50 protein-coding genes (1 of these 50 running past the window's edge) are annotated in these 57,671 nt (G+C 69.2%); 36 read left to right on the top strand and 14 right to left on the bottom strand.

The window, feature by feature from the left end; all coding sequences use genetic code 11:
- Positions 1-423, top strand: partial view of an alpha-galactosidase gene (locus tag ACZ3HV_RS22115; protein ID WP_465686858.1) — the 3' portion only. 1,671 nt of this gene lie to the left of the window's left edge; only the last 423 of its 2,094 coding nucleotides appear in the window; its start codon lies beyond the left edge, outside the window; its stop codon occupies positions 421-423.
- Here the strand turns inward: ACZ3HV_RS22115 and ACZ3HV_RS22110 are convergent.
- Positions 337-1,251: an EamA family transporter gene (locus ACZ3HV_RS22110; protein ID WP_465686857.1), complete on the bottom strand. Its 915-nt coding sequence runs from the start codon at positions 1,249-1,251 to the stop codon at positions 337-339. The two genes, ACZ3HV_RS22115 and ACZ3HV_RS22110, sit on opposite strands and share 87 nt — an antisense overlap.
- Before the next feature lie 82 nt (positions 1,252-1,333).
- On the opposite strand from ACZ3HV_RS22110, the gene ACZ3HV_RS22105 reads away from it, so the two are divergent.
- Positions 1,334-2,227 (top strand): LysR family transcriptional regulator, encoded by an 894-nt coding sequence (locus tag ACZ3HV_RS22105; protein WP_465686856.1) that lies wholly within the window; start codon positions 1,334-1,336, stop codon positions 2,225-2,227.
- Positions 2,228-2,229: 2 nt separating this feature from the next.
- On the opposite strand, the gene ACZ3HV_RS22100 is transcribed toward ACZ3HV_RS22105, so the two are convergent.
- A complete protein-coding gene (locus ACZ3HV_RS22100) occupies positions 2,230-3,960 on the bottom strand; it encodes an L-aspartate oxidase (RefSeq protein WP_465686855.1) in 1,731 nt (576 codons plus the stop codon).
- Positions 3,961-4,115: 155 nt separating this feature from the next.
- On the opposite strand from ACZ3HV_RS22100, the gene ACZ3HV_RS22095 reads away from it, so the two are divergent.
- The 4 genes from ACZ3HV_RS22095 to ACZ3HV_RS22080 all read left to right on the top strand — a co-directional run bounded on the left by ACZ3HV_RS22095 (position 4,116) and on the right by ACZ3HV_RS22080 (position 9,942).
- Positions 4,116-4,829, top strand: coding sequence for an alpha/beta fold hydrolase (locus ACZ3HV_RS22095; RefSeq protein WP_465686854.1), 714 nt, complete (start codon positions 4,116-4,118; stop codon positions 4,827-4,829).
- A gap of 133 nt (positions 4,830-4,962) precedes the next feature.
- Positions 4,963-5,580 carry a sigma-70 family RNA polymerase sigma factor gene (locus tag ACZ3HV_RS22090; RefSeq protein ID WP_465686853.1) on the top strand — a complete coding sequence of 206 codons (618 nt, stop codon included), beginning with the start codon at positions 4,963-4,965 and terminating at the stop codon, positions 5,578-5,580.
- A gap of 110 nt (positions 5,581-5,690) precedes the next feature.
- Positions 5,691-8,438, top strand: a complete 2,748-nt coding sequence (locus ACZ3HV_RS22085; RefSeq protein WP_465686852.1) for an ATP-binding protein — start codon at positions 5,691-5,693, stop codon at positions 8,436-8,438.
- A gap of 64 nt (positions 8,439-8,502) precedes the next feature.
- Positions 8,503-9,942, top strand: coding sequence for an NAD(P)/FAD-dependent oxidoreductase (locus tag ACZ3HV_RS22080; protein ID WP_465686851.1), 1,440 nt, complete (start codon positions 8,503-8,505; stop codon positions 9,940-9,942).
- On the opposite strand, the gene ACZ3HV_RS22075 is transcribed toward ACZ3HV_RS22080, so the two are convergent.
- Positions 9,920-11,254 carry a peroxidase family protein gene (locus tag ACZ3HV_RS22075; protein WP_465686850.1) on the bottom strand — a complete coding sequence of 445 codons (1,335 nt, stop codon included), beginning with the start codon at positions 11,252-11,254 and terminating at the stop codon, positions 9,920-9,922. The two genes, ACZ3HV_RS22080 and ACZ3HV_RS22075, sit on opposite strands and share 23 nt — an antisense overlap.
- Before the next feature lie 133 nt (positions 11,255-11,387).
- On the opposite strand from ACZ3HV_RS22075, the gene ACZ3HV_RS22070 reads away from it, so the two are divergent.
- A complete protein-coding gene (locus ACZ3HV_RS22070; protein WP_465686849.1) occupies positions 11,388-11,852 on the top strand; it encodes a nitroreductase/quinone reductase family protein in 465 nt (154 codons plus the stop codon).
- Here ACZ3HV_RS22070 and ACZ3HV_RS22065 read toward each other — a convergent pair whose 3' ends face one another.
- The 8 genes from ACZ3HV_RS22065 to ACZ3HV_RS22030 all read right to left on the bottom strand — a co-directional run bounded on the left by ACZ3HV_RS22065 (position 11,853) and on the right by ACZ3HV_RS22030 (position 22,159).
- Positions 11,853-13,832 (bottom strand): heparinase II/III domain-containing protein, encoded by a 1,980-nt coding sequence (locus ACZ3HV_RS22065; RefSeq protein ID WP_465686848.1) that lies wholly within the window; start codon positions 13,830-13,832, stop codon positions 11,853-11,855.
- 42 nt (positions 13,833-13,874) lie between these two features.
- Positions 13,875-15,248: an MFS transporter gene (locus ACZ3HV_RS22060; protein ID WP_465686847.1), complete on the bottom strand. Its 1,374-nt coding sequence runs from the start codon at positions 15,246-15,248 to the stop codon at positions 13,875-13,877.
- A 107-nt stretch (positions 15,249-15,355) separates the two neighbouring features.
- Positions 15,356-16,393 carry an ABC transporter ATP-binding protein gene (locus ACZ3HV_RS22055; protein WP_465686846.1) on the bottom strand — a complete coding sequence of 346 codons (1,038 nt, stop codon included), beginning with the start codon at positions 16,391-16,393 and terminating at the stop codon, positions 15,356-15,358.
- Between the two features lie 118 nt (positions 16,394-16,511).
- Positions 16,512-17,510, bottom strand: coding sequence for an ABC transporter ATP-binding protein (locus ACZ3HV_RS22050; RefSeq protein WP_465686845.1), 999 nt, complete (start codon positions 17,508-17,510; stop codon positions 16,512-16,514).
- The gene (locus tag ACZ3HV_RS22045; RefSeq protein ID WP_465686844.1) at positions 17,488-18,426 is read right to left on the bottom strand and encodes an ABC transporter permease; all 939 of its coding nucleotides are present in this window, start codon (positions 18,424-18,426) and stop codon (positions 17,488-17,490) included. The genes ACZ3HV_RS22050 and ACZ3HV_RS22045 overlap by 23 nt, the downstream gene beginning before the upstream one ends.
- A 3-nt stretch (positions 18,427-18,429) precedes the next feature.
- Complete coding sequence (locus ACZ3HV_RS22040; RefSeq protein WP_465686843.1) at positions 18,430-19,428, bottom strand: ABC transporter permease; 999 nt, start codon at positions 19,426-19,428, stop codon at positions 18,430-18,432.
- A 39-nt stretch (positions 19,429-19,467) separates the two neighbouring features.
- On the bottom strand, positions 19,468-21,180 hold the full coding sequence (locus ACZ3HV_RS22035) for an ABC transporter substrate-binding protein (protein WP_465686842.1): 1,713 nt from the start codon (positions 21,178-21,180) through the stop codon (positions 19,468-19,470).
- Between the two features lie 31 nt (positions 21,181-21,211).
- Positions 21,212-22,159: an ROK family protein gene (locus ACZ3HV_RS22030; protein WP_465686841.1), complete on the bottom strand. Its 948-nt coding sequence runs from the start codon at positions 22,157-22,159 to the stop codon at positions 21,212-21,214.
- Between the two features lie 120 nt (positions 22,160-22,279).
- Here ACZ3HV_RS22030 and ACZ3HV_RS22025 point away from each other — a divergent pair, with 120 nt between their 5' ends.
- Both ACZ3HV_RS22025 and ACZ3HV_RS22020 read left to right on the top strand, forming a co-directional pair.
- Positions 22,280-23,479: an ROK family protein gene (locus ACZ3HV_RS22025; RefSeq protein ID WP_465686840.1), complete on the top strand. Its 1,200-nt coding sequence runs from the start codon at positions 22,280-22,282 to the stop codon at positions 23,477-23,479.
- A 9-nt stretch (positions 23,480-23,488) separates the two neighbouring features.
- Positions 23,489-23,911 carry a hypothetical protein gene (locus ACZ3HV_RS22020; RefSeq protein ID WP_465686839.1) on the top strand — a complete coding sequence of 141 codons (423 nt, stop codon included), beginning with the start codon at positions 23,489-23,491 and terminating at the stop codon, positions 23,909-23,911.
- On the opposite strand, the gene ACZ3HV_RS22015 is transcribed toward ACZ3HV_RS22020, so the two are convergent.
- Entirely contained in the window at positions 23,897-24,394 is a 498-nt protein-coding gene (locus ACZ3HV_RS22015) for a winged helix-turn-helix transcriptional regulator (protein WP_465686838.1), read from the bottom strand. The two genes, ACZ3HV_RS22020 and ACZ3HV_RS22015, sit on opposite strands and share 15 nt — an antisense overlap.
- A gap of 81 nt (positions 24,395-24,475) precedes the next feature.
- On the opposite strand from ACZ3HV_RS22015, the gene ACZ3HV_RS22010 reads away from it, so the two are divergent.
- The 26 genes from ACZ3HV_RS22010 to ACZ3HV_RS21885 all read left to right on the top strand — a co-directional run bounded on the left by ACZ3HV_RS22010 (position 24,476) and on the right by ACZ3HV_RS21885 (position 55,504).
- Positions 24,476-24,931, top strand: a complete 456-nt coding sequence (locus tag ACZ3HV_RS22010; RefSeq protein WP_465686837.1) for a nuclear transport factor 2 family protein — start codon at positions 24,476-24,478, stop codon at positions 24,929-24,931.
- Positions 24,932-25,033: 102 nt separating this feature from the next.
- Positions 25,034-25,768: an AfsR/SARP family transcriptional regulator gene (locus ACZ3HV_RS22005; RefSeq protein WP_465686836.1), complete on the top strand. Its 735-nt coding sequence runs from the start codon at positions 25,034-25,036 to the stop codon at positions 25,766-25,768.
- Between the two features lie 97 nt (positions 25,769-25,865).
- Entirely contained in the window at positions 25,866-26,588 is a 723-nt protein-coding gene (locus ACZ3HV_RS22000; protein ID WP_465686835.1) for a hypothetical protein, read from the top strand.
- 36 nt (positions 26,589-26,624) lie between these two features.
- Positions 26,625-27,815, top strand: a complete 1,191-nt coding sequence (locus tag ACZ3HV_RS21995) for a hypothetical protein (RefSeq protein ID WP_465686834.1) — start codon at positions 26,625-26,627, stop codon at positions 27,813-27,815.
- Between the two features lie 13 nt (positions 27,816-27,828).
- On the top strand, positions 27,829-28,275 hold the full coding sequence (locus tag ACZ3HV_RS21990; protein WP_360370245.1) for a hypothetical protein: 447 nt from the start codon (positions 27,829-27,831) through the stop codon (positions 28,273-28,275).
- 12 nt (positions 28,276-28,287) lie between these two features.
- Positions 28,288-28,518 carry a hypothetical protein gene (locus ACZ3HV_RS21985; RefSeq protein ID WP_360370248.1) on the top strand — a complete coding sequence of 77 codons (231 nt, stop codon included), beginning with the start codon at positions 28,288-28,290 and terminating at the stop codon, positions 28,516-28,518.
- A complete protein-coding gene (locus ACZ3HV_RS21980; RefSeq protein WP_465686833.1) occupies positions 28,515-31,358 on the top strand; it encodes a hypothetical protein in 2,844 nt (947 codons plus the stop codon). Before ACZ3HV_RS21985 ends, ACZ3HV_RS21980 begins: the two co-directional genes overlap by 4 nt.
- On the top strand, positions 31,355-33,007 hold the full coding sequence (locus ACZ3HV_RS21975) for a hypothetical protein (protein ID WP_465686832.1): 1,653 nt from the start codon (positions 31,355-31,357) through the stop codon (positions 33,005-33,007). Before ACZ3HV_RS21980 ends, ACZ3HV_RS21975 begins: the two co-directional genes overlap by 4 nt.
- A 1-nt stretch (position 33,008) precedes the next feature.
- Complete coding sequence (locus ACZ3HV_RS21970; RefSeq protein WP_360370256.1) at positions 33,009-33,503, top strand: hypothetical protein; 495 nt, start codon at positions 33,009-33,011, stop codon at positions 33,501-33,503.
- 9 nt (positions 33,504-33,512) lie between these two features.
- Entirely contained in the window at positions 33,513-34,067 is a 555-nt protein-coding gene (locus ACZ3HV_RS21965; protein WP_465686831.1) for a hypothetical protein, read from the top strand.
- The gene (locus ACZ3HV_RS21960) at positions 34,064-36,067 is read left to right on the top strand and encodes a hypothetical protein (protein ID WP_465686830.1); all 2,004 of its coding nucleotides are present in this window, start codon (positions 34,064-34,066) and stop codon (positions 36,065-36,067) included. Before ACZ3HV_RS21965 ends, ACZ3HV_RS21960 begins: the two co-directional genes overlap by 4 nt.
- Positions 36,067-36,396 carry a hypothetical protein gene (locus tag ACZ3HV_RS21955; protein ID WP_465686829.1) on the top strand — a complete coding sequence of 110 codons (330 nt, stop codon included), beginning with the start codon at positions 36,067-36,069 and terminating at the stop codon, positions 36,394-36,396. The genes ACZ3HV_RS21960 and ACZ3HV_RS21955 overlap by 1 nt, the downstream gene beginning before the upstream one ends.
- A 7-nt stretch (positions 36,397-36,403) precedes the next feature.
- Positions 36,404-36,922 carry a GPW/gp25 family protein gene (locus ACZ3HV_RS21950; RefSeq protein WP_465686828.1) on the top strand — a complete coding sequence of 173 codons (519 nt, stop codon included), beginning with the start codon at positions 36,404-36,406 and terminating at the stop codon, positions 36,920-36,922.
- Complete coding sequence (locus ACZ3HV_RS21945) at positions 36,919-38,388, top strand: hypothetical protein (RefSeq protein WP_465686827.1); 1,470 nt, start codon at positions 36,919-36,921, stop codon at positions 38,386-38,388. The genes ACZ3HV_RS21950 and ACZ3HV_RS21945 overlap by 4 nt, the downstream gene beginning before the upstream one ends.
- Positions 38,389-38,395: 7 nt before the next feature.
- Positions 38,396-40,603 carry a hypothetical protein gene (locus ACZ3HV_RS21940; RefSeq protein ID WP_465686826.1) on the top strand — a complete coding sequence of 736 codons (2,208 nt, stop codon included), beginning with the start codon at positions 38,396-38,398 and terminating at the stop codon, positions 40,601-40,603.
- Between the two features lie 32 nt (positions 40,604-40,635).
- Positions 40,636-41,604 carry a hypothetical protein gene (locus ACZ3HV_RS21935; protein ID WP_465686825.1) on the top strand — a complete coding sequence of 323 codons (969 nt, stop codon included), beginning with the start codon at positions 40,636-40,638 and terminating at the stop codon, positions 41,602-41,604.
- Position 41,605: 1 nt separating this feature from the next.
- Positions 41,606-42,280, top strand: a complete 675-nt coding sequence (locus ACZ3HV_RS21930; protein WP_465686824.1) for a hypothetical protein — start codon at positions 41,606-41,608, stop codon at positions 42,278-42,280.
- On the top strand, positions 42,277-43,215 hold the full coding sequence (locus ACZ3HV_RS21925) for an MvdC/MvdD family ATP grasp protein (protein ID WP_465686823.1): 939 nt from the start codon (positions 42,277-42,279) through the stop codon (positions 43,213-43,215). Before ACZ3HV_RS21930 ends, ACZ3HV_RS21925 begins: the two co-directional genes overlap by 4 nt.
- Complete coding sequence (locus ACZ3HV_RS21920; protein WP_465686822.1) at positions 43,215-43,907, top strand: hypothetical protein; 693 nt, start codon at positions 43,215-43,217, stop codon at positions 43,905-43,907. Before ACZ3HV_RS21925 ends, ACZ3HV_RS21920 begins: the two co-directional genes overlap by 1 nt.
- A gap of 63 nt (positions 43,908-43,970) precedes the next feature.
- Complete coding sequence (locus ACZ3HV_RS21915; RefSeq protein WP_465686821.1) at positions 43,971-45,794, top strand: ABC transporter ATP-binding protein; 1,824 nt, start codon at positions 43,971-43,973, stop codon at positions 45,792-45,794.
- Positions 45,787-47,568: an ABC transporter ATP-binding protein gene (locus ACZ3HV_RS21910; RefSeq protein ID WP_465686820.1), complete on the top strand. Its 1,782-nt coding sequence runs from the start codon at positions 45,787-45,789 to the stop codon at positions 47,566-47,568. The genes ACZ3HV_RS21915 and ACZ3HV_RS21910 overlap by 8 nt, the downstream gene beginning before the upstream one ends.
- A 225-nt stretch (positions 47,569-47,793) precedes the next feature.
- Positions 47,794-48,735 carry an ABC transporter ATP-binding protein gene (locus tag ACZ3HV_RS21905; RefSeq protein ID WP_465686819.1) on the top strand — a complete coding sequence of 314 codons (942 nt, stop codon included), beginning with the start codon at positions 47,794-47,796 and terminating at the stop codon, positions 48,733-48,735.
- Complete coding sequence (locus ACZ3HV_RS21900; RefSeq protein ID WP_465686818.1) at positions 48,732-50,099, top strand: ABC transporter permease; 1,368 nt, start codon at positions 48,732-48,734, stop codon at positions 50,097-50,099. The genes ACZ3HV_RS21905 and ACZ3HV_RS21900 overlap by 4 nt, the downstream gene beginning before the upstream one ends.
- Positions 50,100-50,102: 3 nt before the next feature.
- A complete protein-coding gene (locus tag ACZ3HV_RS21895; RefSeq protein WP_465686817.1) occupies positions 50,103-52,847 on the top strand; it encodes a bifunctional YncE family protein/alkaline phosphatase family protein in 2,745 nt (914 codons plus the stop codon).
- Between the two features lie 95 nt (positions 52,848-52,942).
- On the top strand, positions 52,943-53,329 hold the full coding sequence (locus ACZ3HV_RS21890) for a hypothetical protein (protein ID WP_465686816.1): 387 nt from the start codon (positions 52,943-52,945) through the stop codon (positions 53,327-53,329).
- Between the two features lie 144 nt (positions 53,330-53,473).
- Positions 53,474-55,504: a HelD family protein gene (locus ACZ3HV_RS21885; protein ID WP_465686815.1), complete on the top strand. Its 2,031-nt coding sequence runs from the start codon at positions 53,474-53,476 to the stop codon at positions 55,502-55,504.
- Here ACZ3HV_RS21885 and ACZ3HV_RS21880 read toward each other — a convergent pair.
- Positions 55,488-56,387 (bottom strand): AraC family transcriptional regulator, encoded by a 900-nt coding sequence (locus tag ACZ3HV_RS21880; RefSeq protein ID WP_465686814.1) that lies wholly within the window; start codon positions 56,385-56,387, stop codon positions 55,488-55,490. The two genes, ACZ3HV_RS21885 and ACZ3HV_RS21880, sit on opposite strands and share 17 nt — an antisense overlap.
- Before the next feature lie 73 nt (positions 56,388-56,460).
- Here ACZ3HV_RS21880 and ACZ3HV_RS21875 point away from each other — a divergent pair, with 73 nt between their 5' ends.
- Positions 56,461-57,258, top strand: a complete 798-nt coding sequence (locus tag ACZ3HV_RS21875) for a Rossmann-fold NAD(P)-binding domain-containing protein (RefSeq protein ID WP_465686813.1) — start codon at positions 56,461-56,463, stop codon at positions 57,256-57,258.
- A 2-nt stretch (positions 57,259-57,260) separates the two neighbouring features.
- Here the strand turns inward: ACZ3HV_RS21875 and ACZ3HV_RS21870 are convergent.
- On the bottom strand, positions 57,261-57,671 hold a 411-nt coding region (locus ACZ3HV_RS21870; RefSeq protein ID WP_465686812.1), incomplete at its 5' end, for an ABC transporter ATP-binding protein.

The raw sequence follows: 57,671 nt of genomic DNA, 5'->3' as shown, positions 1-57,671 counted from the left end.
CGGAACGTGCCGTTGACGTATCGCTTCCACGTCGCGATGGCCGGCGTCCTCGGCATCGGCGGTGACCTGGCCGAGTGGTCGCCGGCTGAGCTGACGCTGGCGCGTGAGTTGATCGCGGAGTACAAGGACATCCGGCACATCGTGCAGCACGGATCGCAGTACCGCCTGGGTGAACCGGGGCGATCCGCGTCGGCCGTGCAGTACGTGACCGCGGATCGCCGGGAGTCCGTCGTACTGGTGTATCAGGAGGCGCAGCAGTACGACAGCGCACCACGGCCGCTGCGGTTGCAGGGGCTGGATCCCGAGGCGGCGTACCGCTTCGAGGACAGCGTGGTGTCAGGCGCATTCCTGATGGCTCATGGTCTGTCGCTGACGTTGGTCGGTGATTACGCCAGCCGGCTCATCCAGCTTCGGAGCGGCTGACCTGTGGGCGCGCTCGGCGCCGATGCCGGCGGCAACGACAGAGGCGATGCCGACGGCTTGCAGGAGGCTGGGGGACTGGCTGAGGATCAGCCAGCCGATGAGGAGGGCGAGGGCCGGCTCGAGGCTCATCAGGGTGCCGAAGACGCCGGCGTCGAGGCGGCGGAGGGCGAGGTACTCCAGGGTGAACGGCACGACCGGGAGCAGCAGTGCCAGCCCGAACCCGATGGCGACGAGCTGCCAGGTCATGACCGGGATCGTGCTCGGTCCGGCGACCACGGTCGCGACCAGTGCGGCGACCGGGATCGACACCCCCATGCCCTGCAGGCCGGTGACGTTGTCGCCGACATGCTGGGTGAGGACGATGTACGCCGCCCAGCACACGGCGGCGCCGAGCGCGAACAGTACGCCGATCCCGTCCACTGAACCGTGCCACGGTTGGGTCAGCAACATGACCCCGACGAAGGCGAGCGCGGGCCAGATCAGCCGGCCACGACTGCGCAGTACGGCGACGGTCAGCGGACCAAGGAACTCCAGTGCGCTGGCCGTGCCGAGCGGAAGGCGCGCCACGGCTGCCATGAACAGCAGCGTCACTCCACCTGTGGCGACGCCGAGGCCGACCGCCGCGAGGAAGGACCTGCGGTCGAAGGAGCTCGGGCGCGGGCGGAACAGCACCAGCACGATCAGCGCCGCACAGGCCAGTCGCAGCCAGGCGGCGCCTTCGGGGCCGACCCGGTCGAAGAGGCCGACGGAGGCGGCGAGGCCGAGCTGGACCATCGTCATCGACAAGACGGCGAAGGTCACCCCGGTGCGGCTGTCACGCGTGCTCATGACTCCAGTGAAGCTCGCGATTCCGTTCGCGTCCACGTGATATTTGTGGACAAATCGTTCGGGAGTTCTGAACAATAGTCCGATGGACGTACGCCGTCTCGAGCTCCTGCTGGCCCTGTCACGACAGGGGTCGATGCACGCGGTCTCGGAGACTCTCGGGGTCACCACCTCGACCGTTTCGCAGCAGATCGCCGCGCTGGCCAAGGAGGTCGGTACGCCGCTGCTCGAGCCGGACGGACGCCGGGTACGGCTCACCCCGGCCGGTCGTCGGCTCGCGCAGCACGCCGTACAGATCCTCGCGGCCCATGAGGCGGCGCGGGCCGATCTCGACCCATCCGCGGAGCCGGCCGGGACGGTCCGGGTCGCTGCGTTCCACACCGTGATCCGGGATACCTTGCTGCCCGTCGTACACCAGTTGGCGGCCGACTATCCCGCGGTGTGGCTGGAGATCCAGGAACAGGAACCACCCGAGGCGCTGGCCCTGCTCGAGCGGGACCAGGTCGACCTCGTGTTGAGCTACGACTACAACTTGGCGCCCGCCGCGGTCGAGCCGGCGCTGGACCTGACCCCGCTGTGGCACTCCACTTGGAGTCTCGCGGTGCCGTCGCAGTCCCGGCGTACGACCGGCCCGGCGGCCGACGTACTCGCGGCCTTCGCCGACAGCGACTGGATCGTGAACTCCCGCCACAACGCCGACGAGCGCGTCGTCCGCACGATCGCCGCCCTGGCCGGCTTCGAGCCCCGCATCACCCAACGCGCCGACAGCCTCGTCCTCGTCCAGGAGATGATCGTCGCGGGTCTCGGCGTCGCACTGATGCCGGCCGACTACCCCAAAACCCCCGGCATCTCCCTCCGCCGCCTCCACAACCCCGAACCCCAGATCCGAGCCCACGCCCTGACCCGCCGAGGCCGCGCCGGCTGGGCGCCACTGTCCTTGGTCCTCACCCTCCTGTCACGGCATACACGCTCCACCTGACTTCACTCGACGAGTTTGCCGTCGGAGGAGACTTGGCGCATCAGGGTGCGGAACTCGTCGGGGATGGGTGGGATCTGTTCGTGCTCGATCGATCCGGGGCCGGACCAGACGAGGTTCACCTGGAGGGACTCGTCGAGGTCAGGGTAGTCGGAGCGGTTGTGGCAGCCGCGGGATTCCCGGCGTTCGAGGGCTGCGTCGAGGGTGGCTCGGGCGGCTAGGGCGGACGACTTGAGGTCGAAAGCGTGGGCGAGGTCCTGGAAGCCGGCGATGTCGGGGTGGACGCCCAGCTGGGTCATGCGGTCCTCGAGCTCCGCCAGCTCCGACAGTCCGGCCAGTAGCCCGGCTTCGTCGCGTACGACGCCCGCCCGGGACGTCATCGTGTCGCGGAGAGCCCGCTGCAGCGCGCGTACGTTCTCCTGGCCGTCGGACGCCAGCAGTGCGTCGACCTCCGCTCGTGCTTCGGCGACCGCCTCGGCCGACCGTTGCTGTGATTGCCGGTCGATCGAGTACTTCGCGGCCTCCTCCGCCACGATCCGGCCGAAGACCAGGAGCTCGATCAGCGAGTTGCCGCCCAGCCGGTTCGCTCCGTGCAGACCGCTGGCCGCCTCGCCGAGCGCGTACAGCCCGTCGATGCCGGTCCCGTGATCCTCCGGCCGGACCCACACGCCACCCATCGAGTAGTGAGCGGTCGGCGCGATCTCGATCGGCTGCTTGGTGATGTCGAGCATCTGGAGCTCGAGCAGCGTCTGGTACACGCGCGGCAGCCGGCGCATGATCGTCTCGCGCGGGAGGTGGGACACGTCCAGCCAGACCCCGCCGTTCGGCGTACCGCGGCCTTCCTTGATCTCGGTGTACGCGGCGAGCGCGACCCGGTCCCGGGTGGACAGTTCCATCCGCTCAGGGTCGTACCGCGTCATGAAGCGCTCTCCGAGGGCATTTCGCAGCTGACCGCCTTCGCCGCGGGCGGCCTCGGACACGAGCGTCCCGGCGGCGTTCTCGGGCTCGATGAGTCCGGACGGGTGGAACTGGACGAGTTCGGGATCGCGGATCCTGCCGCCGGCCAGGACGGCCAGGCGGAACGAGTCGCCGGTGTTCTCGTCCCGGCGGGACGACGTACGGCGCCAGATCCGGGTGTGACCGCCGGCCGCGAGGATCACCGCGTCCGCGTGGATGACGTACCGCCGCCCGGTGGTCAGGTCGAACCCGTAGGCCCCGAACACGGCGTTGTCCCGGACCAGGATCCGCGTCACGTAGACGGTGTCGAGGATCGGTACGCCGAGCTGGACCGCCCGGTTGATCAAGGTGCGCTGGATCTCCAGGCCGGTGTAGTCGCCGGCGAAGGCGGTCCGCCGGTAGGTGTGGGCGCCGAAGAACCGCTGGGAGATCCGGCCGTCGGCCTCGCGGGCGAACGGCATGCCGTAGCTCTCCAGATCGGCGATGCCGCGGGCCGCGCCCTCGGCCACGATCTGGACCGTGACCGGGTTGGCCAGCAGGTAGCTCTCCTGCAAGGTGTCCGCGGCGTGCTGCTGCCAGGTGTCCTCGGGGTCCATCGTGGCGAGCGCCGCGTTGATCCCGCCGGCCGCGAGCGAGGTGTGCGCGTCGGAGCGCGGCCGTTTGCCCAGAGCAAGGACTTCGACACCCTGCTCGGCCAGCTCGATCGCTGCCCGCAGGCCACCACCACCGGTGCCGATCACCAGGACGGAGGTGGCGATCTGCTGTTCGGTGACACTCATCTGGCTCTCCCTCGGCTGCGTGCGTACTCACTGACTAGGACAGACCATGACCGCGTTCTGTGACTGTCTCGCCGGTCACAACCCGGCTGTCCGCTCCGTCACAAGCCGGCGAGCTGTCCGGTCCTTCCTGGTAGTCCCGAGAGAAGGAGCACCTCATGAATGACCAAAGTCCCGTCGTTGTGCTGGTCCACGGCGCCTTCGCCGAGTCGGCCAGCTGGAACGGTGTCGTCGAGCGGCTGCAAGCACGGTCGATCGAGACCGTCGCCGTCGGGAACCCGCTGCGCAGCCTCGCCGGTGACGCCGCGTACGTGCGCGACGTGATCGCCGGCCTCGGCCGGCCGGTGGTGCTGGTGGCCCATTCGTACGGCGGCATGGTGATCACCGAGGCGGCCGCGCAGAACGACGCCGTCCGGGCGCTGGTGTACGTGTGCGCGTTCGCACCCGACGAGGGCGAGACCGCGTTCGCGTTGTCGGCGAAGTTCCCCGGCAGCACGCTCGGTGAGGCGCTCGACGCCTACCCGGTCAGCACCGGCGGCAACGACCTGAGGATCAAGCCCGGCCTGTTCCACCACCAGTTCTGCGCCGATGTGCCGGCCGCCACGGCAGCGCTGATGGCCGCGACCCAGCGGCCGGCCAGTGACGTCGCGCTCACCGACGCCCTGCCGACCGCGATGCCGGCCTGGAAGACGATCCCGTCCTGGTTCGTCTTCAGTGACGAGGACCTGAACATCCCGGTCGCGCTGCACCGCTTCCTCGCCGAGCGGGCCGGCGCGAAGGACACACGTGAGGTCGCCGGCGCGTCCCACGCCCTGTCCGTGTCCGACCCGGAGGTCGTCACGGCCTCGATCCTCGACGCCCTGGCCGCCTGACCCCGCCCGCCAGGGGAGTCCGCCCACGGACTCCCCTGGCGGACCACGGACTCGACCACGGACTTTCCAGGGCGCGCCGACCGCTGTCCGGACGCGACGGTGGGAGTTGCCCCCCACGCAAGGAGTCCGGATCGTGACGACGTCGACGGCTGGATTGGACGAGTTCCTGCAAGCGCGACCGCGGTTGTTCCGGATCGCCTGTCGGATTGTCGGCAATCCGCAGGAGGCCGAGGAGCTGGTGCAGGAGGTGTGGCTGCGGTGGCAGCGCGCCGACCGGTCGGCGGTCGTCGATCCGGGAGCGTTCCTGGCGACCACGATCTGCCGGCTCGCGATCAATCTGGTGCAGTCGGCTCGGCGCCGGCACGAGACCTCCGTCGGCCGGTGGTTGTCCGAGGAGAGTGCGGTCGGCGGGGTCGATCCGCAGACCCATGCCGAACAGCAGGAGGCGTTCGATGACGCCGTACGACTGCTGCTCGAGCGACTGTCACCGGCTGAACGGGCCACTTATGTCCTGCGGGAGGGCTTCGAGTACCCGTACCGGCAGATCGCCGAGACGTTGCGGATCGGCGCACCCAACGCGCGGCAGTTGGTGAAGCGGGCGCGAGACCGGCTCGCCTCCGACCGGTGTCACCCGGTCACTCCGGCCGCGCACAGCCGGCTCCGGCACGCCCTGGCCTCGGCCTCACGCGCCGGTGAACTGGATGGCCTCGAACAACTCCTCACCGCCGACCTCGCCCAACCGGTCGGCTGAACCACCGGCTACTGTTGCCACCCGCCGGCCGGATGACGCTATTGCGACACCGGCGGGTCCTATCCCGGATCGACGTCAGGCTCTAGCCTCTGGTGAGGGAGGGTGCAGCCATGTCGATCGATCGGCCCGCGCCCGAGCTTCGCGGGCGGCGTACGGAGTGTGCACGGCTGGACCATGTGGTCGCCGGCATCCGCTCCGGCGACGGCCAGGTGCTGGTTGTCCGTGGCGAAGCGGGCATCGGGAAGACCGCCCTGCTCGAGTACTTGGTCGGCCACGCCGAAGCGTGCCGGGTCGCGCGAGCTGCCGGCGTCGAGTCCGAGATGGAACTCCCCTTCGCCGGTCTGCACCAGTTGTGCGCCCCGCTGTGGCGTCTCAGTGATCGACTCCCGCGGCCACAGCGTGACGCACTGGCGGTCGCGTTCGGACTGGAGTTCGGCGGCCCGCCGGACCGGTTCCTGGTCGGTGCGGCCGTGTTGAGTCTGTTGTCGGCAGCCTCAGAGAGCCGACCACTGCTGTGCGTGATCGACGACGCGCAGTGGCTGGATCAAGCGTCGGCCCAGACGTTGACGTTCGTGGGGCGGCGGCTCTTCGCCGATCGGATCGGCCTCGTGTTCGCCGTGCGCGAGCCGGTGACCGGGCCCGAGTGGAGAGGCTTCCCCGAGCTGGCGGTCGGCGGCCTGTCAGACCGTCATGCGGGGGCTCTGCTCGACGCCGTCGTACCCGGTCGGCTGGACGAACACGTCCGGGACCGGATCGTGGCGGAGACCAGGGGTAATCCGCTGGCCCTGCTCGAGCTGCCGCGAGGGTTGACTGCCGGTGAGCTCGCGGGCGGGTTCGAGCGACCGGATGCCCAGCCGCTGGTGAGCCAGATCGAGCAGAACTTCGCCCGCCGGGTGCAGGCCCTGCCACCGGAGACCCAGCTGTTGCTGTTGACCGCGGCCGCCGAGCCGGTGGGCGACGTACCGCTGCTGCTCCGCGCGCTCGCGGTCCTGGAGGTGCCGGTGAGCGCGGCCGCGCCCGCCGAAGCGGCCGGCCTGATCGAGCTCGGTGCGCGGGTCAGGTTCCGGCATCCGTTGGTACGGTCGGCGACGTACCGCGCGGCGGATCCCGCCGACCGCCGGCGCGTGCACCAAGCCCTCGCCGAGGCGATCGATCCGGACCTGGATCCGGACCGGCGGGCCTGGCACCGCGCGCACGGAGCGGATGGCCCGGACGAACACGTCGCCGCCGAGCTCGTCAGTTCGGCCGATCGGGCTCAGCGCCGCGGGGGAGTCTCGGCCACCGCGGCGTTCCTGCAGCGGGCGACCGAACTCACGCCGGATCCGGCCCAGCGCGCAGTCCGTGCCCTCGCCGCGGCCCAGGCCACCCTTCGGGCCGGCGCGTTCGAGCCGGCGTCGCGGCTGCTCGTCACCGCCGGCGACGGGTCGGCCGACGCGCTGCACCTGGCCCGAGTGAACCTCCTCCGGGCGCAGATCGCGTTCGCCTCCGGGCACACCCTGGAGTCGGGGCCGCTGCTCCTGGATGCGGCCCGCCGACTCGAACCACTCGACCTCGATCTGGCCCGGGACACCTACCTCGACGCGATCGCGGCCGGGCAGTTCGCCGGGCGACTGGCCGAGCGGGCCGGCGATCCCGGACTGGCTGGAGCGGCTCGTGCGGCCCGGGCTGCGCCCACTCCGGACCTCCGCCGCAAGCGGGACCTGGTGCTGGACGGTGCCGCGACGCTGTTCACCGACGGGTACCCGGCGGCCGTTGCTCCCTCCCAGGAAGCGGTCCGGGCGTTCTCGGGCGCGGACGGGGCGCCGGACCAGGACGACCTGCGGTGGTTGTGGCTGGCGTCGCTGCTGGCCGTGAACCTCTGGGACGAGGAGAGCTGGGAGGCGCTCACCGCGCGCCATACCCGGATCGCCCGCGAGCTCGGCGACCTGAACGAGCTCCCGCTCGTCCTGAACCACCGGGTCATGCTGAGCCTGTTCACCGGGGAGATCTCCACGGCGGCCGCACTGGTCGCGGAGATCAGGACGATCAACGACGCGACGGGCGTCGGCCTGACGCCGTACGGCGCGATCTGTCTCGCGGCCTGGCGCGGCCGCCCGAAGGAAGCCTCGGCGCTGATCGGCACGGCCAGGGACGATGCCCTCGGTCGCGGCGAAGGCGGTGGGCTGGCCATGACGCACTTCGCGGACGCCGTCCTGCTGAACGGCCTCGCGAACTATCAGGAGGCCCTGGCGTCGGCGCGTGAGGCGACGGCGTATCCCATCGAGCTCGGCGTTGCGAGCTGGGCGCTGCCTGAGCTGGTCGAAGCGGCGGCGCGAAGCGGCCGGCCGGAGCAGGCGGCGGATGGCCTCGATCGGCTGGACCAGATGGCGCAGGCGTGTGGCACGGACTGGGTGCTCGGTGTGCTCGCCCGGTCGAAGGCTCTGCTGACCACCACGCGGTCGGCGGAGTCGGCGTACCAGGAGGCGGTCGAGCGACTCGGGCGGACGCGGATGCGGATGGACCTCGCCCGTGCTCACCTGGTGTACGGCGAATGGCTTCGACGCCAAGGCCGGCGGCAGGACGCGCGGGTCCAGCTGCGCACGGCACACAAGATGTTCACCACGGCCGGTGTCGATGCCTTCGCCGACCGCGCGGGTCACGAGCTGGCTGCGACGGGCGAGGCAGTCGGAGAGCGTGCCGGCCGGGCGACCGACGGCTTGACCGCGCAGGAGGCGCACATCGCGGAGCTGGCCGGAACCGGCCTGACCAACGCCGAGATCGGTGCACAGATGTTCCTCAGCCAGCACACTGTCGAGTGGCATCTCCGCAAGGTGTTCTCCAAGCTAGGCATCACCTCCCGCAAGCAGCTCCGCCGCTAGCACGCGTCACAACCCGGGCGGCTGGGTTGTCTTACTGACAGAGTCGACGGAAAGAGGACAACCCGTGCGCAGGATCCTGGTGATCGGTGGTGGGTACGCCGGTTTCTACACGGCGTGGAAGCTGGAGAAGAAGCTGCGGCGCGGCGAAGCCGAGGTCGTCGTGGTCGACCCACGGCCGTACATGACCTATCAGCCGTTCCTCCCCGAAGTCGTCTCCGGATCGGTCGAGGCGCGCCATGCCGCGGTCTCGTTGCGGCGCAATCTCCACCGGACCAAGGTCGTCTCGGGCTCGGTCATCGCGATCGAGCACGCGCAGCGGTCGGTCACGATCCGCCCGTCGCAGGGGCCCGACTTCCCGATGTCGTACGACGTCCTCGTGGTGACCGCGGGTGCGGTGACCCGGACGTTCGACGTACCCGGTATCGCCGAACGGGCGATCGGGATGAAGCACGTCGAGGAGGCGGTGGCGATCCGGGACCGGTTACTCACGGCGTTCGACGAGGCGTCCGGACTCGAGCCCGGTCCGATCCGGCGTCGATTGTTGACAATCACCTATGTCGGCGGCGGTTTCTCCGGAGTGGAAGGGTTCGGTGAGCTCCTGTCGCTCGCGACCTCTTTGCTCAAGCTCTATCCGGAGCTGTCCCAGAGCGACCTCGCCTTCCATCTGGTCGAGGCGACCGACCGGATCCTGCCGGAGGTCAGCGACAAGCCGGGGCAGTGGGTTGTCTCGATCCTCGAGCAGCGTGGCGCAGAGGTGCACCTGAACACCACGGTGAAGTCGGCCGAGGACGGTCACGTGGTGCTGTCGGACGGAAGCGAGTTCGACTCGGAGCTGATCGTCTGGACGGCCGGCAACGCTGCGACGCGGCTGATGCGTAACCACACCGATCTGCCGCACACCGAGAGAGGTCTCGTGCAGGTCTGCGCCGACCTCCGGATCGGTACCGACGCCAATCCGGTCACCGACGCCTGGGCTGCCGGTGACGACGCGGCCGTTCCGGATCTCGCCTCCGGGACCGAGGGCACGTTCACGGTGCCCAATGCGCAGAACGCCGTACGGCAGGGGAAGTTGCTGGCGAAGAACCTGGTCCGGACGTTGCGCGGGCGGGAGCCGAAGCCGTACGTGCATCACAGCCTGGGGGCCGTGGCGACGCTTGGTCTGGGGAAGGGGATCTTCCAGTACCGCGGGATCGTCGTCAAAGGTCTGCTCGCGTGGCTCATGCATCGCGGGTACCACGTCCTTGCGGTCCCGACGTGGGACCGCAAGGTGCGCGTCTTCGCGATCTGGGTCGCCGCGACGTTCTACGGGCGGGACGTCGTCTCGCTGGCCTCGGTCCAGCGTCCGCGGGAGGCGTTCGCGACCGCGGCCGGCGTACCGGCGCTCAGCTCGAACCGACCGGCCGCGTCGAGCGAGCCGGTCGATTCGGGCGAGCCGGTCGATTCGGGCGAGCCGGTCGAGTCCGTCGATTCGGGCGAGTCGGTCAGTTCGAGTCAGCCGGGATGAGCAGGTCGGTCAGGTCGAAGGCCGGCCCGGCGGCGGGCTGGGTCGGCTCCCAGTCCGGCTCGAGGCTCAGGTAGCTGGCCGGGTCGGCGCGGAGCAGACCGATCAGGACCTCCGCCACGATCCGCCCGCCGACCGGCCCGAGCCGGTCTCCACCGCCGAGGTGCTCGGACTCCTTCAGGATGTAGAACCACAGCGGCGTGCCGTCGGGCCAGGTGTCCACGCTGAGCGGCGGTACGCCGATGAACCGCGCGAGCTCCTCACCACTGGGCAGTCCGGTCGTGCCGCCGCGCAGCAGATCGCGGACCGCCAACGATCGGTAAGCCTCGGTGTCGACCACGCCGGTGACCTGCTCGGGCAGACCGATCAGGCTGGCGGCGAGCCGGCCGTCGAGGCGCTTGGCGCGTTGCGCGGGCGGATGCCCGGGCACATCGAAGACCTGGGTGAGGTCGAGCCGGTGGCTCGGCTGCCCGAAGCCGACGAGGTCGGGGAAGAGCGGCAGTTCGGGACCGCCCTCGACGAGCCGGTACGTGTGCCGGATCTGGCCGTGGCCGTAGCGGTACGCCGCGTCCGCGAACTCCAGTGGGATGAACGCCTGCCCCGGTGCGGGCGCGAACCACTGGCCGCCCTTGGTGAGAACCTCGTCGACCAGTTCCGGACCGACGAGTCGTGGCAGGAAGTCGTGGACCACGATCCATTGGTAGTGCCAGGTGAGCGTGATCCGCGCGTGCTCGAAGACGTCGGCCTCGGGGACGCCCTTGGCCCGCAGATTGTCGACGATCCGATTGTGCGCACGCAGCAGTGCGACATGGAGGGTCAGCGTGAACAGATGGACGTCGTTGCGCGGATCACCGATCAGGGCCACGCCCTGCTGGTTCCGCGGTACGTCGCACCCGTCCGGGCCGAGCAGGAACTTCGCCGGGTCGTGGAGATCGAACAGGTACGGCGAGCCGACCGGACCGTCGGAGTACATGATCTCGAGGTTGAGCTTCGGCGCCCGCGCGTTCTTCAACGCCTCCGTCTCGACCCCGCCGGTGATCGGCGACCGGTCCGCGGTGATGTCGTGCGCGACCAGCTGCCCGAAGAACGGCCACCCGGCCGCTTCGGTCGCGTCGTCGCCCACCGTGCTGCGGTCCAGCTCGGCGGCGGCATCGCAGATCCCGCCGTCACCACCGGCGCGCATCAGTACGGCGGGGTCGCTGCCCAACGGATCGAGTCCGGTGAACATGCGCCCGTACCGGGCCCCGCCGGTCGGCCGATCCACACTCCGCACCGAGCTGAGGCAATGGTCCCGCGTCGCCGGATGCCCACTCATTCAAATCCTCCTGGTCTCTACGCCCTGCCACTGTCTACCCCTTGCCATCAGACAAGACAGCACAGCACCCCGCTCTGTGACCGATCAGGAATCGAGAAGCACGGTGGCAGGGTCCGTCACTAGCGTGATGGGCATGACGACAAAGCAGAAGACCGAAGCCCGCAAGCCCGGTACGCCGGGGACGTTCTCGCGCTGGGTGCAGCGGACGATGAACGCGCGGACCAACACCAAGATCCGGAAGGGTCGTGCCCAGCTGATGGGCATGGACGTCCTGATCCTCAAGACGGTCGGCCGCCGCAGCGGCGAGCCGCGGGAGACCCCGCTGGCGTGGTTCGCCGACGGCGACAACGCCTGGCTGGTCGTCGCCTCGGGCGGCGGCAGTCACCACCCGGACTGGCACGCCAACCTGATGTCCCACCCCGACCAGGCCGCCGTCGAACTCCCCGGCAGCACCGCCACCCCCGTCACCCCGCACACCCTCGCCGGCCCCGACCGCGACGACGCCTGGCAGCGCATCACCGCGACCCAGCCCCGCTACGCCAAGTACCAGAAGAAGTCCGACCGCCAGTACCCGATCGTCCGCCTCACCTCACGCTGATCAGAGGATGCGGGTGAGGCGGCCGTCTGGTTGTACGCGGATGGTGGTTTTGCGGGGGCCGATGGTGAGGTCGATGAAGAACATGGTGCCGACGGTGCGGGTGCTGAAGGCAACCTTCTCGGTGGAGGCGGCCGGTACGACGGCGGACAGGATTGTCGCGGTCGATCCAGTCCGGTTGAACCCGACCACCGGGGCCGGCAGTCGGTGGAAGATGTCGGGGAAGTACCAGCCCTGCACCGGATCCTGCCGGCCCTCGGCGACCGTGATGGCGTCGGCGGGCAACTGCTGGCGGTAAGGGATCTGCAGCAGGTAGGTCTTGGAGCTGTCACCGGGCTTGGCGGCAACAGCCGTGGTCGCCGACTGCACCGCCACCTTCTGGTCAGGCGTCAGGTGCCACAACGTCTCGTACCGCTGGTCGCTCGCCGACTGCCCGCGGTCCAGGGTGACGATCAGGTCGGGATCCTTGAGCACCAGCACGTCCCGGGTTCGCTGTACGCCGATCGCCGGGCTGTCGGTGAGCGTGTAGTACTCCGACGTCGGTGCCATCGCGGCCCGGACCAGCCGGGTCTCCACCGAGGCTGTCTTCGCGGACGGGATCGTCATCACGTTGTGGGCGGCCTGGCTCTTGGTCCAGGTCTGCCACTTGTCGAGCTGGTACCCCGAGTTGCCCGGGTCGATCAGGATGTCCCGGCCGTGGGAGGAGTAGGTGATCGACATGTGGTCGTCGTGCCCGTGAAGCCGACGGCCCGGACCGAACCTGATGCTGTACGTCGACTCCTGCGTGAACGGCCTCGTCTCACCCCACCCGGTCCGGCCGAAGACATAGCCGGCGTCGTAGACCGCGGTACGACGGGCCGGTTTGGTCCCATGCTGTCCGAGCGTGGCGGCGTACTCCAGGGGAGTGCCGATGCCGCCCAGCGGGGTCTGGCGGATGGCGTCGCCGACCTGGTGGAGTTCGCCGGTGGATTTGGTGGCGAGGGCGAGCCACTCCGACAGCACACGGCGTCGTTCTTCGATGACCGGTCCCGGGTCGGAGCCGCACCGCTTCAGCGCCGTGGTCGCGCGGCCCCAGAGCAGATAGTTGAACATGGCGTACCCGATCGACTGCTCGTTCGTCGACCCCTGCGGGTCGATCGCGGTCGTGATGGCCTCGGTCAGCCGTTGGAGGGCGAGGCTCTTGAGATCTGCCCGCTCGAGGGTGCAGCCGACGCCGAACAGGGCGATGCTCTCGTCGGTGCCGTGGTTCCACGGCCCGCCCCAGTTCTCGGTCATGAACTTGGCGTGATCCAGCAGCGACTCGTCGAGCCACGCATACTGCGTCGGCAGCGAACGGACATGCAGTCCGGTGAGCACGGCCTGGCGCGCACAGAGCAGCACGTTGGTGCGGTGCATCGTGGACTCCCAGGCGCCGACGTCACCCTTCCACGAGTACGGATTGTCGCGCACCCAGTCCTGGATGATCGCCATCACATGCCTCAGGGCCTTGCGGTCGCCCTTCGCGCCGGCCTCGATGCCTTGCCCCAGCCAGCGCAGCGAATGCAGCCACAGGTACCAGCTCGGCTTCTTGTACGGGTCCGAGCGCCAGTTCACGTCGCCGTTGCCGTCACCGACGCGGTACGGCGGATCGTCGCCCCAGACGAACGTGTCGTCCAGGACCATCTGGACCGGGACCTTCGACTCGATGCCGCTGTAGCCCGTGCACTCGTAGGTCCCGGTCACGGCCACCGGCGTCGTCGGCGGGGGAGAAGCGGGAGTGTCGACCGCCTCGATCGGATCGCTCGGGAGCGGCTCGCTCGGCGTCGGCTCGCTCGGCGTCGGAACGCTGGGGGTGACGGGCCCGGCGGCCGCCGTCGTACTGCGATCCCGGCCGCCGGGCATCAGCACGGCGACCGCGCCGGCGAACGCGATCGCACACACCAGCACGCACACGACCGTCAGCGCGACGGTCGTACCCCACCGCCTGCTCCGCTGCGCAGCCACCCCAGTGCCCCCCAAAGCTCAGCCACGGCCAACGGCCGGCTGTCACGCCGCTGAGGTTACAGGGATCGGGGTCCGGCGGCCGACGGCGGCGAGCGTGGTGACGAGGAGGGCGATGGTGCTGCTGGCGGAGGCGACGATCACGCAGGTGATGAAGCCCGTACCCAGGTTGTGGGCGGTACCGAGGAGCGGGCCGAAGGTGGCGACACCGATCGCACCGCCGACTTGGCGGGAGGTGTTGAACGCTGCCGAGGCGGCGCCGTGCAGGGCGGGTTCGACGGCGGCGATGGACTGTGAGGTCATGGTGGGCACGAGGAGCCCGGAGCTGACGCCGATCGGGGTCAGCGCAACCACGAGTGGCCACAGCGCCGTCGAAGTACTGGCCCAGGCGAGCCCGAGAAGGGCGATGGCCAGCACGGCCTGACCGATGCTGAGGACTGCTGCGCGGCCGAGTCGTCGGGTGAGCGCGGTCGAGCAGATGTTGGCGACCGAGATCAGTCCGGTGAGGGGCAGGAAGAGGAGACCCGTGGACAGCGCACTGAGGCCGCGGCCTTGCTGGAGCATCAGGCTCATGGCGAACAGCACGCCGTAGAAGGCGAAGTTGAGCAACGCCCCTTGAACGGCGGTCGCCGCGAAGCCACGGTCGGCGTACAGGCCTGGGGGCAGGAGCGGTTCCCGGCTGGACCGTTCGACCCAGACGAAGCCGGCGAGTCCGGCGACCGTCAGCGCGACGGCGGTGAGGACCGCGGGATGCAGCCAGCCCTGCGCGGGGGCTTCGATCAGTGCGAAGACCAGCCCACCGATCAGTACGGTCGCAGTGCCCATGCCGGCCAGGTCGAGTCGCCGGCCCGGGCGTACGACGGAAGGCATCGAGAGCAGGCTCCAGATCAGGGCCGGGATCCCGATCACCACGTTGACCGCGAAGACGGCCCGCCAGTTCGCGAGCGCGACCAGCGATCCACCGAGCAGCGGACCGGCCGCCATCCCGACGCCGCCGGCCGCGGCCCACCAGCTGACCAGGCGGTGCCGGGCGTGCTCGTCGGTCGCCGACGCGGTGGCCAGAACGAGTGCGCTGGGCAACAAAAGTGCGGAGCCCGCACCCTGGACGAGCCGGGCCAGGTTGAGCATCAGCATCGAGGTGGCGATCGCGCAGACCGCGGACGACGCGGTGAACACCAGCAGGCCGGTCACGAACGCGCGCTTGGCGCCGAGGGTGTCGGTGATCGCCCCGGCACCGAGCATGAGGGCGGCGAAGGACAACGTGTAGGCGTTGACGGACCACTCGAGTTCGGCGCGGGACGCGTTCAGGTGAGTGGCGAGCTGGGCGAGGGTGACGTTCACGATCGTGCCGTCGACGAAGACCATGAAGGCCGCGACGAGCGCGAGGACGACGACGCCGCGGCGATGTCCGACAGTCATGAAAGCACTCTAGATCAGTGTTTGATCAGCGTCGAACAATATGCCGGTGGGTGGAACCGTTGACCTCGGCGACCGGCCGCTGGAGATCGGCCTCCGCAGCTGAGCTGTCAGCCGGCGGGTACGCCGGGGTCGGGTTCGGCGACGTGGCAGGCGGCGTCGTGGTGCTCGCCGAGGCGGCGGAGGGTGGGCGTGACCTCGTGGCACTTGTCGACGACCAGCGGGCAGCGCCACCGGAAGCGGCAGCCGGGGGTCGGGTCGATGACCTTCGGCGGCTCTCCGGTGTCGCCTTCGACGGCCGCGGTCAGCGGTGCTCGGGGATCGGGTACCGCGCCCAGCAGCAGATCGGTGTAGGGGTGCTTGGGGTTGGCGAGCACCGACTCCGCGGGACCGGCCTCCACGATGTGACCGGCGTACATGATCATCAGCCGGTCAGCGACGTACCGCGCGCTGGCGATGTCGTGGGTGATGTAGAGGAACGACACACCCTCGGACCGGCGCAGCTCGGCCATCAGGTTGAGCAGGCCGATGCGGATCGACACGTCGAGCATCGAGACCGGCTCGTCGGCAAGGATCAGCTTCGGCTTGTGCGCCAAGGCCTGGGCGAACCCGATTCGTTGCCGTTGGCCACCACTGAGCTCGTACGGGTACCGGTGCATGACGTCGGACGCCGGCGTCAGCCCGACGGCCTCGATCACCCGCTCGGCCTCCTCGAACCGCTGGGTGCGGTTGAGCTCGGGGCGGTGCAGCTTCAGGCTGCGCAGGATCCCGTGGGACACCCGGAAGGCAGGGTTGAGCGAACTGAACGGATCCTGGAACACCATCGGTACGTCGCCGCGGTAGGCCAACTGGTCGCGGCGCGAGCGCAGGCTCGACACGGGCTTGCCCTGGTAGTAGATCTCGCCGCTCGTCGGCTTGTACACGCCGGCGAGCAGTCGCGCGATCGTGCTCTTGCCACTGCCGCTCTCGCCCGCGAGCGCGACGATCTCCTGCCGGCCGATCCGGAGGTCGACATCGTCGACGGCGTGCAGATGCTGGCGCGAGAAACCGCGGCCGACCCGGAAGTGCCGGGTCAGCTTCTTGGTCTCGAGCAGTGGTGCCTGGTCCGCGTCGGTCGAGGCAACCTGATCGGCATTCACCGCGGTCATGGGGCCTCCCGGCCTGGACTGAGGAGCGTAGGGAGCGAAGCGACTGGAGCGACGAGGGAAGGCCGGGAGTCAAAGCCCCATGACCCTGCCGGCGCCGAAGGCCCGGCCAAAAGCACGGTCATGAGGTGGCCTCCCGAACGGGTTCTACTTCGGCTTGTTTCTGGCCGGGCGCGTGCAGGAGGCAGCGGGCTTGTACCGGGCCGACCTGGTAGAGCTCCGGCGCGATCTTCGGGCAGTCCTCGAAGGCCTTCGGGCAGCGGGGCTGGAAGCGGCAGCCGGGCGGCGGGTCGGCGAGGTTCGGCGGGCTGCCGGGGATCCCGGTCAGCGGCACCTTCGGCCCGCGGATCGACGGGAACGCGTCGAGCAGCCCGCTGCTGTACGGGTGCGCGGGGTGGTCGAAGACCGCCCGGGTGGCGCCGAACTCGACGACCTGCCCGGCGTACATCACCAGGAGCTTGTCGGAGAAGTGGCTGACCAGCGACATGTCGTGGGTGACGAAGATGACCGCGAACCCGAGCTGATGCTGCAGATCCTTGATCTGCACCATCAACGACCGCTGCGCCACCACGTCGAGGGCGGATGTCGGCTCGTCCATGATGATCAGGTCGGGGGTGAACAGCAGCGCCATGGCGATCATGGCCCGCTGCCGCATCCCGCCGCTGAGCTGGTGCGGGTAGCTCTTCAGGTGGATCGGGTCGATCCCGACCAGGCGCAGGACCTCGGCCGGGCGATCGTCGGCGACCGGTTCGTCGTGCGCCATGATCGCGTCCTGGAACTGGGCACCGATGCTCGTCACCGGGTTGAGCGCGTTCATCGCACTCTGCATCACCACGGAGAAGTCCCGCCAGCGCATCGCGGCCAGCTTCTTCTCGCTCATCGCGAGGAGGTCCTGGCCCTGGAACTTCACACTGCCGCCGGTGATCGCGGCGGGCGGGCTCAGCAGTTGGGCAATGGCGAACAGCAGGGTCGACTTGCCGCAGCCCGATTCGCCGACCACGCCGACGAACTCACCGGCGTGGACGTCGAGATCCACCGCGTCGACCGCGACGACCGGACGGCTGCCGGTGTCGTACTCGACGGTGAGATCCCGGACCTCAAGAATTGGCTGACTTGACACGTCGCCTCCGAACCGGCCGCAGTGCGGGGTTGCTGATCTCGTCGAACGCGTAGTTGAGCAGGGCGAACGACACGCCGAGCAGCGCGACCGCCAGGCCCGGCGACAGGGCCCACGCGGGCAGGCCGTTCACCAGGGCGCTTTGGTTCTGCGCCCAGTAGAGCATCGTGCCCCAGCTCAGCGAGTTGGGATCGCCGAGACCGAGGAACTGCAGGCCGGCTGCTGTGAGCACGGCGTACAGCGCGGCGCCGAGGAAGTTCGCGACGATCAGGGAGATCATCGTCGGCAGCATTTCGACCACGATGATGTACGACGACCGTTCGCCCCGGACCCGGGCCGACTCGAGGAAGTCCCGGTTGCGGAGCGACAGTGCCTGCGCGCGCATCTGGCGGGCGCCGTACGACCAGCCGGTCAGGATCAGCACGATGATGATGACGGTCAGGTTGCCCTTACCGGCGTACGTCGCCAGCACGATGATCAGCGGGAACGTCGGGAGCACCAGGAAGATGTCGGTCAGCATCGACAGCCCGTCGTCGGCGAACCCGCCGAGGTAGGCCGCTGAGACCCCGATGATCACCGACAGGATCGTCGCGCCCAGACCCACGACGACGGCGATGATGAGGGACTCGCGGGTGCTGTAGATGAGTTCGGCGTACACATCCTGGCCGAGGCCCGTCGTCCCGAGCCAGTGGTCGCCGGACGGATGCGCCAGCGGGGTGTCGCCGATTGCGCGCGGATCGCCGTGCAGCCAGGGGACGAAGAGCTGCGGGAACGCCGCGAGCAGGATGAACAGCAGCAGCAGGGCGGCGCCGACCATGGCCTTGCGGTTGCGCATGATGGCGCGCAACAGACCACCGCGCGGGCGGCGGGTCGCGCTCGGTGCTGCGGGCGCGGCGGCGCCGGTGACGATAGCGCTCATCGGTTACCCCTTCGTCCGGGCTCGCGGGTCGAGCAGGAACACCGCGAAGTCGCAGAGCAGGACACAGATCAGTACGGCCAGCGTCACCAGCAGGAAGAGGGCCTGCAGCAACGGGTAGTCCGTACTGACCGTGGCGTTGTAGAACATGTAGCCCAGGCCGGGGTAGTTGAACACGTACTCGACCAGGATCGTGCCGGAGATGACGAAGCCGAGCGACATCGCGAACCCGGACAGGTTCGGCAGGAACGCGTTCCGGCCGGCGTAGCCGAACATGATCCGCCGGCCCGGGATGCCCTTGGCCCGGGCCATCCGGACGTAGTCCTCGGCCAGCGTGGTGACCATGTTGTTGCGCATGGTCAGGATCCAGCCGCCGATCGCGGTGATCAGGATGGTTCCGGCCGGCAGGATGCCGTGCTTGAGCACGCTGCCGATGAACTCGGGGTTGAAGCCCGGCGTCAACCCCTGATCGTAGTTGAAGTCGTTGGGCAGGACCGGATGGCTGCCGATCGCGAACAACGAGATGAACAGCAGCGCGACCCAGAAGTACGGCAGCGCCGACGTCACGATGAAGAGCGGCGGCACGACCCCGTCGATCAGCCCGCCACGCCGCCAGCCGGCGATCGTGCCGATCAGGGTGCCGATGGCGAACGCCAGTACGGTCGCGATGCCGACCAGCCCGAGCGTCCACGGCAACGCGCCGCCGATCAGCGTGGTCACCGGGACACCGAGGCTGCTGCCGACCGAGACGCCCCAGTGGCCGGTGACCATCGCTTTGAGGTACTCGCCGTACTGGAGGACGACGTTCTTGTCCGGATCGAAGCCGAACTCGGCCAGGACGGTCCGCAACTGTTCCGCCGTGACGACCGAGCCGCCCTTGCTGAGCCGTTGCCGCAGTGCCTCCTCCGGACTGCCGGGCATCATCCGCGGGATGAAGAAGTTCAGCGTCATCGCTGCCCAGAGAGTGAGCACGAAGAACCCGAGACGACGTATCAGGTACCGCACGACCACCAGCTCCTCGTGCTCACTCTCACGTTCGATTCCTTACTTCTGGGCCGACTTGGAGTACAGGTTCGTCAGGACCTGTCCGACGTCGGGGATGTTGTACGGCGCGGGCTGGGCGTAGGGGTCGTCCTGCGTCGGCCAGCCCTCGAGGTCCGTGGTGTTGTACTGGTACCAGTCGACCGACTCGGTCGTCGGGATGACCGGTACGTCCTTGATCATGTACGACGAGATCTGCTTGATCAGCTTGACCTGCGTGTCGGGATCCGCGCTGGCGTACTGGTCGAAGAGCTTGTCGACCTCGGGGTTGATGTAGCGCGAGTAGTTGCTGTTGGCCTGCTTGCCGATCGGGGCGGTGTTCTTCGAGTACAGCACCTGCCGCAGCTCGTAGTACGGCGACGGGCCGCCGGAGTCACCGTAGTAGGCCAGGTCGTAGTCACCGGTGTAGAGCTTCTGGTTGTACGACTGCTGCTGCAGGTCCTGGACGGTCAGCTCGATGCCGACGGCGGCGAGCTGCTGCTTGACCACTGCCAGTGAGGCGTCCCAGTCGGTGTAGCCGGTGACCGTGATGACGCTGAGCTTGAGTGGGTTGGACGACGAGTAGCCCGCGCTCTGCAGCAGTTGCTTGGCCTTGTCAGGGTTCGGCTTGTCGTAACCGGCCGCCGTCAGGGCGTCCTTGTCGATGTACTTGTCGAAGGTCGGTGTGACAACGCCGGTTTGGTTGGCGGCCGGCTGGTAGCCGCTCTCACCGATCTTCGAGATCTGCTCCCGGTCGAGCGCGTACGCGATCGCCTGCCGGACCGCCAGCTTGCTGGTCGCCGGGCGGGACGGATCGTTGTTCGGCACGATCGTCACATTCGACGTCGGCGGGAACCAGTAGTTGTTGTCCGGTGACTTCGCCTTGTAGAAGTTGTCGATGTTCGGGATGTACTGGCCGCCCCACTGCGCCTTACCGCTGGCGAGGTCGAGGTTGGCCGGGTTGTTGTCCAGGTAGGCCGGGTACTGGACCTTCTGGATGTACGGCTTGCCCGGCTGCCAGTAGGAGCCGTTGGCGGCGTAGGTGATGTTGTTGCTGGTGCAGGACTCGACCGTGAACGCCCCGGTGCCGATCGGCTTCGTGTTCGGCCAGGTGGCCGGCTTGGCGGCCGCCTCACCGGTGGACCAGATGTGCTTGGGCACGATGCCGACCTGGTTGGCGAAGTTGAAGAAGTACGGCTCGGCCGCCCCCTTGAACTGCAGTGTGACCTTGTTCCCGGCCGCGGTGACGCTGGTCAGTCCGGCACCGGTCCACAGCGCGTAGAGGTCCAGGGCCGGCTGCTGCTTCATCAGGTTGAACGTGTAGACCACGTCGTCGGCACTGAAGGGCTGGCCGTCGCTCCACTTCACGCCGTCGCGGATGGTGAAGACGATCGAGTCCTTCTTCGGCGACCAGGTGAACGCGGTGGCCAGCATGGGCGTGGTGGCACCGCTCTTCAGCACGTTGACGAAGGTCAGCGGCTCGTAGACGAAGCCGAGCGCCTGCTGGTTGACCGCCGGGTTGAACGGGTTGAACTGGCACGGCCAGGTCTGCCCGCCGACGTTGGCGATGGTGACCGTGCCACCCTTCTTGTACTGTCCGGTGCTGCCGCCGCTGCTCGTCGAGGACGTCGGGTTGCTGGATGCACTCCCGATCGGCTTGTCACCGCCCCCACAGCCCGCGGCGGCCAGTACGCCGACCGCCATCGCGGCGACGGCGATCCGTTTGATGCCCCTCATCGTCTCTGCCTTTCACTCCTCGAACTGATGGTCATGCGAATGCCCCAGTGTTGAATGCGTCAGCGCCGAGGTCCGCCCCCGCGGCCTCGACACCCAGGGCGAGTGCGCCTACCAGCGGCGCGTCGGAAGGGAAACGGGCCACGGCCAGTTCCGGTGGGAAGGGGACAGCCGCGTCGAGCGCCCGGCGCAGCTCCGGTGCGATCTGGTCCCAGGAGCGGACCAGTCCGCCACCGACGACGATCCGGACCGGGTCGACGGCGATGGCCAGGTTGACCAGGTGCATCGCCAGTTCCCGGTGGAACTCGTCGGTGAGTACGGCGGCGTCCGGCTGGGTCCGCGCCAGCGCGAACACATCGGCCGCCGTGACCGGTCGGCCCAGCCGGGCGCTTCCGGTCGTCTCGAGGGCCTGACCACTGACGACGTGTTCCAGGATGGTGCGCTGCTCGGCACCGATCCACACGTCAGCGGCGGACCGCAGGTTGTAGCCGATCTCGCCGGACGCGCCGTGCGCCCCGGAGATCACGGTGCCGGCGGCAACGATCGCGGTGGCCAGACCGGTGCCGAGGTTGAGGTAGATGCCCGGGTCGCAGCCGGCCAGCGCACCCCAGCGCAGTTCGGCCGCGGCGGCCGCCTTCACGTCGGTCCCGAGCCGGACGGGGATGCCGGGAAAGGCCTCCCGGACCAGTCGTCCGAACGGGAGCTCGCCCCAGCCGGGAAAGGTCGGTGCGAGCTCGACGCGGTCGTCGTACGGAATGCCCAGGGTGGCCACGCCGACGCCGGCGAGCTGCTGGTCCGGGGCGACCTCCGCGAGCAGGTCGCGGGCCGCGGTCAGTCCGCGACCCAGCGCTGCTTCGGCTCCCGCCTCGGCCCGGCTGTCGAGAGTCGTGTCGCCGAGACGCCGGCCGGACAGGTCACCGACGGCAACGGCGATCTTGGTCCCGCCGAAGTCGAGTCCGAGGACGACCGGCGTGCGAATCATGGACTGGCAACTCCTCGTGCCTACCAATAGAATCGATAGGAAACTAACTTAACAATCACCGTTGGCACAAGGGCTAACTGTGACTGCTGTTCGAAGCGTTATGGACGCAAGGGGGTCGACGTGACGGTAGTCGCCGGAGGTGCCTCCGCGGCGCGCCCGCAACTGATTCGCGCGATGAACGAACAGGTCCTGCTGGAGCACATCCGGCGGTCCGGACCGGTCTCACGGACCGAGCTGGCACAGCTGTCCGGACTGTCCAAGCCGACGGTCTCCGCGGCGCTGACCACGATCGAGCGCTCCGGGCTGGTGCACACGACCGGTCAGCGGACGGGCGTGCCCGGGCCGGCGGCGCGCCTGTACGAGGTGCGGCCGGAAGCTGGGTTCGTGCTCGGGCTCGATGTCGGGCGGCAGTTCCTGCGGGGCGCGATCGCCGATCTGGCGGGAAACATTCGCTGCCGGTTGAACGTGCGTACCAAGGCCGGTGACGCGATGGCCCGGATCCAGGAACTGTCGGACCTGGCGGGAACGCTCGCGGCCGACGCGGGGATCAGGACTGAGCAGCTGACACAGACCGTGCTCGGCAGCCCCGGTGTGTACGACGCTCGGCTCGACGCGCTGACCTTGACCGGGCGATTGTCCGGGTGGGACTCGCCGGCGACGCTGGCCGCGCTGCGTGATCGCTTCGGGGCTGCGTTGATGATCGAGAACGACGTGGACGCCGCCGCGCTGGCGGAGCGGGTGCACGGTCATGGTCGTGACGTCGACAGCTTCGCGTTCGTCTCCGTCGGCACGGGGATCGGGATGGGGCTGGTGCTGGACGGCAAGCTTCGGCACGGTTCGCACGGGGTGGCCGGGGAGATCGGCTATCTGCCGTTCACCGAGGGCAGCGGTAGTGATCCACGGGATGCTCGCCAGCGAGGTGGCTTCGACGCGTCGGCCTCGGCGGCGGCTGTGGTCCGAGCCGCTCGGAGGGCGGGGGTGCGTGGCGCCTCGTCGGCCGAGAAGGTGTTCGCGGCGGCAGCGCGCGGCGATGTGGTCGCAGCCGCGGTCGTGGCCGAGGAAGCGCTCCTCGTGGCGAAGGCGGTCTGTACCGTCATCACCGTCGTCGACCCGGACCTGGTCGTCCTGGGTGGTGGCATCGGTCAGGCGCCTGGCTTCCTCGAGGCCGTGGTCGACAAGCTCCGGCTGATGGCGCCGGTGCTGCCCGACGTGAAGGCCAGCGTTCTGGGGACCGACACCGTCGTGGCCGGCTGCATCGCGGCCGGTCTCGATCGTGCTTGGCGAGACCTGGTCGGACGGATCTCTGCTCCTGCCCTCTAGTGTGGTGGGGTGGGCGATCAGTCGAGTTGGCGCGAGGAGCGGCGGGAAGCGGCCTCGGCTCATGCTGCCGCGCTTGAACGCAAGAAGGCCGCCGAGACGGCGCAGGCCCGGGAGTTGCTGGTCCACTTCGTGCAGAAGATGAAGAACCTGGGCATCGAGCCGGAGCCGTTGCGGGCGCAGGTTATCGGCTCGTCCACCAGCTATCGGACCGATGTCACCGGCTGGTACCTCCGCCGCAACCGTTCGCTGGCCGTCGACCTCGACGCGAACTTCTACATCCTCGGCGTCTCGCCCAGCCTCAAATCCCGCCTGACCGGCGTCCACCTCACCCCATCCGCCCCACCTCTGGTCGTCGGCCAAGGCGCCCGAGACGGCGAATCCATGCCACTCCAGCACCTACTACAACTCCGCATGGACTCACTCTCCTGGTAGCACCGTCGCAATCAACGCCGTCCCAGGAGCCGTCCGCCCACCCGGACCGGCAGACGGTACGACGTCCTCGGCACTCAGTGCCTCACCACACTCCGAGCAGCAAACCGTCGCCGTGGTGATCCGCCCACAGGTGGCATGGGTGAACCGCAGCGGCTGACCCGCGGGCGGCGTGGCCCAGCGATCTCCCCACGCCGTGAGAGAGATCAGAATCGGCACGAGCTCCTGTCCGGCCTCGGTCAGTGCGTAGGCATAGCGGACCGGATTCTCCTGGTATGGCGTACGCCGTACCAAGCCGCCGTCCATCAGCGTGTTCAACCGGTCGGTCAGCAGATTGCGAGAGATCCCGAGATCGGTCACGAACTGATCGAAGCGGTCCAGACCGAGATAGAGATCCCGCAGCACCAGGGGAGTCCACCAATCGCCGATGAGTTCGAGCGACTGGGCGAGCGAGCAGTGCATCGAGGCGAAGCTGGTGTTCCGCATGTCACCACTCTAGTCAGTTGCTTCATTGAACTCACTGTCTCTACGGTGGTGGCAACAGGCGACGAGGGGAGAGAGTGGTTCATGTATCACCGGGTTGTGGCGGGGCAGGTGCGGAAGGCTTTTGCGGAGATCAGTGCTGGGAACTGGGAGGCGATGGTGGCCGGGATGGCGCCCGATTTCAGTTACACGTTCTACGGTGATCACGCGTTGGCGGGGCAGCGGCACACGCATGATGCGCTGCGTCGGTGGTGGGAGCGGTGCTTCCGGTTGCTGCCGAACACCCGGTTCGAGGTCCAGGACATCCTGGTCGCCGGCTGGCCGTGGGACACGCGGGTGGCCACCGCCGTGACCGTCCACGTCGGCGTTGTCGACGGTTCGCAGTACGAGAATGTGGTTCATCAGTTCCTCCGGATCCGCTGGGGCAAGATCACCGAAGTCCGCACCCTCGAGGACACCGCGGTCCTCGAGAAGACCCTCGATCGCCTCGCCGCGGCCGGATACGCCGAAGCCCACGCGGCCCCCATCACCGATCGCTGAAGAAGTTGCTAGGGGCAACAAAGAGGCCGGGGCTGTACCGCGGCTGGATCGAGGTCTAATCTCGGAGAGGGCAAATCTGACTGCGCACGTCGGGGGGACGGGATGGCGCTGCGGACGGGCATGCCGACCATGCGGCTTGCGCTGTTGAGGGGCTTCGCCCTGTCCGAAGGCGGCCGCACCCTGGATCTGCCGCAGAACGCCGAGCGGCTGGTGACGTTCCTGGCTCTGAACGGCGGCGCACCCCGGCGCGACTATGTCGCCGGATCGTTGTGGCCGGAGTCGGCCGAGCTGAACGCCGCCGCGAATCTGCGGACGGCGGTCTGGCGGATCCAGCAGGCAGGTGACCGGGTGATCGAAGCCACCCGGTCGCGAGTCCAGCTCGCAGCCGACGTCAGGGTCGACCTCCGCGAAGCAACGGCCGTCGCGTTGGGCGTCGACAGCCGGGCGGAGCAGGAGACCGGAGCCGAGTTGCTGGACCTGCTGGACTCGGAACTGCTGCCGGACTGGTACGACGACTGGCTGCCTCCGCATCGAGAACGGTGGCGGCAGACCAGGCTCCACTCGCTGGAGAGTCTGGCGCTGCGGATGGCGCGGGCCGGCCGATTCGCCGTGGCGGTCGACGCGGCGCTGGCCGCCGTCCGGGCCGAGCCGCTGCGCGAGAGTGCGAACCGTTGCCTGATCGAGGTGCACCTGGCCGAGGGCAACGTCTACGAGGCCAGGCGGGTGCTGGAGCTGCATCGGCAGGCGATCCGGGCCGATCTCGGCATCGACCCGTCGCCTCAACTGGTCGCCCTGGTCAACGGTTCGCGGCACAACGGAGCGTTGACGATGCGTTGACGGGGACCGAGGACCGTTGTCGCAGGGGGCGGTACCTGTCCGTCCCGGGGCTGGGGGGAACCAGCATGGGCATCGAGCGGCGAGCCGGCCGGTCGTGATGGATCCTGTCGACCAAGTCCTGCTGCGACTCGCGGACCCCGCTGCCCGACCCACCGTCCTCGATGCCGACGCGCTGCTCCAGCTCGCCATCACCTGCTATGCCGTCGACCCCGCGACCGTGACCGGCGCGACGACGGCCATCTACGACCGGCTCGACCTGGCAGTCGCGCTCCCGGTGCAGACCTCCCTCACCGCCCGGTTGATGCGCGCCGGTGACGCCCTCCCCTGGGACGTCACCGCGGCCTGGGACACCGGCCGACCATCCACCCCCGGTGCGGATGCCGTCATGGTCGGCAGTCTGGTGGTCCGTACCGCGGGGCTGGGTGGGCTGATCGAGGCGGTCGAGGTGACCGAGGCCCCGGCCGAGGCGCACTTCAACGCCGCGCTCGACATCCAGTTGCAGCTGAGTGCGCCGTCGAACGGCGCGGGAGCTCCGCCGCTCGTCCTGCCGGTCGTCGTCGCGTTCCTGGTCGACGACGGAACCTCTCCGCGCGACCTGTTGCGTGCCACCGCTGTCGCCCGCCGGGTCGCCCGTACCTATCCGTCGCCGTCGCCGCCGGACGACGCACCGGCCCGCCTCGTCGATCGCGCCGTCTGCTGGGTCGTCCCCGCCGCGGCCTTCGAGGACGACGGCTGGCCCGGCGGTACGACGGCCGACGAGCGGCTGGCCGCCGCCCGCGCGTGGCTCGGCCCGCAAGGCATTGCTGTCGTCGTCACCTGAGCATCCGTACCACCCACCCGAACTCCGGAGGACCGCATGAGCACCCTGGTGCAACCGGCGTACCCCTACGTGAACGTGACCATCGACACGAGTGCCCTGGTCCCGGCCGCGCAACGGAATCCCGGCGTCGTCGCCGTGGTCGGCAACGCGGCGTCCGGGGCGTCCGCGCCCGCCGGGACACCGATCGAGGTCACCGACCACGCGTCGATCATGAGCTCGTTCGCCAGTGGTACGACGGCCAACGCCCTGACCCAGAGCCTGGATCTCGTGCTGGCCCAGGACCCGCGGCCGAGCAAGGTGTACGGCGTCCGCACGGGAACCGCCGACAACTACGCCGGCGCGCTGGCCGGTCTCGACGCCGCGGACGACGTCACGTTCGTCGCTCTGGCCGGCGAGACCACCGTCGGTACGGCGACCAGCGGCGCGACCGCGGCCACCGGGCTGATGGCACTCAAGGAACACGTCGAGAACGCGTCGGCCGCGGGCAGCAAACGGATCGCGGTCGCGATGATCGACCCGGCCACACCGCGATCACCGACGTACGTGACCGACGTACTGGCCACGGACAACCCGCTGCGCAGTGCGTCCGGCCGGATTGTCCTCGTCGCCGCCCGCGGCGCCACCCTCGACCCGACCAGTACGACGGCGACCGCCGACGCCGCCGCGGCCGTGATGGGCGCGATCGCCGGCTACCCGCCGGGGACCAGCGTGGTGCTCAAGCAGGTCCGCGGTTTCACGATGCCGGTGACGGGTCAGTACACGCCGGCGGAGATCACCGGCCTCGCGGGGGAAGGCGTCATCCCGCTCGTCGACCCCGCGCTGATTCCCGGGTCCGGGCTGTACCTCGGCGACGGCGGGCTGTTCTCCAGCGACGCGGCCCGCAACTACGTCGACCTGGTGACGTTGCTCGACCAGCTCGAGTTCGCGCTGCGGGCCGGGTTGATCGGGGCCATCGGCGACACCGGGATCACCAAGGCGGGACTGACCGCGGTCCGGGTTCGGATCGAAGGCATCGTCGGGCCGTTCGTGGCGTCGGCCGCGATCGACTCGTTCGCGGTGTCGATCCCGTTGCTCGCGATCCTGTCGGTCCCCGAGAACGCCCGCGACGCCGCCGACGCCGCGCGACTCGTCACCGCCCGGCAGACCCGGCGGGTCGACGTGACGCTGCTCGTCGAGATCGCCGCCACCATCCACCAGCTCAACGTGACGTTGCAGCCGCACTTCTGAGACAGGAACAGCGATGACCATCACGCAGTCCGACTGGAAGACCCGGCTCGGCGTCCGCTTCACCGTCGACGGCAACGAGACCCGCGTCTTCCTCGCCCAGTCCTACGTGCCCACGTTCGGTACGAGTGCGGAGCCGCTGCACTCGATCGAGCGCACCCACGTCGGCGTGGTCGCGACCCCGCAGTCGTTGACCTTCACGCTGTCCGTCACCGCGATCGGTCCGGCCGCGGCCGAGCTCACAGCGCTCGCGTTGCGCGGCGATCCGTTCGACATCGTCCTCCTCGAGCAGGAGGGCGACGACTGGTCCTTCTCCACCATCGTGCTGGAGCAGTGCTACATCACCAGCGCCGCACCGGGGTCGGCCACCGTCAGCGGTGCGCCGGTCGCCACCTTCTCCGGCTTCTCCCTCGCCGCCGCGGTCACCGACAACGCCGGCACGACCACGAAGGCACCGCAGTAGAGGAGAGTCGTCATGGACGAGCCGAGCATCGTCGAGCGCACGGGTCTGGTGCTGCTGAGCCAGGGCGAGCTCGTCGTCCCCGCGCCGGACAGTGAGGCCGTTCTCGCCCGGGTCCGCGACGACGGGCTCGTGCTCGAGTTCCCGGTCGAGGTGGAGATCCGGATCATCCCCGCCTGTGACCCCGACGACCACGTCGACGCGACGCTGGCCCAACTCACCGCGGCCCTCGAGGCGCTGACGTGACGACGGTACGGATGCCGGTGCGGGTGCGTGTCGAGGTCACCGCGGACCGGGTCGACGACGAGCTGGTCTGGACGGTGACGGATGCCGTCGACGCCGCGCTCGGCCGGGCAGTCGATCGGGCGCTCACCGTGCGGGCCGTTCGCGAGGCGCCGGCCGGCCCGCCGGTGACCGCAGCCATCAGCTTCAGCGGTGACCCGCTGCCCGACCAGGTGTCCGGCGCCCTCGAGCGGTCGTTGCTGACCAGCATCGACCTCGCGGCGGCTCGCCTGACCCGGAGTGCGCCGGTGGCGGGCGACGAGGAGGTTCGTTCCGGCGCGGGGGAGGCCCGTGACGACGACCGGGTGGTGTTCGGCGAGGCCGGTGACGCCTATCGGGTTCCGTACTACGACCGGCACGCGGATCCGATCGACGTACGCCTGCACGGCTTGCCGCAGGACAGCGGTTCGGCCGAGCGCCGGCCGCCGCCACAACGGCTGCGCAGGTTCAAGGACTTCCGGGAGATCGGGGAAGCGGTCCTTCGGCGTTCCGGCGGAGTGCCGCCGGAGCAGATCGCCGTCATCGGTGCGCCCGCCACCGGCGACGCAGCGTTCGTCGCGTTCGTCGAGTTCGACGGCGGGCAGGTGCGGGTGGACGCCCTACCGCTCGCGGTGTGGGACTTTCCGGGCGGCAACCGGCGCGCCGAGCTCGCGAACGTGAACTTCGTCCGTGCGGACCGGTGGAGTTTCTACGGGCAGGCCAGTGGCGAGGCGCAGGTGCGGGACCTCCTCGTCGAGGCGATGATGCTGGACCTCCTGCGCGAGTCTCCGGGCGTTGACCAGGCCGACCTGAAACGCCAGGCCCTGCAACGGATCAAACGACTTCCGGCCCGTACCAGCGACACGCTGTACCTCTATCAGCTGACCTCCGGAGGCGAGCCGGTCTGGATCGGTGAGGCCGACCCGAAGTTCCCGCGCGGACCGCTCGACGTGCTCGTGCTGACCGAGGACGACCCCGACGAACCGGAGGACAAGTACGGCAACTGTCCACCGCTCGATGCCGAGGAACCCTTCACCTGGCTGAGCATGCTGGGCCTCCTGCACGACGCGCCGTCGACGCCCGGCACGCCGTTCCTCGGCGAGCCCGCGATCGAACTGTGGCCGCCCACGATCTCTGCCCGGCTGACCCGGAAGGTGGCACAGGTCGCGAGCATGCTGCACATGTCGCCAGGCCCGTACGTCGGCGGCTTCCTGATCGGCGCGATGGCCCACATCGACCGCAACTGCCGGATCCTCACCAGCAACCGCGCTCCGATGTCACCACAGCTGCGCACCATGGCCGCGGCCTTCGGTCCGATCAAGGAGCTGGAGCGCGAGTACGTCACGATCATGCTCAGCCAGGACGACCGGCGAGCCTTGCCGTGCCCAGTCGCGGGGCAGTCCGAAACCTGGGTACTACGTTTCGCCGAGGTACTCGGTTCCGCGCGGGACGACGCGGTGGCCTCGATGTTCGTCACGCAGTGCCAGGACGTCCTTCTCCAGGTGCTCTTCGCCAGTGGACACGAGCTGTCCAACCGGGCCAACAACTTCGCGTCGTACATGTCGCTGACCCGGATGCTGCTCACCGTCATGCTGGCCGACGTACCCGACCTGATGACGCTGCGGGAGGCGCTGATCGGCGAGTTGCGGCGCGAACGCGCGATCGCGATGGCCTCGACCTCGGTGGGTGGTCCGCTCGCGGCCGGCTGGGTCCGGATGACCGGTTCACTGATCGACTCGATGGTCGAGGAGCCCGTCTCCCGTGAGCCCGAGGCCGGTACGGTCAAGCCGTTCAAGGGCGGCCCGCGGGTGTACGACGGCAAGGGCCGGTGGTGGACGCTCGCCGAGCTGGACGCGGTGATCTCGACCCAGCGTCAGCAGGTGACGAGCATCGACCCGGTCCTCGACAAGGTGTCCGAGGTCGACGATCTGGTCCGCAAGCTCAAGGCCGCGCAGGTGCTCGACGCTTATGCCTCGACCGCGGCCGGCCACGCCCTCACCACCGCGGTCGACGACATCTTCCGGGACCTGCTGACCGACCTGATCCAGGAGAACGACCGCTGGCAGCGCAAGGCGGCCACGGACCGGAAGTACGCCTTCGGCCTGGCGAACTTCACCCGCTCCGACGAGCGAGCCGATTCCGACATCGGCGCCAAGCTGACGGGCATCCACAAGATCGCGGACGAGCAGCTCCGGCCGGCCTTCACCGATCCCGAGGCGTACCTGAACGGCATGCGGCGCCTCGCTGCCGTGGAGATCGGCAAGGCGGAGCTCTCGGAGATCCTCAACCTGGTCGGGCTGACCGTGCTGGCCATCTTCTGCGCGCCGCTCGCGTTCGCGGTCGGAGTGATCCAGGCCGCGGAAGGTCTGCACACCGCGTTCGAGCACCGCGACCTGCAGCGCGCCATGCTCAACGCCGACGAGATCCTGTCCAAGGCCCAGGTCGAGGCCGAGATGTGGGCGGCGGTCATCAACGCGGCGCTCACCGTGCTGCCCGAGGTGCCGGCGCTGGCTCGTGGCGCCCGGACCGCGGGGCGGGCGCTGGTCAAGGGCGAGGCGACCGAGCTGGCGGCGGCCGCGACCCGGCAGGCGATGCGGGACATCGCCAAGCGGCTCGCCGAGATGAGCCTGGAGCACTTCACGATGCGGTTCACTAAGGAGTTGACGCAGGCGTACCTGATCAACCTGGCGCTCTCGAAGGCGATGAACCGGATCGCCGACGCGGTCGCCTACCAGGTGTCCGTCACCGGTGAGGCCTCGGTCGGCGACGCGTTCGACGTACTGGACCGGGCGATCCAGGGACCGTCGACGGGAGGGACGCAGTGAACTTCAGGATCCGGGGCCATCCCAGCGAGATCCGGGTCCGGGTCGCGCTGGAGGGTCATCCCGTCGTCGAGACCTTCGCCCGGCGCTTCGGAGTGGACCGGGAGCATGCGCAGACCGTGGTCACCGAGTCCGTGCTCGACGCGATGGATCTGCTCGGGTCGGCGTACGTCACCAAGATGACGCGGGTCGTCAGCCGGATGACCCAGCTGCGGGAAGCCATCCACTTCGTGTACGAGAAGGTGCTCAACGGTTCGACCGAGGCGCTCGACCGAGTCGAGCTGGTCCGGCGTTTCGAGGAGCTGCATGCCGAGACCAGGCAGCTGGCCGATCCGAAGACGTGGGCCGAGCGCGAAGGCGCCGCAGTGGAACCACTCCCGCCGATCCCACATTCAGCGCCGCCACCCGTCGAGCCCGTGACCCCGCCGGTCACCGTGGAACCTGTGGCGCCGGTGAAGCGAGCGCCGTCGCGCCGGCGCGCAGAGCCGCAGTACCCGGGAGCGCGCCCCGGCCTCGAGGGCAAGCCGACCCGGGCGCCCCGCGAAGGGGAACCCGTCCGGGGCAGCCGGAGCGGGGGGAAGTGGCGTGAGGAGGTCAAGCGCACCGGCGACATCACACTCGAGCTGGACGTCGACGGCCTGTACTGGAAGTTCCCCGACCTGGAAGAGGGCGTCGTCCTGCACTTTCCCGAGTACGGCTACCGGGTCTGGAAGGAGCCGGGCACGGGGACGATCGTCGAGGAACTGCTGGCCGGTCCGAGCGTCACGAAGGCCCGGCGGTTCACCCGTGGCGAGGATGTCTTGTTCACCGCCGCGGACGTGAGTGAGGCCTACCGCGCGGCCGGGACCGAGCGAGCTCATGGCGCGGGTTCGCCGGGGCTCGGTTTCGATGCGCCGTACGGCGTCGCCCACGCGGTACGGCGGATCAACCAGTGGCTGGAGAACCGCGGAGTCGAGCAGTGGGTCCGCAACCTGCGGGACAACGCCGAGCCGGGCGTGGAGTACCTGTGGACGACCCGGACCAAGAAGAGCGGTCAGACCCTGGCGAACCGCGAGTACACGATCAGCGCGGTCGTCGACGGACAGATCATCGAGCTGTACGTCTTCGAGACGAGCGTGCCGGCCGGCTCCCCGCCGGGCGACGCCACCGTCCAGTTCGATCTCGTCGGAGTCTCGCCGGCCGCGGAGCTGTACGGCGCGCCGCTGACCAAGGAGAGCCGGGCCGCGCTGGAAGGCGCGGCGGAGTCGGGGCAACCCGGTCAGCCGCCGATCGAACGGGTCGAGCCGCCGGAGGTTCTCGTCGACGCACTCAAGCGGAGCACACGGACGACGCCGGAGCTCTCGCACCCTGCGGTGGCCCGGACCGGCAAGCGGATCGAGGCGCTGACGAAGCTGCTCGACGGAAAGTTGCTGAGGCACGCGCTGGGTTCGGAGGACGTCCAGTTGGTCGAGGCCATCGACGCGCTGACCAACGCGGTCCAGGATCTCCATCGCGAGATCACGACGACGGCTCCGGACGCCGCGCGGCTCGCCCGGATCGACGCGGCGATCAAGGCGTTCGCCGGTCGTGCGGCCCGCTGGACCGATCACGTGACCGCTGCCGACGTACGGGCATTGGTTCGTCAGCTCAAGGCACTGCGTGGGGAGCAGTGAGATGACCAGCAGCTTCGCGCCGTACCTGCACACGCCGAGTGCGGTCCTGTTCGACGGCGTCATACCCGTACCGCTGTGGGCCGTGACACAGATGTCGATCGACTCGACCTTCTCGGTCCCGGCGGTCGGCGGGACGAGCCGGCGGGTCGCGTTGCCCGCGCACGACGACACGATCGGACTGAGCGCGGTCCTGATCGGGCCGTTGCGGATGGAGTGGAAGATCGCGCTGGAGAACATCGCGGAGGCGAGCCGCTACGGTACGGCGCTCTCCCCGAAGACCGGTGGCATCGGGACCGGGCTGGTCCTGGTCTCGAGCGCGACGGTGCGGACCAACCTGGCCGTTCAGTCGCTGTCGTTCAGCTTCACCGCAGCCCGCCGCGACACGATCGACCTGACCATGCGGCTGATCCACCTGCCGCCGCCGGGCAGCCTGACCCGGCTGATCGACGTCACCGCGATCGGGGTCGGCGCACTCACCGACGTCCTGCCGTTCTGAGGCCGGCCGATGACCCAGCTTCCCGCCTTCGTCACCCGGCCGCTGATCGACGCGTACGCCGATGCGCTGCCGCCGGTCGTACCCCCGCCACCGGTCACGCCTGGCACGGTCCTCGAGTCCGCGCTGACGGACGGCGTACCGTCCCGCCTCGCTCTCGACGCGTCCCGCACCCTCGTGCTGGCGGTTCCGGTCGGGGTCGCCCGGGTCCTGCTGGACGCCGACCCGCTCACCGTCGTCTGGGACGACCTCACCGCCGGTACGTCGTCCGACCGGACACCGGTCGACCTGCCCCGGCCACGACTCACGCTGCTCGTCGGCGAACGGATCGCGGACACCGCCGTGGTGATCGAGCACCGGCCGATCCAGTTGGCCGACCACGGCCGGGCGCAGGTCGAGGTGATCGTCGACCGTCTGGTCCTGACCGCGGCGACGCTGCGTTCTCCTGGACCGTCCGGCGCCCGGCTCGTTCTGCGCTGGCGCGACCTGCTCGTCGCGGACGACCTCGGCCCGGCACCGACGTCCGGAGACCCGGCTCTCGACCTGGTACGGAGGAGCACGCGATGACCACGACAAGCCTGTCCGGTCCGCTTGGCAGCCCGGGTCGCGACGTCACCCCGGGAACCCTGCCGACGTGGGCACTGGTGTTCTCCGATGACGCCGCCAACGGGTCCCGGCTCCTGACCATCTCCGCGGATACGTACGACGGCAGTGTTACGGCCACACTGCCCGCGGACCTGTCCGGTGGGCGGTACGAGGTAGTGGTCGAGGGTCTCACCGACGAGGACTACCAACGCATCCGGCGACCCGCTGGGGATCACCTGCGTGCCGAGTTGCACCTGTGGTGGAAGGACTCCGGCTCCGGCGTCCTCGCGGACCTGACCCGTGCGGCCGGGCTGACCGATCTGCTCGGCGGCGCGACCGAGTCTCCGCCGGCCGACAGCCTGGTGGCGGTGATCCGGGTCGACACGCTGCGGCGGCAGGCGGGGGAGCGACGCATCGACACGATCATCAGCGGGCGGGAGCTGGTCTTCGCTCGGCTCGGTGAGGCAGTGGTCCGGGGCCTCTGCTACACGTCGCTCGAAGCGGCCGCTCAGGACATCGCTCGCGTTGCCGGAGTCCCCGTGGTGACGCATGGACTGAAGAACCTCACGCCGGCGGCGGATGAGAAGAACTTCGCCGATGTCCGTCCGGGGGCGGCGCTCGAGGCGATGCGGACGGTGCGATCCCAGGCTGCGGCGTCGCTCGGCCGGCAGGGCCTGTCCGCGGCGGTCGCGCGGGACGGCGTACTGCATGTGGGGCTGTGGACGGCCACCGATGCGGGCAGCACACGGCTCGGCAACGAGCGGGTGCTCGACGCGTCGGGTGGCCTGCTCGCGGTCACGCGCGGCGCCGACGCCGACGCACCGGTACCGGACGCGGCGGGCAAGCAGACGGCCAAGCCACGCGCGACCGTGACCGCGACCTGCCTCGGTCGGCCCGATCTGAAGCCAGGCGACATCGCGAAGATTCCACTGCCTCCGGACGACTTCCCGACCGCGGTGCCGGCCGGGCGCGGGCTGCCGCTGCTGAACGATGTGGCGGACCTGTTCGGTGCGGGGGCGGGCTCGACGGCCGGATCGCCCTGCCTGGTGACCGGAGTGACCCATCGGCTCTCGGTTCGGCAAGGCTTCGTGACGATCGTCCGCGCGGCTGTTCTGCGCGACGACAAGGACGACGGCTGGGATCCTGTCCCGCCGCCCCGGCACGACGACGTGCACGCCGAACAGGACGCGGTCCGCGGTAGTGTGCCGGCCGACAAGGCTGCTGGCGCAGCCGGAGCTGTCCGTGGGGTCGCGCGTGCGGTGGCTCGTGGCAGTCGGGCCCTTCGCCTCCTGGTCGGTCAGATCCGGGCCCATCCCGCCGGTCCGGGCAACTCGCCCGACCAGACGAGCAGCGACATCTGGTACTCCCAGGCTCCGGACGACGGCCGGCCGGCGGCGGTACGACGGCTCCCGGTGACTCCCGATCAGCACGGCGAGCTGCGGCAGGTGCCGGTCGTGACTCCGTTCGCGTTCGGCGGGTACGGCCTCGTCCTGCCCCGCTACCCGGGTGAACGGGTGCTGCTCGCGGACACCGGTGGCGGCCAGGACGTCGTCGACCTCGGCAGCGTGTGGGACGAGGACAGGACGCCACCCGCCGAGCCGGGTGACTGGTGGCTGCTCCTGCCGGTGGCCGTGCCGACCGACGACCTCGAGGCCGGGGAGGAAGCGGCACCGCCCGCCGACGGCTTCGCGAGTCACGATCTCACCGACGCCGACGGCCGCCGGATCGTGGAGGTCAGCGGTCTGACTCTGCGGGTGGCCGACGTACTGCGGAAGACCAGCGAACGCCCGGATCCGGGCCAGGCCGGGGTCGTGATCCTGGAAAGCACCAAGGGCGGGAAGACGGCGCGGATCGAGTTGCACGATGACGGCACCATCGCGATCACGGGCACCGGGATCACCCTGGACGCCGGCACCGGCGACATCACCCTGAAGGCGGCCGACGTGAAGGTCTCCGTCACCGGCACGATGGACGTGAGCTGATGGCCCGCCCGAAGGTCGTCGTCAAAGATGGCAACCTCACCTGCACACACACCGGGAAGCGGAGTCTGACCGCGCCGGGTGTGAAGCTCACCGTCGGCACGTCGCCGGTGATCCCGCTGGCGACGGTCCCCGGCGCCGCGCCGTACCAGAGCTGCACGTTCGCTCATCCCTGCATCTCCACCGTCGTCACCAGCACGGGCTCCGGCAAGCTCACCGTCGGTGGCAAACCGGTGCTGCTCGACAGCGACACGGTCAACTCCGTGAACGACGTACCGACAACCTTCCCGGCCACGGTCATCCCTGGCCAGTCCAAGCTGACCGCCTCGTGAGGACGCCATGAGCCCGATCACCCCCAGCACGCCCGACGGTACGTCATCCGACGAGGCGGTCCGGCGTCGCCGGCTGCTCGGTGCCGGTGTCCGCGCCGACCTCGTCGATCCCTCGGACCTCGCCCGCGACGTGAGCCTGCGCAGTACGCCGGGCGGCGTGGACCTCGACGTCGTCGAGGGACTCGACGCGCTCAGCCAGGACCTCGCCGTCGGCCTCACCACCTTGCGGGGCAGCGATCCGTTCAACGCGCGCTTCGGCTTCCTGGGGCTCGGTCCGCTGGCCGAGCAGACCTCGCCCGCGATCGCGCGGGAAGCGTTGCGCAGCGCGGTCGCGCAGGTCGTCGCGGCTGACCCGCGGATCCGCCGGATCACCCAACTGACAGCGAGTACGCCGTCGGGCGGCAGCCGTGCGCTGGATGTCACGGTGTCGTTCGAGGCGATCAGCGACGCCGGTGCCACCCTCACCGTGGCCGGGCTCGGCCCGCAGGCGGCCGGATCTGCGGATGGACAGGAGGACGGACAGTGAGCGACGACGCGAGTCTGGACCTGACCCAGATCCTGGCGGTTGACGACGCGGTCAGCCGCTCGACCGGTAGCGACGGCTTCGGCGTGACCGACGCGGGTTTCCTGCCGAAGCCGTTCACCCGGTTGCTCGCAGAGAAGATCGCGCTGGCCCGGCAGCTGATCGACGACGACCTCGACCTGTCCAGCGGCAGTGTGCTGCGCAAGCTGCTGGAGATCAGCGCGCTCGAGGACTCGCGGACCTGGGCCGCACTCGGCGCGCTGTACGACGACGGCTTCGTGAGCACCGCGCGCGGCCGGGCGCTCAGCGACCTGGGTGCCGAGCTCGGACTCGACCGCCCGTTCCTCGCGGCCTCCGGTCAGGTCACGCTCACCGTGGCCGGCGCACTCCCGGACGGCATCGACCAGCTCGTCCTCCCGCGCGGCAGCCGGATGAGCACGTCCGGCGGTCACCGGGTCGCGCTGGCCGCGACGGCGACACTCACTCGGCGGACTACGTCGCTGCCCGCGGCCGTGGTGAGCTTCGACCCCGGTCCGGCCGGGAACCTGGACCCTGCGGTGACCGATGCCGCTAACAACCATCCGCAGCGGATCGACCGCTGGGAAGTTGCCGACAGCAAGCTTTCCGCGCTGCTCGCGGCCGACACCGCGGCCGGTCTGCCCGCCGGTGCGTCGGCCGCCGGCCAGGGATTGGTCCGCATCGAGCACACTGTCGCTCTGACCGGGGGCGAACAGCACTGGGACGACGACCGGTACCGCGCGCTGGTGCTCGGCGCGCCGCGCTCGGTCTGGTCCACCGACGCCATCGCCACGACAGTCTCGCTGATCCCGGGGGTCCGGCAGGTCAGTGTCCGCGACGGCTGGGGTGGCATCGACCTGTCCCAGTCCGTCTTCGGTGACTTCACCTTCCTCGAGCGACTGTTCGCAACCGATCGCGACCTCGCCTCGCCGTACTTCGTCAGCGTGCTCGTCGCACCCACAGAGGCGGCCGTGTTCGACGGGCCGAATGGATTGCGCGCATCCGTCGAGGCCGCCATCCGGGACGTCCGGCCGGTCGGGGTGTTCCCGGATGTGGTCGAGGCCGACCAGGTGTTCGTCGGCGTCCAGGCCGACATTGTGACAACCGGTCTCGCTCTTCCGGCCGGGAGTACGGCGAGCACGAACTCGAGCCCGTCGGCGCTGGCGCTGAAGGGCCGGCTCGCGGACCGCCTGCACCGCGTCGTCGGCCGGCTCCGGATGGCCGAACCGGTCCGGTCCGCGGCGATCACCGCCGCCCTGATGTCCGAGCCCGGCATCACCGATGTCGTCCAACTCCGGCTGGTCAGATTCCCACCGCTGGTCGACACGGTCGGCAGTACGACTGACGGCGGCGACGGCCCGCAGGTGCTCGGAGCCGACGAGAACCTCAGTCTCGGTGCCGACCAGATCGCGGTTCTGGTCGATACCCCGGACCTGCTGACGGTGCGGTGAGCCGGCCATGACAGCTGATCTGCTCGCTCAGGTCATGGAGCCCGGCGCCGGGTCACTGGCTGCGGTTGCCCGCGAACTCGTCGGTCCGTTGGCGGGTGCGGCGACTCCGCAACCCTTGCCCTGGGACGGGCAGACTGCGCGGGTAACCGTCCCGGCCGGCAGCCGGTACGCCGTACTGCTGGTGACACTGCTGGCGGACATCGAGCGGGACCAGTTCGTCGTCGTACCGCGGGTCCTGCTGCCGGCGCCGGCCACGAACCAGCCTGCGGCCACGTTCGCCGAGTGGAGTCAGGCAGGGAGCAGTCTGCCTGGGTATGTCCCGTCGGTGGACGCATCCGGCGTGGCACCGCAGCTTCGGCTCTCGCTGACTGCGACCCGGATCGCGGCGGACGGCACGACCACGCAACTGTCGCCTGCCGACGTCCGCGGTCTGCTGCGGATCGATCTCGTCCAGGGGCTGACCGGCCGAGTGATGACCGCGGTGCTGGCGGAGAAACAGCGGTTGCGGCGGAGCGCGCGCGAGATCGCCGCGATGCGGACGCTGGCCGAAGCGCGCGGGAACGCCCTCGATCGCCTCGGGTCGGACCTCAGCTGTCCTCGGTTCGCCGACGAGCTGGTGTGGGACGCCGAGCGGCGCTCACCGGCGACTCAGCCGCTGTCGCCACCGGGTCGCCTCGAGGACGACGCGGAGTACCGCGCCCGACTGGGCTTGTTGCGCGGCTGGCGGTCGCCGACGTCGTCCTGGGTCGAGGACGTCCTCAACAACGCCCCCGGCCCTGGCCTGCCTGGACCAGTCGGGGTCAACGAGCTCCGCAATCCGATCCACCTCGCTTTCCGGTTGGTCGCGCCGAACTCCCCGGGCCGCCGGACCGAGCTGCTGCAGACCGTTCGCCAGGTGCATCTGATCTGGCCGGCCGGCAGCGCGGACGGCGACGCGGCGCACGCGGGTCGGCTGCTACCGCAACGGGTGCAGGAGCGAGTGACTGCGACTCGCGCGTCCATGGCGCGGTGGGGGTTACCCGACCATCAGCCGCTTTCACCAGGGCTGGCGGGTGCGTTGGAGTTGGTCGAGGCCCGCTGTGATCAGTTGGCGGCACAGCCTTGGACCGCGATCGTCGAGGGGCAGAACGACGACGGCGGCTCGCGGTTCGAGCTCGGACTCGGGGCACTGTTGTCAGCACCCGTCCCGGCTGTCCTGGATTCAGCGATCGCAGCCGCCGAGGCGCTGGCCGACCCAGGTCTCGTGCCGCAGCCACGGTCGGTCGACCCGGCCGGCGCGTGGCTCTTGAATGCGTGTGGACTGCGCACCGCTGAGCTGACACCAGATGGGACCGTGTTCGTCAGCACACTGCCGATGGGACCTCTGGTCATCGATCTGGAGCCCGGCCCGGACGCACCGGTGCCCCTGACCGCCACGGCTAGCCTCGCCGGCGCCACGGACACGCAGTACGACGCTCCGCTGGCTGCTGTGGTCGCAGCGATGGCGGCCCGTCAGCTCTCCGCTGTCGACGTGTCGGGTCCGCTGTCCGGTGCGCAGCCTGCCTCGACCTTCCCGGACCTCACGCAGCGGCTAGCGCATCTCGGCGTACCGACTGCTGAACAGGTGGATGGATTCGGGCGCCAGCTCGGTGCGGTGTCGACGCGGTTGTTCGCGGCGTTCGACCTCGGACCGGACGGCACTGCGGCGATCACTGCGAATCCGGAGCAGCTCACTGCCACGCTGACGGCCGCTGCGGCGGCGGGGGCGAGCAGTGTGGTCGCGTTCATCAGTTCCGTCGACAACGTCGTACTGGTCCTGGGTGTGACCGGACTGCCGCTTGCCGGAAGCAACCTGGCCGCGCGGCAGACCGTGCTCTATCGGTGGGAGTCGCGAGGCCTGGCAGGTAAGGCCGTCCGGCTGGATCCGCTGCGTGGACCGACCACGCAGATCTATGCGGCGGGATCGGGCATCAGCGTGGTGAGCTGCCTGGCTCATGTTCGCGGACTGGGGAACGACCCGTACGAGTGGAGTCCCTCGCTGCCAGAGGGATCGCTGCTCACCTTGCGTCAATACGAGCACCTGATGAACCTGATCGAGTTGGCGACGCCTGTCGGCGTGCGGGCCAACACGTGGGAGCTACGCCAGCGACACATCGACGTGGACGGCTCCGGTACGCCGTTCCCGCTCACCGCGGCCGCAGCCCGGACCTATCGGCACTACCGCACCGTACGTTGACCAGACGCCGCGCAGCGGCCGAGGAGGGACCCATGTCGAGCAACGACAGCAACGCCGAGGCGCCGTTGGTCTTCGGCGTACCGGCAAGCACGATCGCCGCCTCGCTGCGGGAGGCCGGCCTCACCGAGGATGCTGTCATCGCCGTCCTCGGCCAGGGGATCTCCCGCTCGGCACTGGCGGCCGGGGAGGCGGCTGCGGCCGCCGCGGCGACGGGCTTCACGTTCCAGGTGCAGATCTCCGAGACCGCGCCGGAGTGTGCGCTGACCTATGAACGGTTGTTCGTGCACCCGGACTTCATCGACGGCGTCACCGTCGTGCAGGCGGGGCAGACGCCGGACGAGATCGGGTTCAACGCCCGGTTCCACGCGCTCGAGGGGGAGTTCGACAGCATCTCCCGCGACCTGAGCATCTCGAGCAACTGTGTCGCCGAGTTGCGCCGGGAGCTCTTCCAGCTGACCCGCGAGCTGGAGGTGAAGATCACCGAGATCGACGCCCGGATCGCCGCGAAGGGCAAGGACAAGGACACCAAGGAGGGCAAGGAGTCCAAGGAGGGCAAGGAAGGCAAGGAGACGAAGGAGAAGGACTCCAAGGAGGGCAAGGACAAGGAGGGCAAGGACCACAAGGACGGTAAGGACAAGGACCACATCGACAAGGTCACCCACCTCGAGAAGCTGGTGGCGATCGAGAAGCAGCTCGACAATCCGATCATCGCGGGGGAGCCGGCGGAGCCTTCGGGGCGGGCGCGGACGTTCATCACGCTGGAGGACAGGCCGGACGTCGGCGCCTCGGCCCTCCAGGACGACGAACCACCTCCGCCACCCGCCAAGAAAGCACTCGCGAAGAAGGTGCCGGCGAAGAAGGCACCCGCCAAGAAGGCACCCGCGAAGAAGGCACCGGCGAAGAAGGCGCTCGCCGAGAAGATGACGGCTGAGAAGGCGCCCGCCAAGAAAGCGGCCGCGAAGAAGGCTGCGAAGAAGGCTGTCGAGTCGGGGGAGGGGTGACATGCGGCTGGTGCTGGCGCATTCCCACGACGTCGCGGCGCGGGAGCTGGCCGACCGCTGGGGCGACGACGCCGTACTGCTCACACCGGCTGAGCTGAGTGCCGAGCGCCTGCTGCTCGACCTCGACACTCAGGGCGATGCCCGGGCCCAGGTTGCGTCCCGGCCGGAGGTGACGTCGGTGCTCACCCGCCTCGGTGGCATCGGACCCGCGGATCTTGTCCAGGTCGACGCGCAGGATGCGCCGTACGCCGCGGCCGAGTTGGACGCGTTCCTGCGCGCGTGGCTCGGCGCGTGGCCCGGTCCGGTCGTCAACCGCCCGAGTACGACGTGCCTCAACGGACCGGGCTGGCGACGCGAGCAGTGGGCCGTCGCCGCGGCGGCAGTGGGGCTCCCTGTCCGTCCGGTGCATCGCCACGCCACACCGGGCGGTGCGCCGGACACCGACCCGCTGGAGTCGGCAGCCCAGACGTGGGTGACTGTCATCGGCGACCGGTGGTTCGGGTCAGGACGGGCCGACCTCGGGCACAAGCTGTGCACACTCGCCGAAGGCGTCGGGTGCGTTGCCCTCGAGGCGCTGTTCATCGACGACCTTGTCGCGGAGATCAGTCCGTGGCCGAACGTCGCGGCCCCCGAGGTCGCCGACGCCTTGGCGCTGATGATGGACGGCATGCGGTGACCGCGCTGCTGTGGGGTCTGCCGGGCGACTCGACGATGGCCGCCGTACACACCGAGCTGCTCAGACTCGGCGTCCCGGTCCTGTTCGTCGATCAGCGCTCGGTGCTGGACACGGCCGTCGAGCTGACCGTCGGTGCACGCATCGAGGGCGCCGTACGGGTGGGGGACTCGGTGCTCGACCTGGCTGACGTCGGTGCTGCCTACTTGCGACCCCACGACGGCATGCGGGTGGCCGCCGTACGCGATGAACCTCCCGCTTCGCCGGTACGGCGGCACGTGCAGGAGGTCGCGGACATCTTGTCCACCTGGGCAGAGCTCGCCCCGGCGTTCGTCGTCAACCGTCCGTCCGCCTCGGCCGGCAACGGGTCGAAGCCCGCCCAGCTCAGGGAGATCGCCGCCGTCGGCTTCGCTGTGCCCGAGACGCTCGTGACGAACGACCCGGAAGCCGTCGCGGCGTTCTCGACCCGGCACCAGAACGTGGTCTACAAATCCACGAGTGGCATCCGGAGCCGGGTCCGGAGCTTGGCCGACGACGTTTCGCTCGAGGATGTCCGGTCCTGTCCGACCCAGTTCCAGGCCCGGGTGCCGGGCGTCGACGTTCGGGTCCATGTGGTCGGCGCCGAGATCTTCGCGACCCGGATCGACTGCGACGCCGACGACTACCGCTACGCCTCGCACCAAGGGCTGCCCCGTCCGCGGCTGTCCGCGACCGACCTGCCTGATGAAGTCGCGAAGCGCTGCCGGCTGCTGGCCTCCCGCCTCGACCTTCCCGTCGCCGGCGTCGATCTGCGCGTAACACCGGACGAGGAGTGGTTCTGCTTCGAGGTCAACCCGTCGCCTGCCTTCTTGTACTACCAGCAGGCCACAGGCCAGCCCATCGCAACCGCCGTCGCCGGACTGCTGGCGGCCGCCGTGACATGTGCGCGGGTGGCCTGATGACCACAGTGACAGCGGCCCAGGTGGCGGTTGGTTCCGAGGCGGTCTACCTCCACAGATTGCTGACGGATGCAGAGGCGACCACAGCAGCCCACCAGGTGTTGAAGCCATCGGCAGGCTTCCGCGCCAAGTGCTGGCACACCGGCCCGGACCTGAGCACGATCGGTACGCCGCTCTACCGCACCCGGGATCGCCTGGAGTACTACACCGAGCAGGCCCGCGCGACCAACGCGCTGATGTACGACACCTACCGATGGCTGTACGACCGCGTGGCCGATTTCTTCGAGGACCGCTACTCGCACCCGGTGGATTTCGTCGACGGGCTCGCAATCCCCGGCTTCCATCTGATGGCGTACGGCGGCGCCGGCCGGTTCGAGGGTGGGGGCTGGCACCTCGACCAGCTCGCGCAGCAGGTCCCGTACTTCGCTGACCGAGCCTCGGCGATCGACGGCATCGTGAACTTCACCCTCCCGCTCGCGGTCCCCGGTGGCGGCACCGGCATGGACATCCGCGCCGACGAGGGTGAGCCGGCGGAGGTCCACGTGCCCTACCGGCCGGGCGTCGTACTCTTCACCGATCGCGAGCTCCTGCACCGCATCGGCGCCTCGGTCTCTCGCGGCCCGGCGGACTACCGCCTCACCCTGCAGGGTCACGGGGTCCGCTATCGCCGGCGCCTGCTCCTGTTCTGGTGAGGAATTCCGCGCCTGACCGAAACTCGGATGCTTTTGTCGGTGGGGGTCGTTACGGTCTGTTGAGTGCTGACTCTGCTGCGGTATGCGTTGCGTGTTGCACCTGGTAGCACCGTTCTGACGGTGGGCCTCGCCGTCCTCGGCGCCGTGCTGGGGATGGGGGTCACGCTGCTCACCGGTCAGGTCGTCGGTGCCGTGCCAGGTGTGATCGACGACGCCCCGGGAGCGATGTCGTTCACCAAGTTCTGTTGGTTACTCGGCGCGCTGCTGACGGTGTTCGTGCTGGAGAGCCTCACGCCCGCGATGCACCGAGTGACGTCGTTGATCCTGGACGCGGCGCTCGTCCGCGAGATCGGCACCGGCATCACCGAGCCGCTGCTGACCCCGCGCCGCATCGCGCACCTGGAGGACGCCGAGGTGCTGGATGTGCAGGAGCGCGCGAAGGGCAAGGGTGGCTTCCATCTGGCCCAGGGCTTGGCGAATCTGCCCTGGCTGCTGGCCAGCCGGGTCACGCTGATCGGCTCGGCGGTGATCGTCGGCGTGATGTTCTCCTGGTGGATCGCCGCGATGCTCGTGGCCATGACCATCCTGCTGGAGTGGTGGGGTGGCCGCCTGATCGAGCGCGAGATCGACGTGTGGTGGGGCAACACCGAGGAGCAGCGGCGGGCCAACTACCTGTTCGACCTCGGTATGCGCGACGCGCCCAAGGAGTTGCGCGTCTTCGGCCTGCACAACTGGCTGGTCGAGCGTTACGTGCGCGAGTGGACCGCGGGCTTCCGTGCGGTGTGGGAGCGGCGCGGCAACAACGTGAAGTGGTCGATCCTGATGGGCGGCCTGCAGTTGATCGCCAACGTGGTCGCGATCCTGCTGGTCGGCCGGGCCGCGCTCGACGGCACCCTGCCCCTGACCGAGGTGGCGACGACCGTCCCGGCCATCCTTGCCATCGGGGTGTCGGGGAACGGGTACGGCGTCGTGCAGGTCCGGCGCGGATTGTCGGCGTACCGGGCGATGAAGGAACTGCCCGGCAAGATCGCCGAGCGTCACCCCGAGTCTTCCTCGACCAGCAAGCATCGCATCGAGACGATGCCGGCCCGCGAGATCCGTTTCGAGAACGTGAGCTTCCGCTATCCCGGCTCCGACGTCGACGTGCTCCGCGGTCTCGACCTCACCATCCATGCGCACGAAGCGCTTGCGCTCGTCGGCGTCAACGGTGCCGGGAAGTCGACGCTGGTGAAGCTGCTCGGTGGTGCGTACCGGCCGACCACAGGCCGGATCACGGTCGACGGCGTGGACCTGGCCGAGCTCGACCTGGCTGCCTGGCAGCGGCGCATCGCGGCGATCGTGCAGGACTTCCTGCGGTTCCCGCTGTCGGTCACGGACAACGTCGTGTTCGGTGCGATCGAGCGCACGGACGACGACCTCACGCTGGCCAGGGTCGCCCGTGAGTCGGGGATCGACGAGCTGGTGCGCGGTCTGCCGGAGGGGTGGAACACCGTGCTCGACAAGACCTTCGACGGCGGCGTCGACCTGTCCGGCGGTGAGTGGCAACGGATCGCGCTGGCGCGAGCGCTCTTCGCCGTCCATGCGGGGGCCGGGGTGCTCGTGCTGGACGAGCCGGCGGCGGCGCTCGATGTGCGGGCCGAGGCCGAGCTGGTCGAGCGGTATCTCGAGCTGACCTCGGGGGTGGCTTCGCTGATCATCTCCCACCGGTTCTCGGTGGTCCGGAACGCCCACCGCATCTGCGTGCTGGCCGACGGGCGGATCGTCGAGGACGGCACGCACGAGCAGTTGCTGGACAAGAGCGGGACGTACGCCGACCTGTTCCGGCTGCAGGCCGAGCGGTACATCACCGCGCCGGAAGACCCCGAGAGCGAGGCCATCGATGCGTAGCCTGCGAGTCATCTGGCTGTGGCTGGGCACGTCGTTCCGGGCAGCGCCGTTGCTGATGACGATCTCGGCCGTGCTCGTCGCCGCGCGTGCGATCACCGCACCGACCCAGACCTACGGCGTCAGCCAGCTCGTCGACGGGATCGCGAGCGACCAGTCCAGCACGATCGCACTCGGCATCGCCATCATCGCCGTCGGCCTGGCGGTCTCGTTCGTCGCCGATGTCGTGGGCTGGCCGTTGCAGGACACCGCGCAGGAACGCATGGCCGGACGTGTGCACGCCGACCTGGTGGACGTGACCACAGGCATTCCGGGGTTGTCGCATCACGAGCGGCCCGACGTCGCCGACCGGCTGGAGCTGGTCCGCGAACGCGCATGGCGGATGGGTGTCGGCGCCGAGGTTCTGCTGTGGGTGTTCGCGACGGTGACCAACACGGCCACCGTGCTCACGCTGCTCGGGTCCGTGCATCCGTTGCTGCTCGTCCTGCCGTTGCTCGGTGCCACGCGGATCTGGTCGGCGTACCTGAGCAGCACGCGGCAGCAGAAAGCGTGGGAAGACTCGCTGCCGCAGGAGCGCCTGGTCGACCGCCTGATCGAGGTGGCGAAGGACCCGCGGACAGGGCTGGAGCTGCGCGTGTTCGGGCTCGGGAAGGTCTTGCTGGACAAGATCTTCTCGTTGCAGACAGAGCGGTTCCGGCGGCGGGTCGCGGCGGCACGCTGGGGTGGGAAGGTGGACGGATCGGTCCGGCTGGTCTTCGGTCTCGCGTACGCCGCGGCCGTGGTGTGGGTGATCGCGCGGGCCCGGAACGGGCAGCAGACCGCCGGCGACGTCGTGCTCGTACTGTTGCTGGCGCCGCAGGTGGATCAGATGACCGGCGGGATCGCGCAGAACGTGTACTGGGTCGGCGAGGTCGTGCGGAGCTTCAGCCGGTACGACTGGTTGCGCGAGTACGCGAAGGACAACTCGTGGCAGTCGAGTACCACGCCGGCACCGACGCGACTTGGCTCCGGCATCGAGTTGCGGAACGTCGGATTCTCTTACCCTGGCTCGGATTCCGCCGTCCTGAGTGCCATTGATCTGAGCGTGCCGGCGGGGTCGGCCGTCGCGTTGGTGGGGGAGAACGGCGCCGGTAAGACGACGCTGGTGAAGCTGCTCGCGCGGATGTACGACCCGACGACCGGACGCATCCTGGTCGACGGCGTGGACCTCGCGACGATCGCACCGGAGGCTTGGCGCTCGCAGTTGTCGGCCGGGTTCCAGGACTTCGTGAAGTTCGAGCTGCCGGTTCGCGACGTCGTCGGGATCGGCGACGTCAATCGGTCGTCCGACGAGAACGCCGTACTCGCCGCGATTGCGCGCGGCGACGCGGAATCGGTGGTCCGCGGACTGCCGCGCGGGCTGGATACCCAACTGGGCAAGAAGTTCACCGACGGCGTCGAGCTGTCCGGCGGGCAATGGCAGCGGCTTGCGCTGGCCCGGGCCTTCATGCGCGAGCGTCCGCTGCTCCTACTCCTCGACGAGCCGACCGCGGCGCTGGACCCCGAGGCCGAGCACCGCCTCTACGAGCAGTACGCCGCCGCCGCAAAGATCGCCGCGGCCGAGACCGGCGGGATCACCATCCTCGTCTCCCACCGCTTCTCGACCGTCCGGATGGCCGACCTCATCGTCGTCATGCACCACGGCCGCGTCGAAGAGATCGGCACCCACGAAGACCTCCTCGCCGCCAACGGCCGCTACGCCGAGCTCTTCGACCTCCAAGCCCGCGCCTACCGCTGACCGCCACTCCGGCACGGGTTGAAACTTACGCTTGATGGGTATTCCATCGAAGGGAAGTTTCGCGGCGACGCCTGCTGTACCTCGCCGGAGGACTTCTGAGAGCCGGCTGAGAGCGTGGTGAACGGGCCGTCTCCCGTTCTTCGATCGTTCAACTGCACGACCCTGTCTGAAGAAGCATTGGAATCTAATGTTTCCTGGTCAGGTACCGCCCCGAAGAAGGGAACCATGGACACACCGCCCGCTGTCCGTGCACGTGGCATCGTCAAGAGTTTCGGCGAGGTGATCGCACTCGACGGTATCGAGTTGGAGGTCGCACAGGGACAGCTTCACGGGCTGGTCGGACCGAACGGGGCCGGAAAGACGACCCTCCTCGGCCTGCTGCTGGGACTGGCCGTCGCCGACTCCGGCCACCTCGAGATCCTCGGTACGCCGGTCGGCCGCGCACTCGCGGTGCCCGAAGGAGTCGCCGGGTTCGTCGACGGCCCCGGCCTCTACCCGTCGCTGACCGCCAAGCAGAACCTCGCCGCGCTGGCCGCTCTCCGCGGCGACGGCGCACGGACGATGGGCATCGACGACGCGCTCGACCAGGTCGGGCTCACCGATGTCGCCGACGACCGGGTCCGCGGCTTCTCCCTCGGTATGCGCCAACGCCTCGGCCTCGCCGCCGCTCTGCTCACCAGGCCCAGGCTGCTGGTGCTCGACGAACCGTCCAACGGTCTCGACCCGGCCGGCAAGAAGCACGTGTACGGCGTCCTCACCCGACTCGCGGCCGATGGGACTGCTGTCGTGATGTCGAGCCACCGGATGGACGACGTCGAGGCGCTGTGCTCCGAGGTCACCATCCTGTCCACCGGACGAGTCGCCTTCTCCGGGCCGCTGACCAAGCTGGCCGCCGAGAACGATGAGCTCGACTATCGCTTGCTCACCTCCGACCTGGAGGCCGCTCGTCGGTTGGCCGGCGGAACAGCCGGGATCCGGGTCGTCGACGACAGCGGCGTACGGCAGGGGACCGAGGTGCTGGTGGTGTCGGCAGCCGTGCCCGCGCTGGACGACCTCGTGAAGCAACTCGTGCACGCAGGCATCGCGGTGCGCGAGCTGGTGCCCGTGGTCTCGCCACTCGAAGCAGCGTTCCTCGACCTCACCGAACAGCAGGAGTCGGACCGATGACCGCCACCGTCGCCGAGACCACCAAGGAACCCGCGGCTCCCGTCGCCCGCCGCGTCTCGGTCCAGCGCGCGTACCGTTTCGAGCTGGTCAAGCTGCTCTCGCAGTGGCGCGTGCGGTTGCTGATCGTCGCCTGTTGGCTCGCGCCCGCGCTCTTCGTCGCCGTGATCAGCCGGCAGGCCTCACTTCCGGTCGACACTCTGTTCGGCCGCTGGATGCACGCCACCGGATGGGCCGGACCGTTGGTGATCCTCGGCTTCTCGGGATCGTGGGCGCTGCCGCTGCTGACCTCGCTGATCGCCGGCGACGTGTTCGCGTCCGAGGACCGCCTCGGCACCTGGCGCCACCTCCTGGTCGCGGTCCGGTCGCCACGCCGGATCTTCGTGTCGAAGGCCGTCGCCAGCCTCTTTGTGATCGTGGTGCTCGTGATCGGGCTGGTCGCTTCGAGCACGATCGGCGGCCTCGCGGTCATCGGCAACCGATCCCTGATCGGGCTCGACGGCCACCTGCTGTCGCCGGGCGACGCCGCCGGGAAGGTCCTGCTCGCCTGGGCCTGCGGGCTCGCCCCGACCCTGGCGCTCGCCGCGATCGGCCTGCTCGGGTCCGTCGCGTTGGGCCGTTCGCCGATGGGCCTGCTGCTGCCCGCGGTGGTCGCCCTGGCGATGCAAATCGTTCAGCAGCTTCCGGTCCCCGTCGCCATCCGCTACGCACTGCCCGGTTACGCGTTCATCAGCTGGAACGGCCTGTTCACCGGCCCGGCACAACTCGGACCGCTCCTGATCGGGATCGCAGTCAGTCTGGTGTGGGTTTTCGTCGCGACCGCCCTGGCCTACTTCCTCTTCGTACGGCGCGACTTCACCAACCCGACCCACGACGGGTCCGGCCGCCTGGCAATCACGGCCGGCCTGCTGCCACTCGTCGTACTGTTCGGCGTCACCGCCGGGGTGCTGACGCCGGTGACCGGGACCGGCTCCGGGATCGACCAGGACAAGGTGCAGCGATCAGTCGCCACGTCCTTCGCGCACCTGTACCGCCTGCAGACCAAACAGCTCAACCGGCCCGACGTCACCGAGGCGCAACTCCAGACCTCGGCCGCCTGCACCAAGGGCGGCGATCAGGTAGCCGCCGTCGGTCCAGGCAACGACTGGCGTTGCGTCGTGAGCTGGCACCTCCCTGGTGTCGAAGCGGCCGGTTCGGCCATCTACCAACTCGACATCAACCCGCTCGGTCGGTACGTCGCCGACGGGGACGGACCGAAAGAAGTCAACGGCTTCTTCCTGGTCCGCACGCCGTCCGGCGACGAACCGAACCCGCTGTGGCAGTTCGACGGCAACATCGAACTGCTTCCGTCCACCCCGAAGGGATAAACCATGCAGGTAACACGCCGTCGCAGGCGTGAGGAGAAGGGCCTCAACAACCTTCTCCGTCGCCGCATACCACTCGTCACGGCCGGCACGACCGCCGTCGCCGTGACCCTGGCCGGAACCGCGGTCGCCTCGACCACGCAGTTCGGTTTCGACCAAGTCGGCCAGGTCACCGACAAGGGCCAGGTCGTTTCCGCCGACCAGTACATCAAGCCGCTCGGTGACCGCCTTGTCCTCCAGAAGGGCAAGATCATGTCGTCCACCGTCAGCCCCGACGGCAGCCACCTGGCCGCCTCGGTGACCGATGGCGGGATGGCCCTCGCGATCATCGACCTGAAGAACTGGAAGGTCCAGCAGTACGTCGGCAACAACGCCGCCGCCGACCTGAAGATCCCGGGGAACGACATCGGCCAGGAAGGCCCGACGTACTCGCCGGACGGGTCGCAGCTGTGGCTGGGCCAGACCGATGGCTACCGCAAGTTCACCGTGAACCCGGACGGCTCGCTCGCCAACCCGACGTTCGTCACGATCGCGGCCGACGGCGCGAAGCACGCGCTCGTCGGTGAGGCCGTCTTCTCGCCGGACAGCTCGACCGTGTACTCCGCGGTCAACGGCCAGAACCGGGTGGTCGCGATCGACACCGCGACCGGGACCATCAAGCAGAGCTGGGCCGTGGGCAACGCGCCGCGGGACATGCTCATGGTCGGCAACAAGCTCTACGTGAGCAACGAGGGCGGTCGTCCGGCGAAGCCCGGCGATCCGACCATCAACTCGTACGGCACCCAGGTGGTGGCCTCGCAGGTCACCGCGGCCACCACGACCGGTACGGTCAGCGTGATCGACCTGTCGAACGCGTCTGCTGCGCCCGCGAGCATCGACGTCGGCCTGCACCCGACCGCTCTGTTCGCCAAGAACGGCGCCGTGTTCGTGACGAACACGGCCACCAACAGCGTGTCGGTCATCGACACCCGGCGCGGCAAGGTCACCCAGACCATCGCCACCCAGCCGTGGCCGGAGGCCTCGGTGGGCTACGAACCCAACGGCGTGACGCTGACCGACGACGGTCACCTGCTGGTGACCCTCGGCCGGGCCAACGCGGTCGCCGTCTACAAGTACAACAACCCGCTGGAGCCGGTCAGCTACGTCGGTCTGCTCCCGACGGACTACTTCCCGGCCGAGATCGCGACCGTCGGCAAGGACATCGTGGTGTCCAACACCCGCGGTGTCGACGCCCGCCGGGACACGACAGCGGCCGGTCGCGGCACGCACGACACCACGTCGAGCCTGACCAAGTTCAGGCTGCCGGACGACCACGCCATCCGGCAGAGCACCGCTACGGTCTTCGAGCAGAACGGCTGGACCAAGGGCTCGGCGCAGGTCGCCACGGACACGGGGCACCGCCGGCCGGTGCCGGTTCCGGCGAAGCTCGGCGACCCGTCGACGATCAAGCACGTGTTCCTGCTGGTCAAGGAGAACCGGACCTACGACCAGCTGTACGGCGACATCCCGGAGGGCAACGGCGATCCGGCCCTGGCGCAGTACGGCGAGAACGTGACGCCGAACCAGCACGCGATGGCCAAGCAGTTCGGCCTGTACGACAACACCTACGACATCGGCACGAACTCCGCCGAGGGTCACAACTGGCTGATGCAGGCCGACAACCCGGAGTACACCGAGTCCTCGGCCGGTGAGTACCTGCGCAGCTACGACACCGAGAACGACGCGCTCGGCCACCAGAAGAGCGGCTTCATCTGGACCGGTGCGCAGGCCGCCGGCAAGTCCGTCAAGGACTTCGGCGAGTTCCAGTCGATCGAGAGCAAGCCCGCCGGCGCGACCTGGCAGAACCTGTACTGCGACACCAAGAACATGGTCGCGACCGGGCAGAACACCGCCTATCCCATCCAGACGGGCTCGGCGATCCCGTCCCTCAACGACGTGTCGGTGCCCGGCTTCCCGCTCTTCGACACCAGCGTTCCGGACATCTACAAGACCCAGATCTGGAAGCGTGACTTCGAGAAGAACGGGCCGGCCAACCTGAACATGTTCTGGCTGTCCAACGACCACACCGGTGGCCCGCCGAGCGGACCCGCCCAGGTCGCGGACAACGACCTGGCCACCGGTCAGATCGTCGACGAGATCTCGCACAGCAAGTACTGGAAGGACTCCGCGATCTTCATCGTCGAGGACGACTCCCAGGCCGGTCTCGACCACATCGACGGCCACCGGGCCCCGATCCAGATCATCAGCCCGTACGCCCAGCACGGCGTGGTCGACAGCCACTACTACACGCAGATCACGATGATCCGGACGATCGAACAGATCCTCGGGATCAAGCCGATGAACCAGAAGGACAGCGCGGCGACCCCGATGGCTGCCGCGTTCACGCAGAAGCCCGACTACACGCCGTTCAAGGCCGTGCCCAACCGCACGTCGCTGACGGCCGGTATCGCCACGCTGCCGCCCTGTGGCGCCGACGTCCCCGCTGCGCAGAACCCGACCGCCGCGCCCGCGCCGAAGGCGACGGTGCCGGCCGACCAGCAGGCGGTAGCGGCCCAGTGGGAGGCCTGGAAGTCGCAGCAGCGGACCACCGGTCCGAACGCGAAGGCCGACTTCGCCAACCCGTCGCAGATGAACCACTTCGACTGGTACCAGGCGCATGACTGGTCCACGCCGTACCCGGGCGAGAGCAAGATCGTCGCTCCCGCGGACGTGCCGGGTGCCCTCATTCCGTCGGCGGAGAACGACGGATAATGCACGGATGACGGACCGGCCACGCCGGGCGTCGAGCCGGATCGAGCAACCCGCCGATCCGGCCGACGTCCGCGCGGTCGGGTACGGGCCTGACGATGTCGTGCAGGTGCCGGAGAAGTACGACCGACGCGGCTGGTCGCGTCACCCACGCCGAGGGATGGCTGGGGTGGCTGCCGTCGGAGCAGAACGACGAGCGCCGCGACCTGGACGCGCAACGAGAGGCGGGGGAGCCCGACCGTCAGCGCACCGACGCCCGAGGGGCTGGAGGACTCGTTCGAGATCCTGCGCCAGCAGATGTACCAGCCCGGAGAGGGCGCCTGGCTGACCCCACCATCACCGTCACCGCCGCCGGGCATTTCGCCACCGACTTCGACTACGACCACGAACCCGAGTGGTCGATTCCTGTCGACGCAGGCATCTACGCCGCCGACCTGGCCGAGTTTCCGCGGGACGCACAGTACGTGCCGGACTGGCTGCGTTAATTCGGTGGCGGGCCGTCAGGCCCGGTGGTAATTTCTTCGACCTGTCTTTTCGGGATCGAATCGAACCGGATGGGTGCGCTCCGGGGCGGGACCCTGTTGATCGCCCCCCCATCCGAAGCTCTCCAGGATTCGAGGCTCAGCCCGATGATCGAACCGGAACTCGAGGCCGAACGCGCCTTTCTCGCCACTGCCCGCGCCGCGCTGGGTCGCATGTACCAGGAGGTGGAGACCCGCGACGTCCCGCTGATCGGCGGCGAGGACAACGACGAACGCTTCACCAACGAGGCGAACGAACGCGCCAAGAAGCTGCGCACGCAGGCTCTGCTCGACCTGCCCGACGTACCACTGTTCTTCGGCCGGCTCGACTACGAGACCGGCACGATCGAGGACATCGACCAGATCTATATCGGCCGCCGGCATGTGCATGACGGCAGCGGTGTCCCGCTGGTGATCGACTGGCGGGCGCCGGTCTCAGTGCCGTTCTACCGAGCCACCCACAGCGACCGGCAGCGCGTCCTGATGCGTCGCCGGTACGGGTTCTCCGACCACGCCGAGCTGACCGGTTTCGAGGACGAGCCGATGGTCGGGACCCCCGAGACCGGTCAAGCCGACGCGTTCCTGCGCGCCGAGATCGAGCGGCCGCGCACCGGACCGATGCGCGACATCGTCGCCACCATCCAGCCGGAGCAGGACGACCTGGTCCGGGCACCCTTGCATCCGAGCGTGTGCGTTCAGGGTGCGCCGGGCACGGGCAAGACCGCCGTCGGCCTGCACCGCGTGGCGTATCTGCTCTATACCGAACGGGAACGGCTCAGCCGCGGCGGTGTCGTGATCGTCGGGCCGAACCGCTCGTTCCTGTCGTACATCCGCAAGGTCCTGCCCGCGCTGGGCGAGGTCGACGTACGGCAGATCATCATCGAGGAGCTGATCAGCCGGCCCGCCGCGGCGACCGACGAGCCGGAGGCCGCGCGGGTCAAGGGTGATGCCCGGATGGCGGCCGTCCTGCGCCGGGCCTTGTGGTCGTACGTCGGTACGCCGACGGACGGAATCCTGTACAGCAAGGGATCCCGGCGCTATCGCGTCCACGACTACGAGGTGGTCGACATCGTCTCCGACCTGCGGGAGTCGACCCGGTACGACCCGGGCCGGAACGCACTCGCGCAGCGGATCGCGCACGTCGTCCTGGTCCGGATGGAGCAGCGCGCTGAGTCGCCGGATGACCGCGTGCAGAACGCCGTGGCCCGCTCGAAGCCGGTGAAGGACCTGATCAACGCGGTCTGGCCCCGCGTCGCACCCGAGCAGGTGCTGCACCGGCTGTGGTCCGACGCCGGCTTCCTGGCCCAGGCTGCGGGCGATGAGTTGACGGCAGACGAGCGTACGGCGTTGCTGTGGTCCAAGCCGGCCCGATCGTGGAAGTCGGCGAAGTGGTCGTTCGCCGACACCGTGCTGCTCGACGAGCTCGAGGACCTGATCGAACGCCGTACCGGCTCGCTCGGCCACCTGGTCCTGGACGAGGCGCAGGACCTTTCGGCCATGCAGCTGCGCGCGCTGGGCCGACGGTGCCGCACCGGCTCGGCCACCGTCCTCGGCGACCTGGCCCAGGCCACGACCCCGTGGGCCGCCGGATCCTGGGACCGGGTGCTCGGTCATCTGGAGAAGTCGGACGCCGTCGTGGCCGAGCTCGACCGGGGCTTCCGCGTCCCCGCCCAGATCATCGACTTCGCGGCACGGCTCCTCCCGCAGATCGCTCCGACTCTCGGGGTACCGAGTGGCGTTCGTACGGTCGCCGAGGCGCTCGCGATCGTGCACACCGACGAGCCGTCCCTCCCAGACACCCTGATCGCCGCCTGCAAGACGGCCCTGACCGGCGAAGGTTCGGTCGCCCTGATCGCGGCCGACGACCAGATCTCCACCCTCCGCGACGCGCTGGCCGCCGCCGGTCTCCAACCATCCCTGCTCGGCGAGACCGACGACGACCTGGACGCGACCCGGCTGGTCTGCGTGCCGGCCACCCTCGCGAAGGGCCTGGAGTTCGACGCGGTCATCGTCGCCGAACCGGACCGGATCGTCGCCGCCGAACCCCGCGGCCTGCACCGCCTCTACGTCATCCTCACCCGAGCCGTCAGCCGCCTCCACATCATCCACACCCAGCCCCTGCCTACCCCGCTGATGTGACACGTCTGCGCCACTGACCGGGGGAGGTACCGTGCCGGCGGCGGAAGGCGGTGGCGAAGGCGAATTCGTTGCCGTACCCAACATTTCGGGCAATGACGGACAGGGGTGCGGTGGTCCGGGTGAGGGCGTCTTCGGCGCGGCTGATCCGCAGCGTGGTGAGGTAGCGGCCGGGGGACTGGCCGACGAGATCCTTGAACTTCGCGGCGAATGACGCTCGGGACATGCCGGCCTGTTGCGCCATGGCGTCGAGGGTCCAGTCCCGGGCCGGGTTTGCGTGCAGGTCCTCGAGTACCTGAGCTAGTTCGGGGTGAGACAAGGCTCGGTACCAGCCTGGCGCCTCCGCGCCCGACCGCATCCACCAGGAGCTCAGGGTGTAGATCAGGTTGAGGTCCAGCAGCCGGTCGAGGATCGCTTGCTGGCCGGGCGCGTCACGGCCGACCTCCGCGGCGAGCAGGTCGATGGCGGCCGTGTGGGACGAGTCTTGATCGGCGGCCGGGACGACGACGAGGGAGGGCAAGCCGCTGAGCAAGGAGGCCGCGACGCTGCCATCCAGTACGTACGCCCCGCACAGCAGGATCGACGCGGTGCCGGGGGAGTTGTCGGACCCTTGCTGCCGGGCCTCGTCGATGGGGATCGCGGGCGCACCCGGCCGGCTCACGACGACGTACGGCGTACCGGCGGTGGCGAGGACGACATCGCGGGCGCCAAGCTCGACTGGTTCGTGGCCTTCTCGCTCGAGCCGGCCGCGGCCCTCGACGAGGAGGTGGGCCGTCAGCGGCCGGCCCCCCTCGAACCGCACGCCCCACGGGTCGACGCGACGGAGGATCGAGAAGACCGCGCCCTGCGCGCGAGCCCGGGCGAGCTCGTCGCTCAAGATGTCCATTCTTGGACGATAGCGAAGGAAACCTAGCAGATCACGCATTGTCCGTCTCGGAGACGGTTCCTAGCGTGAAGGTATGACTCATCTACTACTCGGCGGGAGCGGCAAGGTCGGACGACGGCTGGCTCAGCTCCTCGCTGCTCAGCCAACACGTCCCGTCAGCCGGCGCACGGACCCGGCCTTCGACTGGAATGACGAATCCACCTGGCCGGCCGCGCTGGACGACGCGACCAGCATCTTCATCGTCGGACCGGGGTCGGCCACCGACTGGAGTCCGCGGCTGACGCGGCTGCTGCGACTGGCACACCGGGCAGGCGTGCAGCATGCCGTCCTGCTGTCGGCCCGCGGGGTCGAGTTCCTCCCCGACGGCGCGGTCGGGCGAGCCGAGCGCGCACTCCAAGACGGCCCTGTCCCGTGGACGATCCTGCGTCCGACGCACTTCGCCCAGAACTTCACCGAGGCGATGTTCGTACCCGTAGATGGTCGCATCGTCGCCCCGGTCGGTACCGGTGCCGAGCCCTTCATCGACGTGAACGACCTCGCCGCCGTCGCCGCCGAGGTGATGACCAAGCGCGAGTACGACGGACGCATCCTGGCACTGTCCGGACCGGAGGCGCTCACCTTCGACGCCGCGGCGGCCGAGCTCGAGCGCGTGACCGGCGCCAAGACCCGCTTCGAGGACGAGAGCGACGACGACCACGTCCGGCGACTCCGTGCGGCAGGGACTCCCGAGATGTACATCGAGTGGCGGATGGCCATGCTCAACGGGATCAGGTCTGGCGCCGATGCGTATGTCTCGACCGGTGTGGAGGAAGTCCTGCGTCGCCCAGCCACCAGCTTCACGGACTGGGCTTTGCAGGAGGTTGTCGACTGACGTCAGGCGAGGGTTGCCTGACGTAGCCCCGCTCGCAGTGGGATGCACATCGGTTTGCCACTGACGGGGTGTGGGACGACCTTGGACTCGACGCCGAACACGTCGCGGATGGTGTCGGAGGTGAAGACGTCGTCGGGTGTTCCTTGGGTGACGAGGGCGCCGGACTTCATCACGAACACGTGGTCGGCGTACTCGGCGGCCATGTTGAAGTCGTGCAGGACCATTGCGACGGTCTTGCCCTGTTCCTGGTTCAGCTGGTGCAACAGGTCCAGCACCTCCAGCTGATAGGCCACGTCCAGGTACGTCGTGGGCTCGTCAAGCAGGATCAGGTCGGTGCCCTGGGCCAGACACAACGCGATCCAGACCCGCTGCCGCTGGCCGCCGGACAACTGATCGACGTGCTGGTGGCGCAA

It is taken from the genome of Kribbella sp. NPDC020701 (assembly GCF_055562215.1).
This window is presented reverse-complemented; position numbering and strand designations above follow the sequence as displayed.

Excerpts from the sequence above, each read along its gene's own strand:
- ACZ3HV_RS22110 (WP_465686857.1), bottom strand. The coding sequence starts at position 1,251 with ATGAGCACGCGTGACAGCCGCACCGGGGTGACCTTCGCCGTCTTGTCG.
- ACZ3HV_RS22105 (WP_465686856.1), top strand. The coding sequence starts at position 1,334 with ATGGACGTACGCCGTCTCGAGCTCCTGCTGGCCCTGTCACGACAGGGG.
- ACZ3HV_RS22100 (WP_465686855.1), bottom strand. The coding sequence starts at position 3,960 with ATGAGTGTCACCGAACAGCAGATCGCCACCTCCGTCCTGGTGATCGGC.
- ACZ3HV_RS22095 (WP_465686854.1), top strand. The coding sequence starts at position 4,116 with ATGAATGACCAAAGTCCCGTCGTTGTGCTGGTCCACGGCGCCTTCGCC.
- ACZ3HV_RS22085 (WP_465686852.1), top strand. The coding sequence starts at position 5,691 with ATGTCGATCGATCGGCCCGCGCCCGAGCTTCGCGGGCGGCGTACGGAG.
- ACZ3HV_RS22075 (WP_465686850.1), bottom strand. The coding sequence starts at position 11,254 with ATGAGTGGGCATCCGGCGACGCGGGACCATTGCCTCAGCTCGGTGCGG.
- ACZ3HV_RS22070 (WP_465686849.1), top strand. The coding sequence starts at position 11,388 with ATGACGACAAAGCAGAAGACCGAAGCCCGCAAGCCCGGTACGCCGGGG.
- ACZ3HV_RS22060 (WP_465686847.1), bottom strand. The coding sequence starts at position 15,248 with ATGACTGTCGGACATCGCCGCGGCGTCGTCGTCCTCGCGCTCGTCGCG.
- ACZ3HV_RS22055 (WP_465686846.1), bottom strand. The coding sequence starts at position 16,393 with ATGACCGCGGTGAATGCCGATCAGGTTGCCTCGACCGACGCGGACCAG.
- ACZ3HV_RS22045 (WP_465686844.1), bottom strand. The coding sequence starts at position 18,426 with ATGAGCGCTATCGTCACCGGCGCCGCCGCGCCCGCAGCACCGAGCGCG.
- ACZ3HV_RS22035 (WP_465686842.1), bottom strand. The coding sequence starts at position 21,180 with ATGAGGGGCATCAAACGGATCGCCGTCGCCGCGATGGCGGTCGGCGTA.
- ACZ3HV_RS22030 (WP_465686841.1), bottom strand. The coding sequence starts at position 22,159 with ATGATTCGCACGCCGGTCGTCCTCGGACTCGACTTCGGCGGGACCAAG.
- ACZ3HV_RS22015 (WP_465686838.1), bottom strand. The coding sequence starts at position 24,394 with ATGCGGAACACCAGCTTCGCCTCGATGCACTGCTCGCTCGCCCAGTCG.
- ACZ3HV_RS22010 (WP_465686837.1), top strand. The coding sequence starts at position 24,476 with ATGTATCACCGGGTTGTGGCGGGGCAGGTGCGGAAGGCTTTTGCGGAG.
- ACZ3HV_RS22005 (WP_465686836.1), top strand. The coding sequence starts at position 25,034 with ATGGCGCTGCGGACGGGCATGCCGACCATGCGGCTTGCGCTGTTGAGG.
- ACZ3HV_RS22000 (WP_465686835.1), top strand. The coding sequence starts at position 25,866 with ATGGATCCTGTCGACCAAGTCCTGCTGCGACTCGCGGACCCCGCTGCC.
- ACZ3HV_RS21995 (WP_465686834.1), top strand. The coding sequence starts at position 26,625 with ATGAGCACCCTGGTGCAACCGGCGTACCCCTACGTGAACGTGACCATC.
- ACZ3HV_RS21990 (WP_360370245.1), top strand. The coding sequence starts at position 27,829 with ATGACCATCACGCAGTCCGACTGGAAGACCCGGCTCGGCGTCCGCTTC.
- ACZ3HV_RS21985 (WP_360370248.1), top strand. The coding sequence starts at position 28,288 with ATGGACGAGCCGAGCATCGTCGAGCGCACGGGTCTGGTGCTGCTGAGC.
- ACZ3HV_RS21970 (WP_360370256.1), top strand. The coding sequence starts at position 33,009 with ATGACCAGCAGCTTCGCGCCGTACCTGCACACGCCGAGTGCGGTCCTG.
- ACZ3HV_RS21965 (WP_465686831.1), top strand. The coding sequence starts at position 33,513 with ATGACCCAGCTTCCCGCCTTCGTCACCCGGCCGCTGATCGACGCGTAC.
- ACZ3HV_RS21960 (WP_465686830.1), top strand. The coding sequence starts at position 34,064 with ATGACCACGACAAGCCTGTCCGGTCCGCTTGGCAGCCCGGGTCGCGAC.
- ACZ3HV_RS21955 (WP_465686829.1), top strand. The coding sequence starts at position 36,067 with ATGGCCCGCCCGAAGGTCGTCGTCAAAGATGGCAACCTCACCTGCACA.
- ACZ3HV_RS21950 (WP_465686828.1), top strand. The coding sequence starts at position 36,404 with ATGAGCCCGATCACCCCCAGCACGCCCGACGGTACGTCATCCGACGAG.
- ACZ3HV_RS21940 (WP_465686826.1), top strand. The coding sequence starts at position 38,396 with ATGACAGCTGATCTGCTCGCTCAGGTCATGGAGCCCGGCGCCGGGTCA.
- ACZ3HV_RS21935 (WP_465686825.1), top strand. The coding sequence starts at position 40,636 with ATGTCGAGCAACGACAGCAACGCCGAGGCGCCGTTGGTCTTCGGCGTA.
- ACZ3HV_RS21930 (WP_465686824.1), top strand. The coding sequence starts at position 41,606 with ATGCGGCTGGTGCTGGCGCATTCCCACGACGTCGCGGCGCGGGAGCTG.
- ACZ3HV_RS21920 (WP_465686822.1), top strand. The coding sequence starts at position 43,215 with ATGACCACAGTGACAGCGGCCCAGGTGGCGGTTGGTTCCGAGGCGGTC.
- ACZ3HV_RS21910 (WP_465686820.1), top strand. The coding sequence starts at position 45,787 with ATGCGTAGCCTGCGAGTCATCTGGCTGTGGCTGGGCACGTCGTTCCGG.
- ACZ3HV_RS21905 (WP_465686819.1), top strand. The coding sequence starts at position 47,794 with ATGGACACACCGCCCGCTGTCCGTGCACGTGGCATCGTCAAGAGTTTC.
- ACZ3HV_RS21900 (WP_465686818.1), top strand. The coding sequence starts at position 48,732 with ATGACCGCCACCGTCGCCGAGACCACCAAGGAACCCGCGGCTCCCGTC.
- ACZ3HV_RS21895 (WP_465686817.1), top strand. The coding sequence starts at position 50,103 with ATGCAGGTAACACGCCGTCGCAGGCGTGAGGAGAAGGGCCTCAACAAC.
- ACZ3HV_RS21890 (WP_465686816.1), top strand. The coding sequence starts at position 52,943 with ATGTCGTGCAGGTGCCGGAGAAGTACGACCGACGCGGCTGGTCGCGTC.
- ACZ3HV_RS21885 (WP_465686815.1), top strand. The coding sequence starts at position 53,474 with ATGATCGAACCGGAACTCGAGGCCGAACGCGCCTTTCTCGCCACTGCC.
- ACZ3HV_RS21880 (WP_465686814.1), bottom strand. The coding sequence starts at position 56,387 with ATGGACATCTTGAGCGACGAGCTCGCCCGGGCTCGCGCGCAGGGCGCG.
- ACZ3HV_RS21875 (WP_465686813.1), top strand. The coding sequence starts at position 56,461 with ATGACTCATCTACTACTCGGCGGGAGCGGCAAGGTCGGACGACGGCTG.